Genomic DNA, 55,870 nt, shown 5'->3' on the forward strand with positions numbered 1-55,870 from the left:
ATCTCCTCGGGGGTCCACTGGTCCATCATCACGTTGTTCACCGCGTCCGGAGCTCCGCGGTAGTGCTTGAGCATCAGGTACTTGGCCATCGTGGTTCTCCTCGGTCCTGGTGCGACCCATTCTGGTCGCGCTCACCCCGGGGACGAAGCACGGCGCGGGATCTCGACCTGACCGGGAAAGAAACTTTCCGGGGCCGTGGAGATCGTTCTAGTGTCGGGACATGCGCCACGCCTTCGCCGCCGACTTCGACGTCCCGCCCGGCTACCTCAACACGCCCAGCGTGGGCGTCCCGCCCGCCCACGTGGCCGATGCCGTGGTCGAGACGGTGCGGCGCTGGCGCACGGGCGCGGACGCCCCGGCCGACTTCGACGGCGCCGTGCAGACGACCCGCGAGGGATTCGCCCGGCTCAGCGGCGTGCCCGCCGACCGGGTCGCCATCGCGGGCAGTGTGTCGCAGGCGATCTCCGCAGTCGCCGCGGGACTGCCCGACGGTGCGCGCGTGCTCGTCGCGGAGCAGGAGTTCACCAGCGTCACCTTCCCGTTCGCGGCGCAGGCGCGCCGGGGCGTCACCGTGCGCGAGGCGCCGCTCGCCGACCTTCCGTCCACTGTGGAGGGACACGATCTGGTCGCCGTGAGCGTCGCGCAGTCGGCGGACGGCGCGCTCGTGGACGTCGCCGCGCTGCGGGACGCCGCCGCGGCCGCGAACGTCCCGGTGCTGCTCGACGTCACCCAGGCGGCGGGCTGGCTGCCACTGGAGCTCGACTGGGCCGACTGGGTCACGGGCGGTTCCTACAAATGGCTGCTCTCGCCGCGCGGCGCCGCGTGGCTCGCGGTCCATCCCCGCGCGCTCGAGCGCGGCGTGCCGGTGTCCGCCAACTGGTACGCGGGGGAGGACCCGTGGCAGGCCATCTACGGGCTGCCGCTGCGCCTGGCCGAGGGCGCCCGCCGCTACGACCTCTCGCCGGCCTGGCTGTCCTACGCGGGCGCGGCCGTGGCGCTGCCCTATCTCGTCTCGCTCGACCGCAAGGCCGTGCACGCCCACTGCACGGGCCTGGCAGACCAGTTGCGCTCCGCGCTCGGCCTGCCGCCCTCGGGTAGCGCGATCGTGTCACTGGCCGCCGAGAACGCCGGTCCGAGGCTGGCGGAGGCGGGTGTGCGGGCCAGTGTGCGGGCGGGCAGGGCGCGCGTCGGTTTCCACCTGTACAACACCGCCGACGACGTCCAGCGGGTGCTGGACGCTCTCGCGTGAACGGCGTCGACTACCGTCCCCCTGCGTGGCTGGACAGCAGCGGTACATCCCCGGAGTGAGTGACACGGCCCCGATGCAGGCGGTCCGGCAGCAGCAGCCGCCGTCGCAGCAACACCCACAGCAGCCGAACCAGCACCCTCCGCGCCAGCAGTACCCGGCTCAGCCACCTGTCCAGCACCAGCCACAGCAACAGCAGCAGCAACAGCAACCGATCCAGCAGCAACAGCAGCACCCCGCTCAGCACTCGCCGCACCCGAGCCAGCCCCCGGCTCAGCGACCCGGTCAGCAGCCGCCGCGGGCCCAGCAGCCGCCGGGCCAGGAGCCACCGCGCCGGGGCGGGCCGGGCAAGCTGGTGCAGGGCGCCGGGCTGCTCGCGGTCGCGCTCGTGGCCGGGCTCGTGTGGTGGTTCATCCGCTCCGGCTCGGACGAGACAGCGGCCATCGAGCCGACCCCGACGCAGGAGGACCCGCTCACGAGCGGCGCGTTCGACTACACGACGGTCGCCGGGCCTGAGGTGTCCGACGACTGCGAGGCCAACTCCTACGGCGACGTCGTGGACTGGTTCGCCGACCACCCGTGCGAACGGGTCTCCCGCGCGCTCTACACCACCGAGACCGACGGGGCCCGCGCGCTGGTGTCGGTGGTCGTGGTGACCATGCCGCAGGCCAGTGACGCGCAGCAGCTCAAGGCCGTCACCGACACCGAGGGCACCGGCAACGTCAACGATCTCGTGCGCGACGAGTCCGTGTCGCTGCCCGGCGCGCCCAACGTCGCCCAGGGCGAGTACGCCTCCCGGGCCGAGGACAAGAAGGTGACGATCGTCGAGGCCGCGTTCTTCGGCGAGCACACCGACGACGAGCTGATCGCCCGCATCGGCGACGACGCGCTCCGCCTCGCCGAGGCCCAGCCCTAGGCGCGGCGGGCAGTTCCGCTACCGGCGGGAGGTCGTCGGTCACTCCCTAGGCGCGGCCGGGCAGCGCGAGGGCGGCCGGCTGCTCGCCCGCCTCCATGCGCCAGCTCGTGCACCGCGTCGCGGAGCCGATCAGCGCCTGCGTCGCCAGCGTGCGCAGCGCGACGTCGTCGGTGCGTTCCAGCACGCCGTGCCACGCCGAGGCCGCGTCCGTCTCCGCCGTGATCACCACCGCCGTCGCCGACGTCTCGTCGCTCACCGGCTCGGGCGGGACGTAGGCGGGCTCGGGCGGGCGGGGATCGGTGCCCGCGGCGGTGAGCACCCGCTCGCACGCGTCGCGCCGGTCGCGGTGCGCCGCGGCCCCTGAGTCGAGGCCGTTCGCGAAGTCGGCGGACAGGAAGGCGCTCACGAGTCCGTACACCCACACCGCGGCGTGCTCGGCGGCCAGTGCCTGCTGCAGCGCGTCCACGGCCTCCTGTGTCAGCGTGCCCGTGGTGGCCTTGTCGACGGTGCCCGGCTGCTCGGCGCCCAGTTCGGGCGACAGTTGCTGCACCGCGGCACAGCCCGCGGCCACCGAGCCGACGAGACCGGCGCGGTGGGCGGGCAGCGTCGGTACCAGCGTGGCGGCCTGCTCGCGTGCCTCCGCGAGGCGCTGGGCGAGCGCGGCCACGTCGGCCACGGAGTCCGCGGGCGCGTCGACGTTCTCGGGCCTGGGCTTGTTGAGCCGGTCGACCTCGGAGCGCAGCGCATCAGCCTGCCCCGAGCGCGCGGCGGCCACCTGCTGGGCCAGCTCCGCCTGGTCCCCGCCCGCCTCGGCGAGCGCGCCCGCCGCCGCCGTGTCCGCCTCGGCGCGCAACAGCAGTGGCAGCAGCTGGTCGGGACTGTCGTCGTAGCCGGAGCACGCGGACGCCGCGGCCGCGACGGGGATCGCCAGCGCGGCCAGTGCCGCGCCGCGCAGGACGGCACGCCGGTTCAGCGGAGCTCGGGAGGTCACGAGAAGTCATCCTGCCAGGCGGCGCCTGCTGGTCGGCGCGACCGGGTCCCGGCACGATAAGCTGAACCACCACTTCGAATAAGGACAACAGGAGCATCACGGTGCCCAACGAACTCGCCAGCCGGCTCGAGCCCGTCGTGGCCGAAGCCGTCACGGCCGCGGGTTTCGATCTCGACGCGCTGGACGTGCAGCAGGCAGGCAGGCGCAAGCTCGTCAAGGTCGTGGTCGACGGTGACGACGGGGTCGGACTCGACGAGGTCGCCGAGGTCAGCAGGGCGGTCTCCGCGGTGCTCGACGCCCACGATCACCTGATCGAGGGCGCGTACACCCTTGAGGTCACCTCCCCGGGCGTCGACCGCCCCCTCACCACTCAGCGCCACTGGCGCAGAGCCAAGTTCCGGCTCGTGCGCGTGACCCCCACGGAAGGTGCCGAGTACGTCGGCAGAGCCGGTGAGGCGGGGTCGGCCTCGGCGCGGATCCTCGTCGACGGGGTGATCCGCGACGTCCGCTACGCCGACGTCGCCAAGGCAGTGCTCGAGATCGAGTTCAAACAGCCACCCGCGGAGGAACTCAAACTGCTGGAGGCCGACGCCTCCGGCACGACCGACGACGACGCGGAACCGAAGGAGGAGTCGAAGTGAACGTCGACATCGCGGCGTTGCGCGCGATCGAACGCGACAAGGACATCCCCTTCGAGACTGTCCTGGAAGCGATCGAGACCGCTCTGCTCACGGCGTACAAGCACACGGAGGGCCACCAGCCCCACGCCAAGATCGACATCGATCGCAAGACCGGCTACGTCCGCGTCCTCGCGCACACCCTGGACGACAACGGGGAGGTCGCCGAGGAGTGGGACGACACGCCCGAGGGCTTCGGCCGGATCGCCGCCACCACCGCGCGCCAGGTCATCCTGCAGCGGTTGCGCGACGCCGAGCACGAGAAGACCTACGGCGAGTTCTCCGCCAAGGAGGGCGAGATCGTCGCGGGCGTGATCCAGCGCGACGCGCGGGCCAACGCCAGGGGCATGGTGATCGTCCAGGTCGGCGACACCGAGGGTGTGCTCCCGGCGGCCGAGCAGGTCCCCGGCGAGTCCTACCAGCACGGCAGCAGGCTCAAGGCCTACGTCGTCGGCGTCTCGCGCAGCGCGCGCGGCCCCCAGATCACGCTGTCGCGCACGCACCCGAACCTGGTGCGCAAGCTCTTCGCGCTCGAGGTGCCCGAGATCGCGGACGGCACGGTGGAGATCGCCGCCGTCGCCCGCGAGGCGGGGCACCGGTCGAAGATCGCGGTGCGCTCCACGGTCTCGGGTGTCAACGCCAAGGGTGCGTGCATCGGCCCGGTGGGCGCGCGTGTGCGCAACGTCATGAGCGAGCTCGGTGGTGAGAAGATCGACATCATCGACTACTCGGAGGAACCGGCTCGCTTCGTCGGGAATGCGCTGTCTCCCGCCAAGGTTGTGTCGGTGAAGGTGGTCGACGAGCGCGCCAAGACGGCGAGGGTCGTCGTCCCCGACTTCCAGTTGTCCCTGGCCATCGGCAAGGAAGGGCAGAACGCCCGCCTCGCCGCGCGGCTGACCGGATGGCGGATCGACATCCGCAGCGATGCTGCTCCGGACGCTTCCGCCAGCCAGCGATCGACCGAACCGGACGAGTCGCCACACGCGGCGGCAACCGGTTCGGCCGAGTGATTGGCCAGGAGCTAAACTGGGTAAGGTGCAGCGCCCGCGGCCGGATGCCGCACACCAGGAACACGAAGCGACACCGGTTCGTACCTGCGTGGGATGCCGGCAGCGGGCGTTGATCAGCGAGCTGCTGCGAGTGGTCGCGGTGGACGGGGTAGTGGTCGTCGACGAACGTCGAAGGCTGCCGGGTCGCGGTGCGTGGTTGCACCCCGAACCGGACTGCCTCACCAAGGCCGAACGGCGGCGAGCGTTTCCCAGGGCCCTCAGAGTCCAGGGAACGCTCGGTACCGACGGCGTGCGGAACCAGTTGGAGCGGCTCGCGCAGCGAGTGGGGGTCCGGGAACTTCCCGGGCCCTAGTCGGAACAAGGAAGCAGGTCGACCCGTCATGAGTCAGCCGTGAAGCTGAAGCCATGAACGCGCGACGATAGGACGAGGTCTGCGGGTGCGTGCCTGTCAGACCTCATCAGTTGAGGAGAGCAGTGGCAGGCAAGGCCCGCGTGCATGAGCTCGCTAAAGAGCTCGGTGTTACGAGTAAAGAAGTTCTCGCCAAGCTCAAGGAGCAGGGTGAGTTCGTGAAGTCCGCGTCGTCGACCGTCGAGGCGCCCGTCGCCCGTCGGCTTCGCGACGCGTTCGTCGCCAAGGAAGGCAAGGGTGGCCGCGGTCCGCGGCCGTCGGCGCCGAGTGGGAATGGCTCCGCGCCCACCGCGAAGCCGTCCGCGCCGCAGCAGTCGCAGGCTGCGCGCCCCGGACCCCCGGCTCCGAAGCCCGGTCCCAAGCCGGGCCCGAAGCCCCCGGCACCTCGCCCGGTCGAGGAGGCCCCGGCGGCGAAGGCGGCTCCCGAGCAGGAGCAGCCCCAACAGTCCCAGCAGCAGTCCCAGCAACAGCAGCCCCAGCAGCAGCAACCGCAGCAGCCCTCCGGCGGCTCGGTCGTTCCGCCGAAGCCGCAGGGCCCCAAGCCCGGCCCGAAGCCGGGTCCGAGGCCGCCCAGGGTGGGCAACAACCCGTTCGGCGTCGGTTCCGGTTCGCCGGCTCCCCGTCCGGCCGGGCCGCGCCCCGGTGGCGGCCAGCAGGGCGAGCGTGGCGGCGGGCAGCGGCCCGGCGGTGAGCGTCCGGCTGCGGGTCCCCGCGGCGGCGCTCCCAGCGGTGGCGGCGGCAACCGGCCGACTCCCGGCAACATGCCCCCGCGTCCGAACCCCGGCATGATGCCGACCCGGCCCGCCCGTCCCGCGGGTGGTCCCGGCGGTGGCCGTGGTGGACCCGGTGGCGGCCGTGGCGGACCCGGCGGTGGCCGTGGCGGACCCGGTGGCGGTCGCGGTGGACCCGGTGGCGGCGGTGGCGGCGGCGGTTTCCGCCCCGGTGGCGGCGGCGGTGGCGGCGGCGGTTTCCGCCCCGGCGGCGGCGCTCCGGCCGGCGGTGGCGGTGGCTTCCGTCCCGGCGGTGGCCGTGGCGGGCCCGGTGGCCGTGGTGGCACGGCCGGTGCGTTCGGTCGTCCCGGTGGACCCTCGCGCAAGGGCCGCAAGTCGAAGCGGCAGAAGCGCCAGGAGTACATGGAGAACATGCAGGCGCCCAGCGTCGGCGGCGTTCGCCTGCCCAAGGGTGGCGGCGAGACGATCCGGCTGCCGCGCGGTGCCTCGCTGACCGACTTCGCCGAGAAGATCGACGCCAACCCGGCTTCGCTGGTGCAGGTGTTGTTCCACCTCGGCGAGATGGTCACGGCCACGCAGTCCGTCTCCGAGGACGTGCTCGAGCTGCTCGGCACGGAGATGAACTACAACGTGCAGGTGGTCAGCCCCGAGGAGGAGGACCGCGAGCTGCTCGAGGCCTTCGACATCACCTACGGCGAGGACGCCGGTGACGAGGAGGACCTGCAGGTCCGGCCTCCGGTGGTGACCGTCATGGGTCACGTCGACCACGGTAAGACCCGTCTGCTGGACACGATCCGGAAGACGAAGGTCCACGAGGGCGAGGCCGGCGGCATCACCCAGCACATCGGTGCGTACCAGGTGGAGACGGAGCTGGAGGGCAACGAACGGCTCATCACCTTCATCGACACCCCTGGTCACGAGGCGTTCACCGCCATGCGTGCCCGTGGTGCGCAGGCCACCGACATCGCGGTGATCGTGGTCGCCGCCGACGACGGTGTCATGCCGCAGACGGTGGAGGCGATCAACCACGCCCAGGCCGCCAAGGCTCCGATCGTGGTCGCGGTCAACAAGATCGACAAGGAGGGTGCGAACCCTCAGAAGATCCGTCAGCAGCTCACCGAGTACAACCTCGTCGCGGAGGAGTACGGCGGCGACACGATGTTCGTCGACATCTCGGCGCGCGAGAACATCAACCTCGACGCCCTGCTCGAGGCGATCCTGCTGACCGCGGACGCCGCACTGGACCTCCGGGCCAACCCGGACATGGAGGCCCAGGGTGTCGCGATCGAGGCACACCTCGACCGCGGGCGCGGTCCGGTGGCGACGGTGCTGGTCCAGCGCGGCACGCTGCGCATGGGCGACTCCGTGGTCGCGGGCGACGCCTACGGCCGCGTGCGCCGCATGGTCGACGAGTACAACCGCGACGTCACCGAGGCGACGCCGTCGCGTCCGGTGCAGGTCATCGGCTTCACGTCGGTGCCGCGCGCCGGTGACACGTTCCTCGTGGTGGAGGAGGACCGGGTGGCCCGGCAGATCGCCGAGCGCCGCCAGGCCCGCATCCGCAACGCGGAGAACGCGGCCAAGCGCAAGCGCGTCAGCCTGGAGGACCTGGACTCCGCGCTGAAGGAGACCAACACCCTCAACCTGATCATCAAGGGTGACAACTCGGGTACCGTCGAGGCGCTCGAGGCATCGCTCATGCAGATCGACGTGGGTGACGAGGTCGACCTCAACGTCGTCCACCGCGGTGTCGGTGGTGTGACCGAGAGCGACATCGACCTGGCCGCGGCCTCCGACGCGATCGTCCTTGGATTCAGCGTGCGGGCACAGGGCAAGGCGACCGAGCGGGCCAACCGCGAGGGCGTCGACGTCCGGTACTACACGGTGATCTACCAGGCGATCGAGGAGATCGAGCAGGCTCTCAAGGGCATGCTCAAGCCGGAGTACGAAGAGGTCGAGCTGGGCAGGGCCGATGTCCGCGAGGTCTTCAAGTCCTCGAAGCACGGCACCATCGCCGGTTGTCTCGTCACCTCCGGCCAGATCAGGCGCAACGCCAAGGCGCGCCTGCTCCGCGACAACGTCGTGGTGGCGCAGGACCTTCCGGTCAACTCGCTGCGCCGCTTCAAGGACGATGTCGTCGAGGTCCGCGACGGGTACGAGTGTGGTCTCACGCTCGGCAAGTTCTCGGACATCAAGGTCGACGACGTGATCGAGACCTACGAGCAGCGCGAGAAGCCTCGCGAGTGACACAGGCGAACAGGCTGGGCGGGGGCGCGAGTCCCCGCCCAGTCCGTCTGTGCCTCCCGAGGTGAGGATCCGATGTTCGTCGGTGCCCTGGAACTGGATGTGTTGCTCGGCGACCTGCGGTCGCTGAAGCAGAAGCGGTCGGTGGTGCGACCGTTGCTCGCCGATCTGCGCAAGCGTTTCGACGTGTCCGTGGCCGAGGCAGGCCACCTCGACCTCCACCGGCGCGCGCTGGTTGGAGTGGCCGTCGTGGCCGCGGACGGCGAGCATGTGAGAGACGTGCTCGACGCGTGCGAACGTGTCGTCGCGGAACGGCCCGAGCTGGAGCTGCTGTCGGCCCGCCGCCGGCTGCTCGGCCCGGACGACTAGTGGCTGGTTGAGAACACGAGTAAGGGGGTGCGCCGTGGCCGATCAGGCTCGCGCACGAAGGCTGGCCAAGCGGATCGCGCAGATCGTCGCGTCGGCGTTGGAGCACGAGGTCAAGGACCCGCGTCTCGGCAACGTGACCGTCACCGACGCCAAGATCACCGGTGACCTGAGGGACGCGACCGTGTACTACACCGTGCTCGGTGAGAACCTCGACTCGGTGCCGGACTTCGCGGGTGCCGCGGCGGCGCTGGAGTCCGCGCGCGGGGTGCTGCGCACCAAGGTCGGGCAGGGCACCGGCGTGCGCTACACGCCGACGCTGACGTTCGTGCCCGACAACGTGCCCTCCGACGCTCGGCACATCGACGAGCTCCTCGCGAAGGCCAGGGAGGCCGACGCCGAGGTGGCACGCCAGGCGACCAGTGCCCAGCACGCCGGTGAGGCCGATCCCTACCGCGAGCCGCGCGAGGACAAGCCCGACGAGGCCTGAGGCAGGCCGTCGCGGATCCGGTGGTGTCCGGGTCCGCGAGGCGGCGCCTCGCGCGACAAGGCCGCTACTTCCGCGCCACCAGCACATCGCGCACGATGGCCTGGTCCACGCGGTGGGCGAGCTGCTCGTACGCCCCGCCCTCGCACACCGTCAGCCCTGCCCTGGCCAGGATCGCCACCAGCTCGTCCCTGGAGACGACGTTGGTGTTCCACGACAGCCCGAGCGCGCCCCCGGTGCGCAGCACCCTCGTCCACACCGGAACCGCGGCGGCCAGCAGGTCGCGCGGACTGCGGGCGAGACCCGCCTCCTGGGTGCGGCTGCCGTGCTGCACGCCGTAGGGGGCGTCGGTGACGATCACGTCGGCCGACGCGCGGCGCAGCACCTCGTCGGTACGCAGCGTGTCGCAGTTCAGATAGGACAGTGAGCGTTTCTCGCCCGCCTTGTACCGTTCCTTGGTCGCGGCGTAGGTGATGTCGAGGCGCCTGCCGAGGCGCACCTTCTGCCTGCTCAGCGAACTCACGTCGGCGGTGTGCTTGACCCGCTTGGTGCGCAGCCACGTCTTGATGAACTGCTCGTAGGCCTCGAAGTCCCTGCCGTCGACGTCCAGCCCGGTGGCGTCGAAGCCGTACATCATCGCCTGGTTGAGCGTGGTTCCCCTGCCGCACAACGGATCCAGCAGGCTCAGCCCACCCTCCACCAGCGCGGTGGGGCGGTCGGTGGCGAGCACGGTGAGGTTCAGCAGCAGCTTGGTGAACAGCTCGTTGGTCTTGCCCGTGTACTTCTGGATCGTCAGCAGGTCCGAGTCGAACTCCGCGGTCGGCCGCAGCGGCAACGGCCGCAGTAGCTCACCGGTGCGCTCGAAGAGCACGTACGCCGACGACAGGTTGGACAGGTGCGCGACGTCGGTCTCCGACAGCGCGGACTCCGTCGTGAACGTCACGTAACCGGCGCCACCGATGTCGCTGCGGCCGATCTCGGCGACGGGGGTGGACAGCACCGTCGCCCCGAACACGGCCAGCTCGGCGCGCAGTAGCTCGCCGGAGGTCTCGGTGTAGACGCGGTTGGCCGACGGGAGGATGAGGATCGCGTACTCGGGCATCGCCGATGAGCGTAACGGAGGGTGTCGGTGGCCCTGGTTACGCTTCCGGTCGTGGTCAACCCCGTGGAGGAACGCGTCCCCGCCCGCAAGGTCTTCGGCCTCGCCGTGCCCGCGCTCGGTGTGCTCGCCGCCGAACCGCTGTACGTGCTCGTGGACACGGCGGTCGTCGGCCATCTCGGCGCACTGCCGCTCGCGGGGCTCGCGCTGGGCGGAGTGCTGCTGTCGCTGGTGTCGACGCAGCTGACGTTCCTGTCCTACGGCACCACGGCGCGTACGGCCCGGCTGCACGGCGCGGGACGGCGCGCCGAGGCGGTGGAGGAGGGCGTGCAGGCGACGTGGGTCGCGATCGCCGTCGGGCTCGTGGTGTGCGGTCTGGGGCAGCTCGTCGCCGAACCCGTCGCGCGGGCGATGTCGGGCGACGACACCGTCACCGGCGAGGCGGTGTCGTGGCTGCGGATCGCGCTGTGCGGCACGCCGATGATCCTCGTGACGATGGCGGGCAACGGCTGGATGCGCGGGGTGCAGGACGCGGTGCGTCCACTCCGGTACGTGCTCGCGGGCAACGGACTGTCGGCGGTGCTGTGCCCGGTACTCGTCTACCCGGCCGGGATGGGGCTCGAGGGTTCGGCGGTGGCCAACGTCATCGCGCAGTCGGTGTCCGGCGGCATGTTCCTGTGGGCGCTGGCGCGTGAGCGCGTGCGACTGCGGCCCCGTCCTGTCGTCATGTGGGAGCAGCTGAAGCTCGGCCGCGACCTCGTGCTGCGCAGCCTCGGCTTCCAGGCGTGCTTCCTGTCCGCGGCCACGGTCGCGGCCCGCACCTCCACCGAGGCCGTCGGCGCGCACCAGGTGGTGCTGCAGCTGTGGACGTTCCTCTCGCTGGTGCTCGACTCGGTCGCGATCGCCGCGCAGTCGCTCGTCGGCGCCGCGCTCGGCGGGGGGTCGCAGCGCACGGCACGCGGGGTGGCGGCCCAGATCGTGCGCTACGGGCTGATCCTCGGCTGTGCGCTGTGCGTGCTGTTCGCCGCGGTGTCGCAGGTACTTCCGCACGCGTTCACCTCGGATGCCGGAGTGCTGGCGGAGATCCCGGGAGCCTGGTGGTTCTTCGTCGCGCTGCAGCCCGTGGCCGGCGTGGTGTTCGCGCTCGACGGCGTGCTGCTCGGCGCGGGCGATGCCGCGTTCCTGCGCAACGCCACGCTCGCCAGCGCCATCCTCGGTTTCCTGCCGCTGATCTGGGCGTCGCTCGGGTTCGGCTGGGGACTGGCCGGGATCTGGTCGGGTCTGTCGCTGTTCATGCTCCTGCGACTGGTGTTCGTCCTCGTGCGCTGGCGCTCGGGCAACTGGGCGGTCGTAGGCGCGGTGCGCGTGTGAGTGTGGCCGATGGCACCCCCGATCCTGGTATTGATCGGCATTGTTTAGCCGATACAACTACTGGGGACGGCGACGTGCCTTCCCATCCTGCTGCTCACATCGATGACCCAAGGGGGATCCTTGCCGTCCCGGAGTCCGGCGGCCGCGCCAGCCAGTGCGCGGTCGTGGCTGATCTGGTTGACCGCCGCATTCGTCTACATACTCGCCGTCTTCCACCGCGCCTCCTTCGGAGTCGCCGGTATCGAGGCCGCCGACCGCTTCGGGGTCGGCGCCGCCGCCCTCGCCACCTTCACCGTCCTGCAGGTGGGCGTCTACGCCGCCATGCAGATCCCCGCCGGGGTACTCGTCGACCGCTTCGGCCCCCGCGCACTGCTCAGCGTCGCGCTCGTCTTCCTCGGCTCGGGGCAGATTTTGCTCGCGGTCGCCGACACCTACTCGCTGGGCCTGCTGGCCCGCGGCGTGCTCGGTGTCGGTGACGCGCTCACGTTCGTCTCCGTGCTGCGGCTGGCGGCCAACCACTTCCCGGCCAGGCAGTACACGCTCGTCACGTCGTTCACCGGGGCGCTCGGCTTCGCGGGCAGCCTCGCCGCCACACTGCCGCTGACGTTGCTGCTCGCCGGTCCCGGCTGGCTGCCGACGTTCCTGATCGCCGGCGTGGTGACCATGCTGTTCGTGGTGGTGGTGCAGTGGCGCGTGCACGACAGCCCGCACGTCCGCGTGGCCTCGACGGAGTCGGTGCCGATGCGCGACGTCGGCAGGCAGGTGCTGACGGCCCTGCGCGTCCCCGGTACGCGGCTCGGCTTCTGGACCCACTTCTCGACGATGTTCGGGCAGAACGTCCTGGTACTGCTGTGGGGCGTGCCGTTCCTCGTGCAGGGCCAGGGCTACGCGGTGACCACCGCGAGCAGCCTGCTCGCGGTCTTCGTGATCGGAGCGATGGTCGGCGGGCCACTGGTCGGCAGCTACATCGGCCGCAGGCCCGAGGCCAGGATGCCGATGGTCGTGACCTTCCTCATCGCGAGCGGGCTGACGTGGACGGTGCTGCTGAGCTGGCCCGGCCGGATCCCACTGGGCGTGCTCGTGCCCGCGTTCGCCGTGCTGTCGCTCGGCGGGCCCGTCTCTGCCATCGGCTTCGCGCTCGCGCGGGACTACAACCCGCTGCCGCGCGTGGGCACCGCCACCGGCGTGGTCAACGTCGGCGGGTTCGTCGCCACCACGGTGACGGCGCTGCTCATCGGACTGCTGCTGGAGGCGACGGGAGGCAACTTCCGGATCGCGCTGCTGTCGGTGGTCGCCATGCTGGCGCTCGGTTCGTGGCGCATGGCCGTCTGGTGGCGGCGGGCTCGGGCGGCCGTGTTCGCCGCGGAGGAACGCGGTGAGCCGGTGCCGGTGCAGCTGCGCAGGAGGCGCTGGGACGCCTGCGTCCCGGTGCCCGACCGGGTGGCCGCGCCCGTGTGAGCCGCGGGCTTCGTTACAGTGTGCGGCCGTGCCGAAACCGCCTCCTCCGCCTCCTGGCCTGCTGATCGTCGACAAACCGAGCGGCATGACGTCCCACGACGTCGTCGCCAGGGCCCGCCGGGCCATGGGCACCCGCAAGGTCGGCCACGCGGGCACGCTCGACCCGATGGCGACGGGCGTGCTCGTGCTGGGTATCGAGCGAGCGACCAAGCTGCTCGGGCACCTGGCGCTCGACCGCAAGACCTACCTCGCGACCCTCGCTCTCGGCTCGGCGACGACCACCGACGACGCCGAGGGCGAGCTGCTGAGCGAGGCCGAGCCCGGCGCGGTCGAGGCGGTCACCGACGAGCGCGTCCAGGTCGGCATCGCCGCACTGACCGGTGACATCCAGCAGGTGCCCAGCGCCGTCAGTGCCGTCAAGGTCGACGGCAAGCGCGCCTACGCGCGCGTGCGCGCAGGCGAGGAGGTGACACTGCCGCCGCGGCCGGTGAGCGTCTACCGGTTCGACCTGCTCGCCACCCGCCGCGAGGCGGGCCGCGTGGAACTCGACGTGATGGTCGACTGCTCGTCCGGCACGTACGTGCGGGCGCTCGCGCGGGACCTCGGCGCCGGGCTCGGCGTCGGCGGTCACCTCGCGGCGCTGCGCCGCACCACGGTCGGGCCGTTCACGCTCGCCTCGGCGCGCACGCTCGACGCCGTCGAGGCCGAGCCGGGTCTGTCGCTGACGCTCGACGAGGCCGTCGCCGCCGCGTTCCCCCGCCGCGACGTCGACGCGGCCACGGCGAGGGCCGTGCGGCACGGGCAGGCCATCCCCGCGGCGGGCATCGAGGGCACGTACGGCGTCTTCGATCCGGCCGGGCAGGTGCTCGCGCTCGCGGCCGACGCGCGGGACGTGACCCGCCCGGTGGTCGTGCTGGCTCCGGCCTAGGGTGTTTCTCGTGCAGCGTTGGCGGGGTTTGACGGACTTGCCCGGTGGCTGGGGGCGATGCGTCGTCACGATCGGGGTCTTCGACGGGGTCCACCGAGGACACCAGGCGTTGATCCGCAGGACGGTGGAGGCCGCGCGGCAGCGGGGCGTGCCGAGCGTGGTGCTCACGTTCGACCCGCATCCGTCCGAGGTGCTGCGGCCCGGCAGCCATCCCGCGCAGCTCACCACGTTGCGCCGCAAGGCGGAGCTGGTCGAGCAGCTGGGGGTGGACGTGTTCGCCGTGCTGCCGTTCACGCCCGAGCTCTCGCGGCTCACCGCCGACGGGTTCGTGCACGAGATCCTCGTCGACAAGCTGCACGCGGCCGCCGTGATCGTGGGGGAGAACTTCACCTTCGGCCACCACGCCGCCGGCAACGTGGAAACCCTGCGCACGCTCGGCAAGCGGTTCGGGTTCGTGGCGCAGGGCGCGCAGCTGCAGGGCCGCACGCTGCCCAGCGACGAGCAGGACGACGGCGAGATCACCTTCTCCTCCACGTACGTGCGCTCGTGCATCGACGCGGGCGACGTCTCGGCCGCGGCCGACGCGCTCGGCCACCCGCACCGGCTCGAGGGCATCGTGGTGCGCGGCGACGGCAGGGGACACGACCTCGGATACCCGACGGCGAACCTGTCGGCCCCGCGGTTCGCGGCGATCCCCGCCGACGGCGTGTACGCGTGCTGGTTCGAGCGCTCCACCCACCCGGGGGAGCGGCTTCCCGCCGCCGTGTCGGTGGGGACCAACCCGACGTTCTCCGGCCGGGAGCGCACCGTCGAGGCGTTCGTGCTCGACGTGGACGAGGACTTCTACGGCCAGCATGTGGCGCTCGACTTCGTCGCGCGGCTGCGCGGCCAGATCAAGTTCGACAGCTCCGACGGTCTCGTCGAGCAGATGGCGGGCGACGTCACGCGCACGCGTGAGCTGCTCGGGCTCACCTGAGCCCGTACCCGGCCGGGTGCAAAAGCGAACAGCTGGTCGGTTCCGGCCCGTGGGTGTGAACGGGCCTGGCAAGATGCGTTCACGAACAACAAACGGGGTCTGCACAGAAGTGCCGAGGGGAGCAGGCGGACAGTGGAGGACCACAAGATCGTCCAGCGCAACGTCGCGTTGCAGCGCGAGTGGTACGGGGAACCACTCGGTGACCGGGTGCGCAGACTGGTGGTCGCCTTCGACGTCTCGCAGGCCTACCTCGCCGAGGTCCTCGGCATCAGCGCGCCCATGCTGAGCCAGGTGATGAGCGGCAGGCGCGCGAAGATCGGCAACCCCGTGGTGCTGTCGCGGCTCATCATGCTCGAGCGCAAGGTGCTCACCCCCGAGGTCGCGGCGGGCAGCAAGGAAGCGATCCGCGCCGCGCTCGAGGACGTCAAGACCGCCAGGCCCACGGTCAGCAGGGACAACTTCCCGGTCGGAGCGGGTCCCGACGACCAGTCGGTGCTGGCGGCGCTGCGCGAGGTCGCCGAGGACGAGAACCTGCTCGACGCCGCGGAGCTGCTCGACGCCGAGTTCCCGGCGATCGCCGACCTGCTGCGCCGGGCCGGCAAGACGGCGTGAGCGGCGTCGCGCGCCTGTTCAGCGCGCTGGTGCCGCCGGAGCACGTCCTCCGCTCGCTGCGCGCCGAACTCGCCCGGCACTCCGAGGGGCCGTCCGAGGGACTGCGCTGGAGTGCCGAGAAGGGCAGGCACGTCACGCTCGGTTTCTACGGCACCGACGACCTCGCGAGCAGGGCGGGCTGGCTGCGCGCCCGGCTCGCCGGGCTCGGGGCGCCGGTGCTGCGGCTCGAGGGAGGCGGCACCTTCCGCGGAGTACTCTGGGCCGGAGTGCGGGGGAGCGGACTCGCCGCGCTGGCCGAGGCCGCGAGGCCCGGAGGCGACGACCATCCTTTCCACGCGCACCTGACCCTGGCGAGGGGCTCGCGGCACCCGGCGTTGACGGCGTGGGCGCGGCTGCTCTCGGACTACCGGAGTCCGGAATGGATCGCGGGCGAGGTGACGCTGCTGCGCAGCGATCCGGGTCGGGGAGGGCACACCTACACCACGGTCGAGCGGTTCGCGCTCGGCCGACCGGTCGACGGAGAACCCTCCTGATACCCTCGATAGTTGAGTCCGGCTGCGGTCCGTGGCGGCCGGGACTGTCCTTACTTACACGGCACATAACCAAGGAGTGACGAGTGGCGCTGTCCACCGATGAGAAGAAGCAGATCCTGTCCGAGTACGGCGTCCACGACGCCGACACGGGATCGCCCGAGGCCCAGGTGGCCCTGCTCACCAAGCGGATCACCGGTCTCACCGAGCACCTCAAGATGCACAAGCACGACCATCACTCCCGTCGCGGCCTGTTGCTGCTGGTCGGCCGTCGTCGCCGGCTGCTCAACTACGTGATGAAGGTGGACGTCGAGCGGTACCGGTCGCTGATCCAGCGTCTCGGCCTCCGCCGCTGACGAGCTCCGAGGGGGAGTGACCCGCCGGGTCGCTCCCCCCTCGGCACAAGAAGCAGAAAAAACGATAGGACGCCGCACCGCGCGAGGACGCCCAAGCCGGTCCTCGGTAGTGGCTCCCGGGATCTCCCGAGGGCTTCGATCGATGACCGGCCTCGTACCTCGAGCGTCGCCCCCGACGGGTGGGGGATGTGCGCACCGTCCGAGAGGTAATCAAGAGGAGTAAGTCACCCATGACAGAAGCAAGCGGCAACACCGTGCACGAATCCGAGGCCGTGCTCGACAACGGCTCGTTCGGCACCCGCACGGTCCGCTTCGAGACGGGCAGGCTGGCCAAGCAGGCCGCCGGCTCGGTCGTCGCCTACCTGGACGACGAGACCATGCTGCTCTCGGCCACCACGGCCTCGAAGCAGCCGAAGGAGCACTTCGACTTCTTCCCGCTGACGGTGGACGTCGAGGAGCGCATGTACGCCGTCGGCCGGATCCCCGGCGCGTTCTTCCGCAGGGAGGGCCGCCCGTCGACCGACGCGATCCTGACCTGCCGCCTGATCGACCGCCCGCTGCGCCCGTCGTTCGCCGACGGCCTGCGCAACGAGATCCAGGTCGTCATCACGGTCCAGAGCCTGAACCCCGACGACCCCTACGACGTGCTCGCGATCAACGCGGCGTCGGCCTCGACCCAGATCAGCGGCCTGCCGTTCTCGGGTCCGATCGGCGGCGTGCGCGTCGCGCTGATCGAGGGCCAGTGGGTCGCGTTCCCGACCTGGTCGCAGTTGGAGAAGGCCACCTTCAACATGGTGGTCGCCGGCCGCATCGTCGGTGACGACGTCGCGATCATGATGGTCGAGGCCGAGGGCACCGAGCACACGCTCGACCTGGTCGCCGACGGCGGCACGGCCCCGACCGAGCAGGTCGTGGCCGAGGGTCTCGCCGCCGCCAAGCCGTTCATCCGCGTGCTGTGCGAGGCGCAGCAGCGGCTCGCCGAGGCGGCCGCCAAGCCGACCGGCGACTTCCCGGTGTTCCTGCCCTTCCAGCAGGACGCGTTCGACGCCGTCGCCGCCATCGCGACCGACGACCTCACCAAGGCGCTGGCCATCGCGGGCAAGCAGGACCGCGACAACGCGACCGACGAGGTCAAGGCCGCCGTCCTGGAGAAGGTCGGTGTCGCCGAGGGCGAGGCCTTCGAGGGTCGCGAGAAGGAGGTCGGCGCCGCCTTCCGCGCGCTGACCAAGAAGCTCATCCGCCAGCGCATCCTGCGCGACAAGGTGCGCATCGACGGCCGCGGTCTCACCGACATCCGGCAGCTGTCCGCCGAGGTCGCCGTGATCCCGCGGGCGCACGGTTCGGCGCTGTTCGAGCGCGGCGAGACCCAGATCCTGGGTGTCACCACGCTGAACATGCTCCGCATGGAGCAGCAGCTCGACACGCTCTCGCCGGAGACGACGAAGCGCTACCTGCACCACTACAACTTCCCGCCGTTCTCCACCGGCGAGACCGGCCGCGTCGGCTCGCCGAAGCGGCGCGAGATCGGCCACGGTGCGCTCGCCGAGCGCGCCCTGGTTCCGGTGCTGCCGAAGCGCGACGAGTTCCCCTACGCGATCCGTCAGGTGTCCGAGGCCCTCGGCTCCAACGGTTCGACGTCGATGGGTTCGGTCTGCGCCTCGACGCTGGGCCTGTACAACGCCGGTGTGCCGCTCAAGGCGCCGGTCGCGGGCATCGCGATGGGCCTGGTGTCCGACCAGGTCGACGGCAAGACCGAGTACGTCGCGCTGACCGACATCCTCGGTGCCGAGGACGCCTTCGGCGACATGGACTTCAAGGTCGCCGGCACCAAGGAGTTCATCACCGCGCTGCAGCTGGACACCAAGCTCGACGGCATCCCGTCGGACGTGCTGGCCGGTGCGCTGGACCAGGCCAAGGACGCCCGGCTCACGATCCTCGAGGTCATCGCCGAGGCCATCGACGGCCCCGACGAGATGAGCCCGTTCGCCCCGCGCGTCACCTCGGTGAAGATCCCGGTCGACAAGATCGGCGAGGTCATCGGCCCGAAGGGCAAGATGATCAACTCGATCACCGAGGAGACCGGCGCCGACATCTCGATCGAGGACGACGGCACGATCTACGTGGGCGCGGCCGACGGCCCGTCGGCGGAGGCCGCGATCGACAAGATCAACGCCATCGCCAACCCGCAGCTGCCGAAGGTCGGCGAGCGCTTCCTGGGCACGGTCGTCAAGACGGCCGCGTTCGGCGCGTTCGTCTCGCTGCTGCCGGGCAAGGACGGCCTGGTGCACATCTCCAAGCTGGGCAACGGCAAGCGCATCGCCAAGGTCGAGGACGTCGTCAACGTCGGTGACAAGCTCCGCGTGGAGATCGCCGACATCGACAACCGCGGCAAGATCAGCCTGGTCCTGGTCAAGGAGGACGAGGAGCAGGCCGAGGGCGGCGAGCAGGCCGAGGCCGAGGCCAAGGCTGAGGACACGGCTGACGCCAAGTAGGTCCCTGAGCGGGACGACCCATCTGTGACGGACGGCCCGTCTCCCGTCGGACGACGGGGGACGGGCCGTTCTCCGACTGACCGGCAAAGGTTCATGGCGCGAAGCATTCCCGGGCACGAGCAGCCCATCGGCAGTACCCGCACGCTGGAGTCACCCACAGACGGTGCGCACGGCTCGCTCGTGAAGCGCACCGTGCTGCCCGGCGGGCTGCGGGTGGTCACCGAGAGCGTGCCGGGTGTGCGCTCGGCGACCGTCGGCCTGTGGGTCGGCATCGGCTCGCGCGACGAGCAGCCCAGCGTCGCCGGTGCCGCGCACTACCTGGAACACCTGCTGTTCAAGGGAACCGGCACCCGCGACGCGACGCGGATCGCCGAGGAGATCGACGCGGTGGGCGGCGAGTTCAACGCCTTCACCGCGAAGGAGCACACCTGCTACTACGCGCAGGTGCTCGACGAGGACCTGCCGCTCGCGGTGGATCTGGTGACCGACGTCGTGTTCGGCGCGCGCTGCGCGGACTCCGATGTGGACACCGAACGCCAGGTGGTGCTCGAGGAGATCGCCATGCGCGACGACGATCCCGAGGACCTGCTGCACGACACGTTCGTCGAGACGATCCTCGACGGTCACGCACTCGGCCGGTCCGTGCTCGGCACGGAGGCCTCGATCACCGGCATGGCGCCGACGGCGTTGCGCGGGTTCTACCGGCGCCGGTACACGCTGCCGAAGATGGTGCTCGCCGTGGCGGGCAACGTCGAACACGCGCGCGTGATTCGCCTGGTGCGCAAGGCGTTGCGTGACCGGCTGTCCGGTTCGGACACTCCTGCCGCGCCGCGCGACGGGCGGGCCAGGGTGCGCACGCCGCGCAAGCTGGTGCTACGCCCCGACGACACCGAGCAGGCCCACGTGATGCTCGGTATGCCGTCGCTGAGCAGGCACGACGAGCGCCGGTTCGCGCTGTCGGTGCTCAACGCGGCACTCGGCGGCGGGATGAGCTCGCGGTTGTTCCAGGAGATCAGGGAACGCCGCGGTCTGGCGTACCAGGTGTACTCGTCGGTGGCGAGCTACGCCGACACCGGGCATCTCGGCGTCTACGCGGGCTGTCAGCCGGAGCGCCTGGGCGAGGTGACGACAGTGATCCGCCAGGTGCTGGCCGATGTCGCCGAGCACGGGCTGAGCGAGGCCGAGGTGAGCCGCGCGAAGGGACAGCTGCGCGGCGGCCTGGTGCTGGGCATGGAGGACACCGCCTCCCGCATGACCAGGCTGGGCAAGAACGAGCTCAACTACGGTCGCTACCTGAGCGTGAGCGGCACGGTGGAGCGCATCGACGCCGTCACCGCCGACGAGGTCGCCGCGCTCGCCCGCGCGCTGCTGCGCAGGCCGGGTGGCCCGACGACCGCCGTCGTGGTCGGACCGTACGCTCACGACGACGACCTGCCCGCGGAACTGCACGAGGTGATCGCATGAGTGAGGAACTGATCCGGGTCGGCGTGCTCGGTGCACGCGGGAGGATGGGCGCGCAGGCCGTCGGCGCTGTCGACGGTGCCGCGGACCTCGACCTGGTCGCCGCGCTCGACGCGGGAGACGACCTCGCCGCGCTCGTCGACGCGAAGGCCCAGGTCGTCGTGGACTTCACCCACCCCGACGCGGTCATGGACAACCTCCGCTTCGCGATCGACGCCGGCGTCCACGCCGTCGTCGGCACCACCGGCTTCGACCAGGACCGGCTGCGGACGGTCACCGGCTGGCTCGGCGCCAAGCCCGAACTGGGCGTGCTGATCGCGCCGAACTTCGCTCTCGGCGCGGTCCTGGCGATGCGCTTCGCGCAGCAGGCCGCCCGGTTCTACGAGTCGGCCGAGGTCATCGAGCTGCACCACAACCGCAAGGCCGACGCCCCGTCGGGCACCGCCGCGCACACCGCGCAGCTGATCTCGCAGGCCCGCACCGACGCCGGGCTCGCCCCCGGCAGCGACGCGACCACGTCGGAGATGGCGGGCGCGCGCGGCGCGAACGTCGGCGACGTGCGCGTGCACTCGGTCCGCCTGCCCGGCCTGGTCGCGCACGAGGAGATCCTGTTCGGCGCGGAGGGGGAGACCCTGACGATCCGGCACGACTCGATGGACCGCTCGTCGTTCATGCCGGGCGTGCTGCTGGGCGTGCGGGCCGTGCGGACCCGTCCGGGGCTCACCGTCGGCCTCGAACACGTGCTGGAGCTGTGAAGGCCGTGAGGACTGTGAGAACGCAGTGAGAGCGCGCAACGTCGCCATTCTGCTCACCGTCGCGGTGGCGGTGTACCTGGTGCTGCTCGCGGGCCGCGCGGTCGCTCTGCTGCGCACCGGCGAGCCGATGCCGATGCTGTTCGGTGTGGCGGTGCTGATCCTGCCGTTGCTCGGCGCGTGGATGCTGGCGGCGACGTGGCGTTCCGGCAACCGGATCCAGCGCCTGGCCCGCAGGCTCGAGGCCGATGGTGAGCTACCGGACGTCTCCGGGCTGCCGCGGATGCCCTCGGGCCGGGTCGACCGCAAGGCCGCCGACTCGTGGTTCGACGAGCGCAGGGCCGAGGTCGAGGCCGAACCCGACGACTGGCGCCGCTGGTACCGGCTCGCCCACGCCTACGACATCGCGGGTGACCGGCGCCGGGCGCGCGCCACGATGCGCAAGGCCATCGAACTGGAGGCCGCCGAGCACTGAGAGCGCTGAGCGCGCCGGGCCGGTACGGCTAGGCGTGCAGGAGGTTCGCGAACAGCGCCGGCGACGCCGCCAGCATGCTGAACCGGACGAACCGGCCCAGCAGCCCTGCTCCCACGAACATCGCCATCTTCATGCGCATCAGCCCGGCGAGCACGCTCGTGGCCATGAAGGGTGGCAGTCCCAGCACCGCGCTGATGCCGTAGGTGCCGTTCATCCAGTGCGGGTGCCGGTGGCAGCGCTCGCGCAGCGCTTCCAGCCACGACCGCAGCCGCTTGGTGCGCAGGTGCCAGCGGTCGCGGCGGGCCGACGGAGGTCGTTCGCGATGCAGCCTGCGGTGCAGCACCCCGGGCAGCCGGATGGTGCCGCGCGCCGCGAGGAAGTACAGCAGCTTCCCGCCGATCTGCCCGACCGCGACCGCGGCGCCGACGGCCACCCACGGGATGCCGTTCCCGCTGGTCATGAGTCCGATGACGAAAACTTCGATACTGATGACCGGAATCACGGCGGAGCCGAACGCGACCCCGAACGTGAGAGCCAGCCAAGCGAGCACGAAGAGCCTCCTGAGTCAGTGACCGGTTCACGGTAACGCGATCAGGTGAGAAAACCGTGACGTTTTCGAGATTTTTCACGGAAGTGAACTCCCCGGACGATCACCTGTGCTTCAACATCCGGAAACCTGAGGGTGGCAACCTAGCGTCGTGGCCGCGTCCGCCGACGAGCACCCCTCCACGTCCCGTGCTGCCCAGCGGTTCGCCCGTTTCTGCGCAGCGGTGACAGCCCGTTTACCGTTCGGTCTCGCCCGGATCGTGCCGCCGACGTTCCTCGGGTTCGTGCTGATCAACAGCTTCACCTTCGGAGTCGACCTGGTGCTGCTGACGCTGCTGCACGGGGCGCTGGACGTGCCGATCGCGCTGTCGGTCTCCGTCGCCTACGCGCTGGCGTTCGGGCTGGCCTTCGTGCTCAACCGCACCGTCAATTTCCGCTCGCACGCCCCCGCGGGCCGCCAGGCGGTGCTCTACGCCATCGCCGTGGTGATCAACTACGTCGCGTTCATCCTCGGCGTGGGCGCGGGACTGACCGGGCTGGGCCTGGACTACCACCTCGCGAGGATCCTCGCGGGCGGTTGCGAGGGGCTGTTCATGTACACCGTGATGCGCTGGGTGGTGTTCGCCGAGCCCCGGCGCCCCGCAGCGGTGGCGGCCGCGCGACCCGGTCAGTAGGTCCACTCCCGGCCCGGGGGTCCCGTGCCCCTCCGCCGGGTCAGCCGTCCAGCTCGAGGTCGAGACCGCCGGTGAGGCGCAGCTCCTTGACCGTGCGCTCGCCGGTGTCGAGCGTGCGCACGGTGCCGTCGGGCTGCCAGCCCGCGCGCCGGAAGAACGACAGCGACGCCGGGTCCGCCTGCGCGACCCAGGTGATGCCGCGCTCGGCGCCGCGTTCGCGCAGGCCGGCCGCGGCACCGGCGAGCAGGCGCCCGCCGTGACCCCTGCGGCCCCAGCGCGGCTCCACGAGCACGGTCGCGATCAGGCCCGTGCGATCCGCGTCGGCGGGCAGGGAGCCGTCGGCGGCGGCGACCTCCTCACCGGGCGCCTGTCCCGCCACGCAGAAGCCGACGGTGAACTCGCCCTCGAGGGCGAGGTAGACGTCGGTGGCCGGGTGTTCGACGGCCTCGCGCCAGTGCTGGGCCAGCTCGGCCTCGTCGAGCGCGTCGAGAGCCGCGGCGCCGAGAAGTTCCGCGTAGGCCGCGCGCCAGGTGACCTGCTGGATCCGCGCGATCTCGGTGGCGTCGGCGACAGTGGCGAGGTGGACCGCGGCGGTGCTCATACGCGCACGCTACTGAAGCCGGATGCCCCGCCGGAAAACCGGTGTCGCCGACGGACCGCGGGTCCTTATGGTCGCCGATCATGAACGACACGCACGCCCCACCGCGCCTGACCAGGCTCACGTTCCACGGCCCGCTCTCCGACGACCGGGCCGGCAGGATGATCCGCAGGCTCGCCGATCGGCCCGGCCCGTTCTCGGTGCTCGACCTCGGCTGCGGGTGGGGAGAGTTCATGCTGCGCCTGCTCGAGGCGGCTCCCGGCTCCACGGGCGTCGGAGTCGACGTCAACGAGGTGGACCTCGCTCGCGGGCGCGCCAACGCCGAGGCCAGGGGCCTGGCCGAGCGCGTCCGCTTCGTTCAGGAGTCCGCCGCCGACGTCGTCTCCGGTCCCGCCACCGGCCGCGCCGATGTCGTGCTGTGTTTCGGCGCCAGCCACGCGCTCAGCGACGCGCCGCCGCCCGAGCACGTCCCGGCCGCGCTGCGGGCGCTGCGCGGCCTGGTGCGGCCTGGCGGCCGCGTGCTGCTCGGGGAGAGCTTCTGGCAGCGCCCGCCCACGGGTGACGAGCTGTCGGCGATGTGGCCGGAGGCCTCCGCCGCCGAGTTCACCGACCTGGCGGGTCTCGTCGACCTCGCCGTCGCGGAGGGTCTCCGTCCCGAGTGGATCGAGACCGCGAGCCGGGACGAGTGGGAGCAGTTCGAGTCCGGCTACCAGGCCGATGTCGAGGAGTGGCTCGCCGCCAATGCCGGGCATCCGCTGGCCGGGCAGACCCGGGAGCGGGTGGACCGGCACCGCCGGAGGTGGCTGCGGGGCTATCGCGATGTCCTGGGCCTGGCCTATCTGACACTGGTGCCGGTGGCCTGAGCTCCGGCGGCTCGCCGGGAAAGTGTCGGAGGGTCCTGGCAGCATGGCCGACCGTGAGAACCATGAGCTTGCCCGTGGCGCGCCGCACGGCGCTCGCCGCGCAGGGATTCGCCGATCCGCGCCCGCGGGGAGCGCCGACCAGACGGCATCTGCAGCGCGTGCTGTCGCGCGTGCGGCTCATCCAGCTCGACTCGGTGAACGTCGCCGTCCGGGCCCACTACGCGCCGCTGTTCGCCCGGCTCGGCGCCTACGAGCCCGCGTTGATCGACGACGCGGCCTGGTCCGACACCGCCAGGAAGCCCAGGATGCTCGTGGAGTACTGGGCGCACGAGGCGAGCCTGGTGCCGGTGGACGACTGGCCGCTGCTGCAGTCCGGTGCCAAACGGCAGGGCTGGTGGCGGCACTACGGCGCGCTCGCCGAGCAGTCGCCGTCGCTGGTCGACGACGTGCTCGCGGTGGTCAAGGAGCTCGGTCCGGTGGGCGCGGGCGCCATCGAGAAGGAAGTGGCGGGCGCCTCGCGGCGGGCTCCCGGGGCGTGGTGGGAGCGCTCGGAGGTCAAGCGGATCTGCGAGTGGCTCTTCGGGATGGGGCAGCTCACCACGGGCACACGGCGCGGGTTCGAACGGCTCTACGACCTCACCGAACGGGTGCTGCCCGCCGAGGTACTGGCACGCCGGGTCGACGCCGACGAGGGTGCCCGGCGACTCGTGGCCAACTCGGCGACCGCGCTCGGGGTGGCCACGGAGACCGACCTGCGCGACTACTACCGGCTGGGCCCGCAGGTGTGCAGGCAGGCCGTGGAGGAGCTGGTCGAGGAGGGCACGCTCGAACCGGTGCGCGTGGCGACGTGGAAGCAGCGGGCCTACCGGCACCGCGACGCGAGCACGCCGAGGGCCGTGAGCGGGCGCGCGCTGCTGTGCCCGTTCGACCCGCTGATCTGGGAGCGTGCCCGCACGGAGCGGCTGTTCGGCTTCCGGTACCGCATCGAGATCTACGTGCCCGAGCCGCAGCGCGTGCACGGGTACTACGTGTTCCCGTTCCTGCTCGACGGCGAGCTCGTGGCCAGGGTGGACCTCAAGTCCGACCGGGCGGCCGGGGTGCTGCGCGCGCAGGGCGCGTTCGCCGAACCGGGCGCCGACCACGGCCGCGTCGCCGAGGACCTGGCCGCGGAACTCGGGCACATGGCGAGCTGGCTGGGCCTCGACGGTGTCGCCGTGGGGGAGCGGGGCGACCTCGCGCCCGCACTGCGCGAGGCGGCGGGCTGACGCCACCACTGCCGGCAAGGCCGGAGCCGGGGTGCTCGCGACGGGCACCCCGGCTCCGGTGACGGGGAGCAGGACCGGGCGTGGCCCTGCTCCCTCCCCCTCACGTTCCGGCGTTCAGCTCGCCGCTTTGACGATCACGGCGTCTCCGGAGCCCGTCCGGGCCCGGACCGTCAGCGGCACGGCACCCGCGGGCGGTGCGTCGGCGACGTCGAGTTCGCTCGACACCCTGCCCGCCCCCGAGGACAGGTCGATCTCGGCCGCGACCCCGTCGTGGATCCCGATGCGGATGTCGCCCGACCCCGTGATCGCCTCGATCGAGCCGCCCGCGGCGTCGGCCACCGACAGGTCGCCGCTGCTGGTGCGGATCAGCACCTCGCCGGCGACCTCGCCGAGCCACACGTCGCCCGTGCCCGTGGCCACGGTGGCCGAACCCGGCACCGAGGACGCCTCGACGTCACCACTGCCCGAGCGCAGTTGCAGGCCGGCGGGCAGCGGCCCGAGCTTCACGGCCCCGCTGCCGGTCCGGACGGTCGCCGCTCCCTCGGCGCCCTCCAGGCTCACCGCGCCCGAGCCGGTGGACAGGTCCACGCGGCCCGCCGTGCCGGTCACCGTGACGTCGGCCGTGCCCCCGCGCACCGTGAGCTCCGAGCCGGCGGGCGCGTGCACGGTCACGGCGAGCGGTGTGTTGCGCAACGGCAGCGGCTTGGGCCCCTTCACGACCAGCCGGTTGCCGGTCAGCTCGATCCGGCTCTGCTCGACGGCGTCGGAGGGCGAGCCGGAGAAGTCGGTGCCGAACTGGCCGCCGAAGCGCTCGCCGACCCAGTTCAGCAGGCTCGACACACCCTCGGTCCACGGTGCCTGCGCCGACGGCTCGTGCCGGACCTCGACGAGCGTCTCGCCGTCGCCGAGCCGGATGTCGACGCGGCCCACGCTCACGTCCACGTCCAGCTCCAGCGGCCCCTCGGCGTCGAAGTTCTGGGTGCGCACCAGTTCCTCGGGCGCGTCCTGTGGCTGCTCGGTCATGATCACCCTTCCACCCAGCCGTGCAGATGCGACCGGTTGCCGCCGCGCGGCTTCGGTCCTCCCCAGTGCTGGTGCTGCTGAGCGCCCTGCAGAGCGCCCTGGACGGCTTGCGAGACGAACGTGTTCAGCGAGACCCCCTGCGCCGCGGCCTGCTGCTCGGCCTGCGACTTGATCTGCTCGAACAGTCGCAGCGTGATCCGGCTGATGTCACCCGCGTCGGCGGGCGGCGGCGGAGGCGGCGGTGGCGGAGGGGCCGCCGAGGACGGGCCGGTAGCGGGCTCCGTCTCGCCCCCGGTGACCACCACGCGCACGTCGCGGCCGTCGAGCCTGACCTCCACCACCTGGTCCGGCAGGTTGGCGGTGACCTCGGCGGCGAGGTCGGCCAGTGCGTTCATCAGTGTCAGGCGGGCGGCGGGTTCGAGCGCCGCCGACAGCACGGCGGCGGCGCGCTGCGTCTGCTCGTCGCCCGCGGAGGCCGCGGTGCCGAGGTCCTCCCGCAGTCTGTTGAGATACGGCGTCAAGTCCATGACGCCACTATGACGTCACTTCTGACATCACGCAACCATCGTTCTGGCGTCGGTGACGTCACCCCCGGGATCGTCGGGTGCGGGCGTTACGCTGCCCCCCGGAGTCAGCGAGGTGGAGGGAGTCGGACGTGGCCGAGACGGTGTCACCCACGGTGAGGTTGATCGCGAAGACGGAGTTCTTCCCGCCGGAGGACGTGCCGTGGACGACGGACGCCGACGGGGGTCAGGCGCTCGCGGAGTTCGCGGGCCGGGCGTGCTACCAGTCGTGGAAGAAGCCGAATCCGAAGACCGCGACCAACGCCGGCTACATCGACCACATCATCGAGGTGGGCCACCTCTCGGTGCTCGAGCACGGCTCGGTGAGCTTCTACATCACCGGGATCTCGCGCTCGCTCACCCATGAGCTGATCCGGCACCGGCACTTCTCGTACTCGCAGCTGTCGCAGCGGTACGTGCCCGAGCGGGACGCGGCGTTCGTCGAGCCCGACGTCATCGCCGAGGATCCCGAGCTGCACGAGAAGTTCCTCGCCGCGGCACAGGCCAGTGTGGACGCCTACACCGACCTGCTCGCCGGGCTGGAGCGGAAGTTCGACGACGCGCCGAGCGCCACGCTGCGCCGCAAGCAGGCCCGCCAGGCCGCGCGCGCGATCCTGCCCAACGCCACCGAGACCCGCATCGTGGTCACCGGCAACTACCGTGCCTGGCGGCACTTCATCGCCATGCGCGCCACTGAGCACGCCGACGTGGAGATCCGCGCTCTCGCCGTGGAATGCCTGCGGCAGCTGCAGAAGGCGGCGGAGAACGTGTTCGCCGACTTCACGATCTCGACGCTGCCCGACGGCACCGAGGTCGCGTCCAGCCCGAAGGTTCTCGAGGGCTGACGCGTGCGCCGGCTCGTGATCGACGTCCAGCCGGGCGAGTACGCCGTGGCCCGGCTGGACGCGAAGGCGGAGGTGCCGCCGTCCCTGCTCGGCGCCGATGACGGGCTCGTGTCGCTCACGCGCACGAGCGACGAGCTTTCCGTGGTGTGCCCGGCCGCGCTGGTGCCCGGTGGGGCCGATGTGGACGGTGACTGGCGGTTGCTGAGCGTGCGCGGACCGCTCGCGTTCACCCTCACGGGAATCATCGCGGCGTTGTCGAGCGAGCTCGCCGCCGCGGGTGTCGCGCTGTTCAGTCTGTCCACCTTCGACACCGACCACGTGCTGGTGAAGGGCGCCGAGCTCGACCGTGCGGTCGCGGCGCTGACGGGCGCGGGGCACGAGGTTCACGGAGTCTGATCCGGCGTGAGGGGCCGCCCGCTACGATCTGGGCGCCACACGACGAGGGGACGACCACGGTGACCGACGAGCAGCTCCGGCAGACGCAGACGACGCGGGCGGCCGCCGTTCCCCGGGTGCTCGCGGGCAGGTACCGGCTGCTCACCGAGCTCGGTCGCGGTGGCATGGGTGTCGTGCACCGCGCCGAGGACACCGTGATCGGCAGGCACGTGGCCATCAAGGAGCTGCGGCTGCCCGACGCCGCCGACGACGCGGGCGTGTTCCAGGAGCGCGTGCTGCGCGAGGTGCGCACCGGCGGCAAGCTCAACGACCCCGCCGTGGTCACCGTGTACGACGTGATCGCCGACGGCGACGCGACGTTCATCGTGATGGAACTGGTCGAGGCGCCCACGTTGTCCACGGTGGTCCGGAGCCAGGGGCCGCTGCCGCCGCACCAGGTCGCGCTGATCGGCGAGCGGGTGCTGGCGGCGCTGCAGGCCGCGCACAACGCGGGCATCGTGCACCGCGACGTCAAGCCCGGCAACATCATGGTCGGGCAGAACGGCCGCGTGAAGCTCACCGACTTCGGCATCGCGCAGGCGGTGGACGACCCGCGGCTCACCACGAGCGGCATGCTCGTCGGCTCGCCCGCGTTCATGGCGCCCGAGCGCGTCGCGGGCAGGGAGGCGCTGCCCGCCTCGGACCTGTGGTCGCTCGGCGCGGCGCTGTTCTTCGCCGTCGAGGGCACTCTGCCCTTCGAGCGCTCCACCACCGCGGCCACGCTGCACGCGATCATGAACGAGGTCCCGTACCTCACCCACGCGCAGGGCCCCCTGGCGTCGGCGATCATGGGGATGCTGATCTCCACGCCCGAGGCCAGGATCACGGCGGAGCAGGCCAAGGGGTTGCTCGCTATGGCGGCGCAGCAGCCGGGCTACGCGCCGTCCACCCCGCCGGGCGGTCAGCACACGGCGGCCTACGCGGGGGGCCAGCCGCCCACGATGATGGGCCCGCCGCCCACCGGTTTCGCGCCGCAGCCGCCGCCCGCGCCGCGGCGGAGCACGGCCGCGCGCCGAGCGCTGACGGTCGGTGGCGTGCTCGCGGCCGTCGCCCTGCTGGCGGGCGGGTTCTTCCTCGGCAAGCCCGTGTGGGGCCCGTCGGTCGACGACGCGATGCTGCCGACCCTGACCTACGGCAGGAGCGGCGACATGCGGAGCTACTACTTCTCCGGCAGCTCCTACTACTGCGTGAACACGCCGATCGGCGCCGGGCGTTCCATCACCAGCGAGAACTGGGTGGACTGCGACGAGGACCACGACGCCCAGCTCTACGAGAGCGCGGCGGCCTACGGGCTCTCCACCGAGCAGGACACCGTGCCCGCCAGCTTCCCGGGAGACGAGTCGCTCGCCGCGTTCGCCGAGGCCAAGTGCGGGATGGCCTTTCACTCCAACCGGATCCGGGACGAGAGCCGGCCGAACCTGAAGTACCAGGCGATGGTTCCGTCGCAGGGCGAGTGGCAGCGCCGCATGGACGGCACCGACGACCCGAGGCGCAACGTCTACTGCTTCGTGGTGCCGGCCGACGGCGGCAGGCTCAACGGGTTCCAGACCAACCAGGTCGATTAGGCCCTCGCTTCCGGAGAAATTCCGGCGTGGGGCAGGCGGAACGGGCGATCCTCCGCCCCGCGGCGCGATCACGCGGCGGCACTCGCGATCGGCTCGGTCGGCGCACCCACCGGGCCGTCGAGGAGGTACCGTCAGCATCATGTCGATCGCACCGTCCACCCCGCCGACCGCCGCGCCGGGAAGACCCTTCGGCCGGGTGCTCACCGCCATGGTCACTCCGTTCGACGCCGAGGGTGCCGTCGATCTGAAGCGGGCTCAGGAGCTCGCCGTGCACCTGCTCGACCTGGGTAACGACGGGCTCGTGCTCAACGGCACCACCGGCGAGAGCCCCACCACCACCGACGCCGAGAAGGCCGACCTGATCCGCGCCGTCGTCGAGGCCGTGGGCGACCGCGCGAGCGTGATCGCGGGTGCGGGCACCTACAACACCGCGCACAGCATCGAGCTGGCCCAGGCCGCCGAGAAGGCGGGCGCGCACGGCGCGCTCGTGGTGACCCCGTACTACTCGCGGCCCACGCAGGCCGGGCTGTACGCGCACTTCACCGCCGTCGCCGACGCGACCGGGCTGCCGGTGATGCTCTACGACATCCCGCCGCGCTCGATCGTGCCGATCGAGGTGGACACGTTGCGGCGCCTCGCGGAGCACCCGCGCATCGTCGCCGTCAAGGACGCGAAGGGCGACCTGCTCGCGGGCAGCGAGGTCATCGCCAACACACACCTGGCGTACTACTCCGGTGACGACGCGCTGAACCTGCCGTGGCTGTCCGTCGGCGCCGCGGGCGTGGTGAGCGTGATCGGCCACGTCGTCGCGGGCCGGATCCGCGCCATGATCGAGGCCTACGAGGACGGCGACACCTCCACCGCGCGCACCAACCACCGCGGCATGCTCGCCGTGTACCGGGCGTTCTCGCGGGTCGGCGGTGTCGTGTTCAGCAAGACGGCCCTGCGGCTGCGTGGCTACGAGGTCGGCGAGCCGAGGCTGCCGATCGTGCCCGCCGCCGCCGAGCAGATCGAGGCGATCGCCGCCGACCTCACGGCCGCCGGTGTTCCGCTGGAGGCGCACCCGACCAGTGACTGGGCCGGCTCCCGCGTCGCGCAGGCGGACTCGGCCGCGGCCTACGTCGCGTCGACGACCCACACGAGCGTTGGGACCATTCACCGGTGACGCAACTGGTACCCGGACCCGGACCCAACAACGCTCCACCGAAGCTGCCCGAGGGAGGGCTGCGCGTCGTCGCTCTCGGCGGCATCGGCGAGGTCGGCCGCAACATGACCGTCTTCGAGTACGAGGGCAGGCTCCTCGTCGTCGACTGCGGCGTGCTCTTCCCCGAGGACGCCCAGCCCGGCGTGGACCTGATCCTGCCCGACTTCAGGGCCATCGAGGACCGGCTCGACGAGATCGACGCGCTCGTGCTCACCCACGGCCACGAGGACCACATCGGTGCCGTGCCGTTCCTGCTGCGCCTGCGGCCGGACCTGCCGGTGTACGGCTCGCGGTTCACGCTCGCGCTGCTGGCCGCCAAGTGCAAGGAGCACAAGCAGCGGCCCGTGCTGGTCGAGGTCACCGAGAGCGAGCGCCGCACGGTCGGCCCGTTCGACCTGGAGTTCTTCGCCGTCAACCACTCCATCCCCGACGCGCTCGCGGTGGCGATCCGCACGCCGGCGGGGCTGGTGCTGCACACCGGTGACATCAAGCTCGACCAGCTGCCGCTCGACGGCAGGCTCACCGACCTCGCCGGGTTCTCGCGGCTCGGCGACGAGGGCGTGGACCTGCTCTGCGTCGACTCGACCAACGCCGAGGTGCCGGGCTTCGTGACGCCCGAGCGGGACATCGGCCCCGTCCTGGACGACGTGATCGCCAGGGTGCGCCAGCGCGTGATCGTGGCGTGCTTCGCCAGCCACGTCCACCGCGTCCAGCAGGTGCTCGACGCGGCCGTGCGGCACGGCAGGCGCGTCGCGTTCGTCGGCAGATCGATGGTGCGCAACATGGACATCGCCGCCGACCTGGGCCTGCTCGACATTCCCGAGGGCCTGCTGATCAGCCTCGACGAGGCGGTGAACCTGCCCGAGTCGAAGGTGCTGTTCGTGTCCACGGGGTCGCAGGGCGAGCCGCTGTCGGCGCTGTCGCGCATGGCCAGGGGGGAGCACCGGCAGATCTCGATCCGCTCGGGCGACACCGTGGTGCTGGCCAGTTCGCTGATCCCCGGCAACGAGAACGCGGTCTTCGGCGTGATCAACGGTCTCGTGCGGCTGGGTGCCGACGTGGTGCACCAGGGCAACGCCAAGGTGCACGTGTCGGGCCACGCGTCGGCGGGGGAGTTGCTGTTCCTCTACAACGCCATCCGGCCGAGCAACGTCATGCCGGTGCACGGCGAGTGGCGGCACCTGCGCGCCAACGGCGAGCTCGCGGTGCGGACCGGGGTGGCGGCGGAGAACGTGGTGCTCGCCGAGGACGGCGTGGTGGTGGACCTGGTCGACGGCAAGGCCTCGACCACGGGACGCGTGGAGGTCGGCTACGTCTACGTCGACGGCCTCTCCGTGGGCGATGTCGGCGAGTCGACGCTGTCGGACCGCCTCATCCTCGGTGAGGGCGGCTTCATCGCCATCAACGTGGCGGTGGACTCGGCCACCGGCAGGGCGGTGACTCCGCCGACCGTGGCGGGCCGCGGCTTCTCCGACGACCCGAAGGCGCTCGACGCGGCCGTGTCGCTCGTGGAGATGGAGCTCTCGCGCACGGAGCTCGAGGGCATCACCGACACCCACCGGATCGCGCAGGCCGTCCGCAGGGTGGTGGGCCGCTGGGTCGCCGAGACCTACCGGCGGCGTCCGATGATCGTGCCCACGGTCATCTCCGTCTAGCCCTGGCCACCAGCAGGGCGGCCACCACGATGACGGCCTGCACCAGCAGGGCTCGGCGGGCACGGCGCTGTTCGACACGGGTGGGACGGCTCATGTGGTCTCCCCAGTAGGTGCGCGTTGCTCACTCGGTGGACTAGTCGCGGGAGCCGCCGGTTCCGTTCCCGTCGAGGGAACGATCCGGCGGGCTCTCGACGGGTAAGGGCTCGGCGGGTGTGGGCTGTGGTGTGCCCGGCGAGGTGAGCTGCACCAGCAGCGCGCCGCCGAGCAGCACCGCCGCGCCGAGCAGCTGGATCCAGGTCAGTGCCTCGTTGAGCAGCAGCCAGGCCGCCGCCGTGGCGATCAGCGGTTCGACCAGCGCGAGCACGCTGGCCGCGGCGACCGGCAGGTGCCGCAGCGACGAGACGCCGGCGAAGTAGGCCAGCGCCGTGGAGAACAGGGCGACGGCCACGAGCAGCACCCAGACCGGCGGCTGCCACGGCCCGAAGTCGGCAGGGCCGGTCACGATCCCCAGCGGCCACGTCCACGGCGGCGCGACGGCGCACACCGCGACGGCGCCCACCACCATGCCCCAGGTGACCATGCCCAGCGGGTGGTGGTTCGCCACGCCGCGCTCGCCGAGCAGGAAGTACGCCGCCGAGCACAGTGCCGCGCCGATGCCCGCGAGCAGGCCGATCGCGTCGAGCTGCAGCCCCTCGTGCACGCGGGCCACCATCGCGAGCCCGAGCACGGCGAGCGCGATCCCCGCCCACATCGCCCTCGGCAGCCGCACGCGGCGCACGAAGCGCACCCACAGCGCCACCAGCACCGGCGAGCTGAACTCGAGCAGGATCGCCACGCCGACGGGGATCCGCGACGCCGCGATGAAGTAGCACAGCTGCACGCCCGCGACGCCGAGCAGCCCGTAGCCCAGCAGCAGCCGCCACTGGCCCGCGGGCACCTTCAGCAGGCTGGGCCGGACCAGTGCGACGCCCACGAGCAGTACGACCGCCGCGAGCCCGATGCGCGCCGCGGCGACCTGCTGGGGCGACAGCCCGGCGAGCATGGCCGGTTTGCCGATGACCCCGGAACTGCCGAAGCACAGCGAAGCGAGCAGGAGCAAGGCCGTGCCGCGGCCCCGGTGGGCGACGAAAGTGGAACGTGCGGCGGTGACGTGGGCGGACACACCCGGACTCTAGAACCCGAGGGCGACGGTTCTCGCCTCGTTTACGCCTGCGGTGACGGCCGCCACGGGCTGCGTGTGTCGGTGGGCCGCGTGGGGTCGTGGAAGTGCGGCAGGTCGGGCTCGTTCCGGCGCAGCGGCACGAGGCCCTCGGTGATGGCGCGCATGATCGCGCCGTGGGCCTTCACGCCGTCGCCGGGCTTGCCGCCGGAGTAGGCGGAGAGGTCCACCGGGGTGCCGAAGTGGACGCGAAACGTCGGCCTGCGCAGCGGCGAGGTGAACCCGGAACGCAGCAGCGGCACGAGGTCGGCGGGTCCGTCGACGCGCTCGGTGCCCCAGTAGACGGCCTCGTGCGCGCCCCACTGGCTGATCGGCACCACGGGCACGCCCGCGGCCAGCGCGAGGCGTGCGGCGCCGGTCTTGCCGCGCTCCGGCCACAGCCCGGGATCGTGGCTGATCCGGCCCTCGGGATAGACGATGATCGGCGCCCGCGTGGTGCGCATCGCCGTGACGGCGGCGCCGAACTGGTCCACCGCCGAGGCCGAGCCGCGGTCGACGCGCAGGTGGCCACTCGCTTTCAGGGCGGGACCGATCACCGGGGCGTCCAATAGACCGCCCGCGAGCAGGAACCTCGGCGCGATGCCGATTCGCCGGCACGCGGCCATGAGCACGAACGCGTCGAAGACGCCGATGTGGTTGGCCGCCATGAGCAGCGGACGGTCGCGCAGGGCGCGCGGGACACCGCCCGTCACGCGCAGCTTGCCCGCGAGGCCGACCACCCGCTGGTCGATCGCGAGCATCGCCCGCCAGATCGCCGGAGTCGCGCCGTCGCGCTCAGGGCGTGTCGTGCTGTCTTCCTCGGGGTGCAGCGCCACCATGGGGGGAAGGATGCCACGGGTGTGACCGCCACTCGTCAGGGGATCATGCCGGAATTGTTTCCGGTGTGCCGTGAGTGGCACATGTGAATGCCGTGGCGAGCCGGTTACCGTAGAGGAATGGCGAGCGGGTCGGTGACCAAGGGGAGAAACACCGCACGTGGCGGCAGTGGCAAGGGCAGGACGCCCGCCAAGGGCGCCGCGCGGTCGCGGCCGTCCTCCTCCTCGTCCTCGTCGTCGACGAGGACGTCGCGACCCTCGGTTCGCAAGCCGCCACCTCGCAGGTCCTCCTCGACGCCGGGCACGTTCGGCAAGGCCGTGCGCGGCGGCTGGGGCCTGGTCGCCAAGGGAACCGGCAGCCTCGCGCGCGCGGTCGGCCGCACCCGCGAACTCGAACCCGAGCACCGCAGGGACGGCATCGCGCTCGGCCTGATCGCGCTCGGCCTCGTCACGGCGGTCGGCGTGTTCTGGCGCGCGGCCGGTCCGGTCGGCGAGTGGGTCACCGTCGGCATGCGCAGCATCTTCGGCGCGGGCGCCGTGGCGGTGCCGCTCGCGCTCGTGGTGGCCGCCGTGGCGCTGATGCGCTCCGAGGCCCAGCCCGAGACGCGGCCCCGCATGGTCGTGGGCACGCTGCTGGTGACGCTGTCGATCCTCGGTCTGCTGCACCTGTTCAGCGGCCGCCCTCAGGGCCACGACGACCAGATGTACGCGGGGGGCTGGCTCGGCTGGTTCGCCGGTGACCTGCCGGCCAGGGGCGTCACGATCTGGGTCGCGGTGCCGCTGCTGATCCTGACGCTCGCGTTCGGGATCCTCGTGTTCACCGCGACGCCGGTGCGCGAGATCCCGCGCCGCCTGCGCGAATGGGGCGTCGACCCCGCCGACCTCGAGGCCGACGAGCAGGCGCGCCACGATCCGGTGGCCGACGCCGACCCGGCGTCGGTGCGGCTGCGCAAGCCCTCGCGCCGCCGCCAGTCCAGCGCCGACAAGGCCGCCGAGGACCCGAGCCTGTTCGACGACCTGGCGGCCGAGCCGGCACCGGAGCCCACTGCCAAGCCGAAGCCCGCCGACGTCCCGGAACGCAAGCAGCGCAAGGCCGAACAGCCCGCGATGACCGTGACCCGCACCGTCGAGGGCGACTACACGCTGCCGTCGCCGGAGCTGCTGACGCTCGGCGACGCGCCGAAGGCCCGCAGCAAGGCCAACGACGCCATGATCGAGGCCATCACCGGCGTGCTCGAACAGTTCAATGTGGACGCCCAGGTCACCGGGTTCACCCGGGGCCCCACGGTGACGCGCTACGAGGTGGAGCTCGGGCCGGGTGTCAAGGTCGAGAAGATCACCGCGCTCACCAAGAACATCGCCTACGCCGTGGCCACCGACAACGTGCGCCTGCTCGCGCCGATCCCCGGCAAGTCCGCGGTCGGCATCGAGGTGCCCAACTCCGACCGCGAGATGGTGCGGCTCGGCGACGTGCTGCGCTCGTCCACGGCGGCGAACGACGGCCACCCGATGGTCATGGGCCTCGGCAAGGACATCGAGGGCCACTTCGTCACCGCGAACCTGACGAAGATGCCGCACCTGCTCGTGGCCGGTTCCACCGGTTCCGGTAAGTCCAGCTTCGTCAACTCGATGCTGGTGTCGCTGCTCGCTCGCGCGACGCCCGACGAGTGCCGGATGATCCTCATCGACCCGAAGATGGTCGAGCTGACGCCGTACGAGGGCATCCCGCACCTGATCACGCCCATCATCACGCAGCCGAAGAAGGCCGCCGCCGCGCTGGCCTGGCTCGTCGAGGAGATGGAGCAGCGCTACCAGGACATGCAGGCCAACCGGGTGCGCCACATCGACGACTTCAACAAGAAGGTGCGCTCCGGCGAGATCACCGCACCGCCGGGCAGCGAGCGCGAGTACCAGCCCTATCCCTACATCATGGCGATCGTCGACGAGCTCGCCGACCTCATGATGACGGCCCCGCGCGACGTCGAGGACGCCATCGTGCGCATCACCCAGAAGGCCCGCGCCGCCGGGATCCACCTGGTGCTCGCCACGCAGCGGCCGTCGGTCGACGTCGTCACCGGCCTCATCAAGACCAACGTGCCGTCGCGGCTGGCGTTCGCCACGTCGTCGCTGACCGACTCACGCGTGATCCTCGACCAGCCGGGCGCCGAGAAGCTCATCGGCATGGGTGACGCGCTGTACCTGCCGATGGGTGCGGGCAAGCCCACCCGCGTGCAGGGCGCGTTCGTCAGTGACGAGGAGATCGCGGCGATCGTCAATTTCACCAAGGACCAGGCCGAGCCCGACTACACCGACGGCGTCACCGCGGCCAAGGCAGGGGAGAAGAAGGAGATCGACGCCGACATCGGCGATGACCTCGACGTGCTCCTGCAGGCCACCGAGCTGGTGGTCACGTCGCAGTTCGGCTCCACGTCGATGCTGCAGCGCAAGCTGCGGGTCGGCTTCGCCAAGGCGGGCAGGCTCATGGACCTGCTGGAGACCAGGGGAGTGGTGGGGCCCTCGGAGGGCTCGAAGGCGCGCGACGTGCTCGTCAAGCCCGAGGACCTGCCCGGCACGCTTGCCCTGATCCGCGGTGGCGGCGACGCGGCCGGCTCCGACGACGAGGACCTGGACTAGCGCTAGTTGAGGTGAAGGGCACCTTTACTGCGTTGAACGCAGTAAAGGTGCCCTTCACCTCACGTGCCAGGACTCAGCTGGCGCCGAACTGGCGGACGGCCTGGTAGTAGGTCCAGGCGGCGCCGTCGCACTGCCAGCGGCCCGCACAGATCGTCTTCATGTCGGCGTGGAAGTTGTCGTCGATGGCCTTGCGGTTGGCCTCGGTGAAGCGGCTCTGCGACTTGTAGTTGCGGTAGCCGAAGTCGTGGCGGTGGCAGGCGGCCGTGAAGTCGTAGCCGAGCGGCTTGTCCGGAGACCACGAGCACGCGTCGGACGACCAGTCGAGCACGTCCGAGTGCGGAGCCGTCGCTCGCGTGGTGCTGAACTGCGACAGCGACAGGTCGTACAGGTAGTCGTCGGTGATCTCCTGGGCGCTCGCGGCGGGCGCCACGCCCGAGCCGAGGAACAGGGTGACGGTGACGGCGGCGGTACCGACGGCACCGCGGAGGGTGCGGCGCAGGGCGGACGCGGGCATGGCGGGGCTCCTCGCTGATCAGTCACGGGGACGGTCGTGATCAGCTTCGGGTGCGCCGGTTGCCACCACCACCGCCGGACGCGCGAACAGTGGGTGAATTGCCGACTACGTGCCGCTACTCGCGGCGATGCCCGTCGAGCTCCAGCAGCATGCGCGTGTTGCCGAGGGTGTTGGGCTTGACGAAGGGCAGGTCGAGGAACTCGGCGACGCCCGTGTCCAGCGAGCGCCGCATCTGTTCGTACACCTCGCGAGGCACCGGCGTGCCCTCGATGGCCCGGAACCCGTGACCCGCGAAGAACTCGGTCTCGAAGGTCAGTACGAAGATCCGCGGCAGCCCGAGGTCGACCGCCAGGTCGATGAGCCTGCGGACCAGCAGGTGACCGATGCCGTGGCCGCGCATCGAGCGCTCCACGGCGACCGTGCGGATCTCCGCGAGGTCCTCCCACAGCACGTGCAGGGCGCCGCAGCCGACGATCTCGCCGTCGAAGTCGGCGACCCAGAACTCCTGCATGTCCTCGTAGAGGGTCACGAGCTCCTTCTCGAGGAGCACCTTGCCCGCGTCGGAGTCGACCAGCGCCTTGATCCTGCGGACGTCCGCGATACGAGCGCGGCGAATGTGCGGTGACTCCACCCCCGAGACGCTAGCGGGCGGCCTCCGCGCCACCGACCAGGGTCTGCTCGTTACCCTGGTCCGGTGTCTTCCGCTGATTCCTCCCCCGGTCGCCGGGTCTCCCTGCTGACCCTCGGCTGTGCCCGCAACGAGGTCGATTCCGAGGAGCTCGCCGGCAGGCTCACCGCCGGTGGCTGGGAGCTCTCCGCGGACCCGGAGGACAGCGACGTCGTCGTGGTCAACACCTGCGGTTTCGTCGAGGCCGCGAAGAAGGACTCGGTGGACACGCTGCTGGCGGCCTCCGACACGGGCGCGAAGGTCGTCGCCGTGGGCTGCATGGCCGAGCGCTACGGGCGCGAGCTGGCCGACAACCTGCCTGAGGCCGACGCGGTGCTCGGGTTCGACCACTATCCGGCGCTGGCCGATCGGCTCGCCGACATCGCCGAGGGCCGCGAGATCGCCTCGCACACGCCTGCCGACCGCAGGACCCTGCTGCCGATCAGCCCGGTGGAGCGGCCCGCGGCGGCGGAGCAGGTCACGGTGCCCGGCCACGCGGGCTGGGGCCCGCGCGTGCTGCGCTCGCGCCTCGACGACGCGCCGGTCGCCGCGCTGAAGATCGCCTCCGGCTGCGACCGCCGCTGCTCGTTCTGCGCCATCCCGTCGTTCCGCGGCTCGTTCGTGTCCCGCCACCCCGACGAGATCGTCGCCGAGGCCGAGTGGCTCGCCACCCAGGGCGCGCGCGAGCTGTTCCTGGTCAGTGAGAACTCCACGTCGTACGGCAAGGACCTCGGCCGCGAGCTCGGCGGCACCCGCGCGCTGGAGGCGCTGCTGCCGAGGCTGGCGGCCGTCGACGGCATCGACCGCGTGCGCGTGTCGTACCTGCAGCCCGCCGAGACGCGTCCCGACCTGGTGCGCGTGATCGCGACGACGCCCGGCGTCGCCGACTACTTCGACCTGTCCTTCCAGCACTCCAGCGAGGCGGTGCTGCGCCGGATGCGCCGGTTCGGCTCCACCGACTCGTTCCTGGCGCTGGTGGACCAGATCCGCGAGTACGCGCCCGAGGCGGGCATCCGCACCAACGTGATCGTCGGCTTCCCCGGCGAGACCGAGGACGACGTGGCGGAGCTGGAGCGCTTCCTCACCGGCGCGCGGCTCGACGCGGTCGGCGTGTTCGGCTACTCCGACGAGGACGGCACCGAGGCCGAGGGCTTCGACGGCAAGCTCGACGAGGAGACCGTCGCGGAGCGCGTCGGCCGCCTCTCGGCGCTGGTGGAGGAGCTCACCGCGCAGCGCGCCGAGGACCGGATCGGCACCGTCGTCGACGTACTGGTGGAGACCGTGGACGACGAGGTGACCGGCCGGGCCGCGCACCAGGCGCCCGAGGTCGACGGCGAGTGCGTGGTGCTCGACGCGGACGGCTGCAAGCCGGGTGAGCTGCTGCGATGCGAGGTCGTGGACAGCGCGGGCGTGGACCTGGTCGTGCGTCCCCTCGAGCCCGTCGCCGGCAGCGCACCGTGAGTGCCGAGACAGGCGGCGCCGACCGGAAACCCGAGGTGGGCGACGTCGCGGCGACCCCTGCCGTGGCGGCGGTGCCGACGCTGAACGCGGCCAACGTGCTGACGTTGTCGCGGCTGGTCCTGGTGCCGTTGTTCGTGCTGGCGCTGTTCACCGCCGACGGCACCGATCCGGTGTGGCGCTATGTCGCCACGGCGGTGTTCGCGCTCGCCGCGCTCACCGACCGCGTCGACGGCTGGGTGGCGCGCAAGTACAGCCTGATCACCGACTTCGGCAAGATCGCCGATCCGATCGCGGACAAGGCGCTGATCGGCGCCGCCCTCGTAGGGCTGAGCGTGCTCGGCGAGCTGCCGTGGTGGGTCACGATCGTCATCGCGGTGCGCGAGCTGGGCGTCACGCTGCTGCGGTTCTGGGTCATCCGGCACGGCGTCATCCCCGCGAGCCGGGGCGGCAAGGCCAAGACACTGGCCCAGAGCATCGCGATCGGGTCGTACCTGCTGCCGTTGGGCACGTGGGCCGACCCGGTGTGCTGGACGCTGATGGGCCTCGCGCTGGTGCTGACCGTCGCGACCGGGCTCGACTACGTGGTCAGGGCAGTCCGGCTGCGGGCGGGACGCGGCGCCTGATGGAGGCGGCGAGGCTGGTCGCCGAGCTGGTCCGGCGAGGCCAGACGGTCGCCACGGCCGAGTCGCTCACGGCGGGTTTGGTGTGCGCCGTGCTCACCGAGGTGCCCGGTTCGAGCGCCGTCGTCCGCGGCGGTCTGGTCGTCTACGCCACCGACCTCAAGGAGTCGCTGGCGGGCGTCGACGGCGCGCTGCTGGCCGAGCACGGCGCCGTGCACCCCGAGGTCGCCGCCCAGCTCGCCGAGGGCGCGCGCACGCGCTGCGGGGCCGACTGGGGCCTCGGGCTCACCGGTGTGGCCGGACCGGATCCGCAGGACGGCGTCGCCGTCGGCACCGTCTTCGTCGCCGTGGCGGGCGCGGGGGTGCGCACCACGCGTACGCTGCGGATTGACGGAGACCGCGAGGCCGTGCGGAGGGCGTCGGTGACCGGCGCGCTCGGACTGCTCGGGGAACAATTGGCGTGATCCGCGCGTTCGCCCTTGGCGGACGCTCGTGTCAACACCTGCGTTCTGTCGTCTGGTCTCGGTAACGTGGTCAGTAGCTGAAGGGAGGCGCGAGATGACCGTGCTGTTGCGCGAGGCGATCGGTGATCGGCTCCGCCATGCCCGCACCACCAAGCGTCGGACGCTGCGCGACATCTCCCGCGCCGCCAAGGTCAGCCTGGGGTACCTCTCGGAGGTCGAGCGAGGCCAGAAGGAGGCGTCCAGTGAGCTGCTCGCGTCCATCTGCGAAGCGCTGGACCTGCCACTCGGCGAGCTCCTGCACCACGTCGCCGCGGACGTCTCCGCACTGGACAAGGTCGACACGGCCGACGTCGCCGAGCAGGTGGAGCCCGCCGAGCGCGGCGAGCCCGCCACTGCGAGTGCCGGAGAGCGCGGCTTCGAGGGCGGCCGCATGGTGTCCGGCGGCCGGATGGTCACCGGCGTCGGCGGCAACGACCTGGCGGACCTGCGGCTCTCGCCCACGCTGCGCACCACCATCCACGCGCCGAACTCCAAGGCCGTCCTCGCCGCGTGACGTGCGGGAAGGGGGTCGCGGACGGCGCGGCCCGGTCGGCCCTCAGGGCCATCCCTGAATTCCCCCGGGGTCGCCTGGAATGACGGTCGTTGACCTGACACGATGGAACCCAACACCGGGGGTCGCGCGTTGCCAGGACACAGGCGAGCGGTGACAGCACCGGACAACAAGCCCGTGGGACGTGAGAAGGCAGGCGGAGGAGATGGCCAACCCTTTCGTGAAGTTCTGGAAGTACCTCATGGCGGCGTTCTCGTCGAAGGTTGACGAGCACGCCGACCCGAAGGTGCAGATCCAGCAGGCCATCGAGGAGGCGCAGCGCAACCACCAGGCGCTCTCCCAGCAGGCGGCTTCGGTGATCGGTAACCAGCGGCAGCTGGAGATGAAGCTCAACCGGCAGCTCGGCGAGGTCGAGAAGCTGCAGGCGTCCACCCGCCAGGCGCTGGTCCTCGCCGACGAGGCGCGGTCGAAGGGCGACGAGAAGAAGGCCCAGGAGTTCGAGACCGCGGCCGAGGGCTTCGCCGCCCAGCTGGTCACCGCCGAGCAGAGCATCGAGGACCTCAAGACCCTGCACGACCAGTCGCTGCAGGCGGCCGCCCAGGCCAAGCAGGCCGTGGAGCGCAACGCCAGCATGCTGCAGCAGAAGCTGGCCGAGCGCACCAAGCTGCTGTCGCAGCTGGAGCAGGCCAAGATGCAGGAGCAGGTCTCCGCCTCGCTCACGCAGATGACCGAGCTGGCCGCGCCCGGCAACACGCCGTCGCTCGACGAGATCCGCGACAAGATCGAGAAGCGCTACACCACGGCGCTCGGTTCGGCGGAGCTCGCGCAGAACTCGGTCCAGGGCCGCATGATGGAGGTTCAGCACTCCACGACGCAGCTCGCCGGCCACAGCAGGCTCGAGCAGATCCGTGCGTCGATGAAGGGCGAGTCGGTGGCGCAGGTGACCGACGGCTCCGCGGCGTCCGGTTCGGCGGCCCCGGCGGCGTCCTCCGGCCCGGATGTCCAGAAGGAGATCCAGGCCAGGGTCGACGCCGAGCGTCAGAAGAACGAGGCCTGAGCGGCAGGCTGGGGACGACGATCATGGCCGAGGGCGGGTCGGGCAAGCCGGGCAAGGGTAATTTCAGCGAGTTCAACGCGAAGCTGGAAAAGCACATCGAGCGGCTGCCCGACTACGCCCAGAAGGCCCAGGAAAAGCTTCAGAAGTACCAGAAGTACCTGCCGAACCAGTCCGGCGACCGGAGCGGTTCGCGGGACGAGAGCACTACCCGGGACGAGACCACGGAGCGTCCCGAGGAGCAGGAGAAGCAGCCGAGGACGGCGAACGCGCCGCTGCGGCCTCGTGAGGTCGCGGCCATCACGGACGTGCGCGACAAGTGGGCTCGCTGGAACGACCCGGCCGCCAAGCTGGAGCGCCGCAAGCGCAGGACCTCGAAGGCCGTCACGCTGTTCATGATCCTGACGCTGCTGGCCGTGCTGTGGGCCGTCGGCGGCTACTTCGGGATCACCGGCTCCCAGGAGGGGTTCGAGGGCGCCTTCGGCGGCATCACCGCCGTGGTGATCTTCGGAGTTCTCGGGGTGCGCACCGGGATGCGCCTGCGTCAGCTCAAGCGCACCGAGGTGCCCGCCCCGGCGGCCCCGCGGCGGATGCCGTCGGCGAACTCCGCCGCACGCAAGCCGATGGAGCGTCTCGCCGAGAGCGAGGCGACCCTGACGGAGCTGCTCGGGCAGCTCGCCACGCCCGCGCACGGCGCCTCGGGCGCCGTGCCGGAGGTGTCGGTCGAGGACGCCAGGGCCACCGCCACCGAGGCGGCGACGACCCTGCGTTCCCTGGCCGCCCGCATCCAGTCCATCGAGCGCGCCAAGGCGTCGGCTCCGGCGGGGGAGCGCCCGGCACTGGACTCCGCGGTCCGCGCGCTCACCGAACAGCTCGACGACGGCGTCGAGGGCTACGGCAGCCTCGTCGCCGCCGCCGGCCGTGCCGTCGCGGCCAGCAGCAGTGGGGTGAGCCCCGCGAAGGAGTCGCTCACCGACGCGACCGACCGTCTCGCCGGTCTGGCACTCGCACTGCGCGAACTGTCCTGACGCCGCCGCCCGCTGGTGACCTGTCACCAGCGGGCGTGCGCCCGTCAGCGCCGGGGCTTGTTCTGCACGGCCAGGGTCCGGTTGATCCGCCGCACCACGTCGGGGCCGTGCAGCGCGAACGCGGTGTAGACCTGGACGAGGCTCGCCCCCGCGTCGAGCATGCGCTGCGCGTCGTCGGGGCCTGAGATGCCGCCGACGCCGATCACGGGAAGCCGGTCGCCCGCCTCTTCGCTGACGAACCGCACGACCTCGCGCGCCCGCTCGGTGAGCGGCCTGCCGGACAGCCCGCCCGCCTCAGCGGCCACGGGTGTGTCGGCGGGTGCGAGTCCTTCGCGGCCGAGTGTGGTGTTGGTGGCGATGATCCCGGCGACGTCGTGTTCGAGGCACACCTCCAGCAGCTCGCCGAGCGCCTCGTCGGACAGGTCGGGGGCGACCTTCACCAGCAGCGGGGTCGGCGCCGTTCCCTCCTCGGCGAGTGCGACGGTCATGCCGCGCAGTTCGGCCAGCAGTTCGGCCAGTGCCGTGCGGTCCTGCAGCTCCCGCAGCCCCGGGGTGTTCGGTGAGCTGACGTTGATGGCCACGTAGTCGGCGTAGCGGTTCAGCGCGTGCAGGGAGGCCTGGTAATCCGCCACGGCGTCCTCGAGCGGGGTGACCTTGGACTTGCCGATGCTGATGCCCAGCGGAACGGGCGGCGTGCCGCGCGCGTCCAGGCGAGCCGCGAGGGCGTCCGCACCCGCGTTGTTGAAGCCCATCCGGTTGATCACGGCGTCGCTGTCGGCGAGGGTGAACAGGCGGGGGCGGGGGTTGCCGGGCTGGGCCAGCCGGGTGACGGTGCCGACCTCCACGAACCCGAACCCGAGTGCGGGCCACGTGTGCAGCGCGCGGCCGTCCTTGTCCATCCCCGCGGCGAGGCCGACGCGGTTGGGGAAGCGGATCCCGAAGACGGTGACCGGGTCGTCGGCGGCGGCGTAGACCCGGCGCAGCGCGGCCAGCGCGGGCGGGACGGAGCCGAGTCCGCCGAGTGCGCGCACGGTGCGCTCGTGCACCACCTCGGGGTCGGACTTGCTGAGGCGGTACAGCGCGGGACGCACGATCTTGTCGAAGAGCACGCGACCATGCTGCCTGATCGCGCTGCGGGACCGAACGGGCCCCGGAACGTGAAAGGCCCCCTGCGCGACTCCCGAACGTCGTCAGCCGTTCGGGCCCGAGCCGGACCAAGCTCGGAAACTGCAGGGGGCCGGTGGCTGCCTGGTATTCACCGCCAGGCACACGTCACGACTGCGGGCCCGCGACCTCGCGGTCAGCGTGCCCAGGTGGTCCGTGTGCTGCCCGTCAGCGGACAGCCACCTCACGAGTCCTATAGCCGTTCAACTTCGGACCACCTCCTTTCTCGTGTGCCCCAACGCTATGCGAGACAAGCGTTGTCCGGCAACAGATTTTCAGTTCCGTCACGAGAGTCTGTCGATCACCACCGGTGTCGCGGGATGGCGAGTATCCTGTAGTGGCTACCGCGCCGGAGCGGGACCGTGCTGGCAGTGCGGGCAGAACCACGTGGGCCTGCCCTGCGCGCCGTCGCCCTGCGTGCCCACGCGAAGCCGCCCTCCACAACGGAAGCAGCCCTGCCGGGTGCGCTCGTACACCCAGTTGCGCCTGCCGCGCGCGGTCTCGCCCGTGGTGCTCTGCTCCCACCGCCAGGCGTTGGCCAGCAACAGCTTCCTGGCCAGCGCCACCGTCTCGGCAGCGTCCACCGCGGACGCCGGGGTCCACGGTGTCACGCCGAGCAGGAAGCAGATCTCGCACTTGTAGAGGTTGCCGACACCGGCCATCACGCGTTGGTCGAGCAAGGCCACTCCGAGTTCCAGCGCGGGCCTCGATGCCAGCGCGCGGGTGGCGGTCTCCGCGTGTTCGTCCGTCCACTCCGGATCGAGCAGGTCCGGGCCCAGGTGGCCGACGAGGCGCTGTTCCTCGCCCGTCGGCAGCAGCGCGAGGTCGTGCACGCGAAAGCCCACGGCCTCCGTGGTGTCGGTGGTCAGCACCACGCGGGCGTGGTGTCCCGGCATGCTCCAGCGCGCCCCGCGGGGAAAGACCCGCCACGAGCCGTCCATCTTCAGGTGGCTGTGCAGGCTCAGCTCGCCGGAGAACCGGATGAACAGGTGCTTGCCGACGGTGCGCACGCCGAGCACGTCGCGTCCGGCGAGGTCCTTGGTCGCCAGCGCGGGATGGCGGAAGTCGGTGCGCGTGAGCTGTTTGCCGGTCAGCCCCCTGTCGAGTTTTCTGCCGGTGAGGAAGACGGTGTCGCCCTCGGGCATCCTCAGCCGATCTCGCGCTCGGCGAGCTCGCGCAGCGCGGGGAACTCCGACGTCGTCTCGGCCGCGGCGGGCTCGTCGGGAGCGGTCTCGGCGGTCTCGACGGCTGCGGCGCCCTCGGCGGTCTCGGGCTGCTCGTGGTCGAGGCGGTGCCTGCCCGCCCTGCTGGAGCGCAGGATCTTGGCGAGCACCATGTTGAATGTCAGCCCGATCTCCTGCGCGCCCGGCGACTTCCACTCGTGGATCGGGACGCACGCGCCCTGCGCCTGCTGGATCGCCAGCCGGTCGGGGATCGCGGTGGGCATCACGAGCCTGCCGAAGGACTCGCGCAGCTCCTGCACGCGGTACTGGTGCTCGTACGAGCGGGCTCGCAGCCGGTTGACCAGCACCCCGGCGGGCCGCAGCCGCGGGTTGTGCTCCGCGCGGATCGTCTCGATCGCCTCGAGCGCGCGCTCGGCGCCCGACACGGCGTACATCGTCGGCTCCGTGACCAGCAGCGCCGTGTCGGCGGCCATGAGGGCCGAGCGGGTGAGCCTGCCCAGCGACGGCGGGCAGTCGAGGATCGCGATTTCGTACGGGTCGCCGGGCGGCGACGTCGTGAGCTCGTCGAGCGCCCTGGCCAGGTTGTCGAGCCTGCGGCTGTTCGGACCGGGCTCGTTGAGTAGCTCGAGGTCCTCGGAGCTCACGAGCACGTCGAGGTCCTCGCTCCAGCCGCTCGGCGCGAGCGCCTGCTCGATCACGGCCAGCCTCGGCGTCTCCAGGACGTCGGTGAGGGTCGCCTCCGTGAGCGGTGGGTCCAGCGTCGCGGTGGCGTTGCCCTGGGGGTCGAGGTCCGCCACGAGCGCGCGGGACCCCCTGCGCAGCGCAGCCGAGGCGATACCCAGCGCAACTGTCGTCTTACCGACGCCTCCCTTGAGGCTCAGTACGGCCACCGTGTGCACGACTGCGAGCGTAGTCGTATCCGGAGCGGAGTCGTGGCCGGTCGAGGTGAGTGGACACGAGTGGCCCAACTACGCTGCGGACCATGCGAACGGAGACTTCGGCCGGGCACGGGTCGGCCACCGTCCGGAAGGTGCTGGAGGCGGAGCTGCGCGCCGCGCGTGACCGGGGCGCCCAGCGACCCCGGGTGATCGACGTCGGCGGTGGTAGCGGGGTGTGGGCGGTCCCGTTCGCGTCCGAGGGCTGCCTCGTGACCGTCGTGGAGCCCAACCCGAACGCGCTGGCAACCCTGCAGCGCAGGGCCGCCGAGGTCGGCGTCTCCGACCTGATCACCGTGGTGGCCGACGACTCCGACGCGCTCGGCACCCGCGTGCCCGACGGTTCGGCCGACCTGGTGCTGGCCCACGGGCTGCTCGAGGTGGTGGACGACCCGGCGCGCACGATCTCCGCGCTCGCCGCCGTCGTCGCGCCGGGTGGTGCGGTGTCGGTGCTGGTCGCCAACCGGCACGCGGCCGTGCTGCACCGCGCACTCGCCGGCCGCCTCGGTGAGGCACGCAGGCTGCTCAGCGAGCCCGACGGCGTGCTCACCGACGACGCCGAGACGCTGCTGCGCCGGTTCGACGCAGCAGGTCTCGAGACGCTGCTCACCGGAGCCGGTCTGGACGTCGCGCTCGTCCAGGGCGACGGCGTGGTCTCCGACGCCGTGCACAGCCTCGCCGCCGAGTCGGCGAACGAGGTGGCGTCGTGGGAGTCCGACGTGGCCGAGTTCGAGGCCCTCGCCGCGGGCACCCCGCCGCTGCGCGACATCGCGAGCAGGCTGCACGCGCTGGCCCGCCGCCCGGCGTGAGCCCACGGCGTCCCGAGTTTGTCGGAGGCGCCGGATAGCCTGCGGGCATGGGACGAAACGCGGCGCTGCCCGCGGGCTTCGAGCGGTTCCGCGCGTCGGGGGAGAGCACACCGGACGACACCGGCTGCGGTGTGCTGCACGTCGACATGGACGCGTTCTTCGCCGCCGTCGAGCTCCGGAGCAGGCCCGAACTCGTCGACCGGCCCGTGGTGGTGGCCGGGGCGGGACCCCGTTCGGTGGTCCTGTCGGCGAACTACCCGGCGCGGCGTTACGGCGTGCGCTCGGCGATGCCGGTCGGCGCGGCGCGGCGGTTGTGCCCGCAGGCCGTGTGGATCCCGCCGAGCAGGGGTGCCTACAGCGAGGTCTCCCGTGGGGTCATGGCGATCTTTCGGGACCTGACGCCACTCGTGGAGCCCCTGAGCCTCGACGAGGCGTTCCTGGACGTGAGCGGTGCACTGCGCAGGCTCGGCACCACCCCGGCCGGCATCGGCGCGCTCATCCGGGAGCGGGTCGCCGCCGAGCACGGCATCACCTGCTCGGTCGGCGTCGCGGGAGCCAAGTTCGTCGCCAAGCTCGCCTCCGGCATGGCCAAACCGGACGGGATGCTCGTGGTGCCGGTGGCCCAGACCCTGACGTTCTTGCACCCGCTGCCGCTCTCTGCGCTGTGGGGCGTGGGCAAGAAGACCGAGGAGAACCTGCGCAGACTCGGTCTCGACACCATCGCCGACGTCGCGAAGACGCCGCCGGACCGGCTGCGGCGCAGCCTCGGCACGGCACTCGGCGAGCACCTGCACGCGCTGGCCAACGGGCTCGACGACCGCGCCGTGGTGCCCGAGTCGGAGGACAAGTCCATCGGCGCCGAGCACACCTTCGACGTCGACCAGCACGATCGCGCGCTGCTGCACCGCGAACTGCTGCGCCTGGCCGAGCGGGTCGCGGCCACGCTGCGCGCCAAGGGCGTGCGCGGACGGACGGTGTCGATCAAGGTTCGGTTCGCGGACTTCCGGACCATCACCCGCGCGCGTACTCTGCTTTCGGCGACGGACGTGGCCCGGGAGTTGCACACCACGGCCGTCGCGCTGCTGGACGAAGCGGCCTCCGGCGCGGCCGTGCGGCTGCTCGGGGTCCGGGTCGAAGGTCTGTCCACCGGCGAAGGTGGCGAGCAACTCAGCTTCGACACGCCGGCCCCCCGCTGGCGGGAAGCGGAGATCGCCGCCGACGTCGCGCGGTCCAAATTCGGCGCCGCCGCCATCCGACCAGCCTCGTTGTTATCACCCGATGAGGGGTGACATTCGTCGCGCTGCTGTGCTCGAACGTCCGCAGCCGGGCCTTTCGTGCAAATCTCTACGTGCTTGATGCGAGATCGGGTAGTCGTTCGGGCGCGGGGCTCGTATCCTGGTGGGGACACCCCCGATCGGGGGGTCGTTGGGTCCACGACGTTGCGCGGTCCGGCGCCCGCCATGGGGTCGGAGACAACGCTGTGCCGGAGGAGGAAAGATGCCACTCTCCGAGCATGAGCAGCGGCTGCTCGATCAGATCGAGCGCGAGCTCTATGCCGAGGACCCCAAGTTCGCATCAACGGTACGTGGCAGCAAGATGCGACGCCCCACGCGCCGGAGGCGCATCCAGGGGGTAGCCCTGTTCGTGGTGGGCGTCGCATTGCTGGTGCTCGGTGTCGTGGTGCCGTTCCGGGTCGCCGAGATTCCGTTGATCAGCGTGCTCGGGTTCCTCGTCATGTTCTTCGGGGTTCTGGTTGCCGTCACTGCCATGCGAGCCCGTGGGGAGCCGAGTGAGAAGGACGCCAAGAGCGCCGGTGGCGGGGGCGGAGGCAGCGGTGGGAAACAGCCGCGCCGCAGCTCCTTCACCCAGCGCATGGAAGAGCGTTTCCGGCAGCGTTTCGAAGATCGTTAGCTCCGGCCTCACAGTGTCGACGTGAGCAGGGTGCCGCACCACGGCACCCTGCTCACTCGTTTGCACACCCCGCTGCTCGCAAAGCTCAGCTCAGCACGAAGGACCCCCCGGCCACCGCGGCCGAGGGGTCCTTCGTGCTGAGCACAGTCAGAGGTGCGGGCCCGGTGAGCCGCCGGAGTCCGGCGGTCAGCTCTCCGCGCGCCTGCGGAACAGCGAACGGGGGAGCAGCCTGCCGCGCCACGACAGCGGCGCCGTGCGGCGCAGGCTCGCGCGCAGGCTCTGGAACGCGCGCGCGAACTCCGGGTCGTTCTCCCCGGCATCGGGGCTGTACCACGACCGCTCGACCACGCCGACGACTGTGCGCAGGTCGTTCTTGCCCTGTTCGTCGAGGTGGTGGCGCTGAGCGACCTTCTGCGCGGCCAGGCGCACCGTGTCGGTCTTCGGGATCTCGATCCCGCGGTCGGCACACTCGTCGAGCAGCTCGTCCCATGCCGCGCTCGCCGCAGTGGGCTGCCGGTCCTCGATCGTCCGCAGGCGGTTGCGGCGTCGTTGCTTCCGCAGCAGCGACGGGGTGAGCCCCAGACCGGCCAGCACGAGCAACGCCAGCGCGGCGCTCCAGTGCCACTGCCAGGCGAGCAACAGCAACGACAGCAGCCACAGCGCGCCCGCGAGCGGGGCGAGCCAGTTCGGCAGGGGCGGACCGGTCGAGGTGTGGCGCCCGCTCGTCATCCGTCTGCCCAGCACCAGCACGGCCGCGGTCAGCAGCACCGCCAGGACGGCGGAGACGAGAGAGCCCCAGCCCGACCACGACGGCGCGGTGTAGAACGGCTCGTCCCTCGGGCCGCCACCGCCCTGCGCCTGGTCCTCCGGCACCGGGTTCTGCGAGGACTGCTCGCTCGACGACGAGGTCGGCACGTCGTCCTGCGCCGAGGACGACGGCGCGTCCGGGGTGTCCTCAGGAGCGAGGTATGGCGGCACGTAGCCGCGGCCGTCGGAGAGCGGCGTCGGGTCGAAGGTCACCCAGCCGCGGTCGCCGAAGTAGACCTCGACCCAGGCGTGCGCGTCCTGCGAGGTGATGGTGCGGCCCTCACCCGTCGGGTAGCCCGTGGTGAAGCCGATCGCCACGCGGGAGGGGATGCCGATCGCGCGCAGCATCACGGCCATCGACGAGGCGTACTGCTCGCAGAAGCCGCGCTTGCCGTTGAGCACGAAGTCGGCCAGCGCATCGGGGTCGGTGACCGGCGCCGTCTCGGTGTCGTAGACGAACCCGTTCTCGGCGCCGAAGTAACGCCAGATCGCCTCGGCCCTGTCGAAGTTGTTGGTGGCGCCCTCGGTGAGCTGCTCGGCCAGGTCCACCACGCGCGGGTCGACGTCGTCGGCGGTGGTGTAGACGGGCGGCAGTTCCTCGGTCTTCGGGTCGGTGACCCGCAGGTCGTCCTTCGACGGTTCCTCGAGCGAGGCGACCTCGATGTACGGCGCGGGGCGCTGCCTGCGCTCGCGGAACACCGTGCCGCTCGTGTTGTCGTAGTACCAGCCCTCGGAGAGATTGCGCAGGCCGCGCGGAGAGCCGTAGGTCGGCAGCCACAGGTCGAACCAGTTCACCGGCTCGATGCGGATCTCGCGGCTCGGTCCGCTGCCGTCGTCCCCGGGAGCCGCGGGCAGTGGCCCGTTGGCGGGCACCCCGGCCGGCATTGGGCCGTCCGGCAGCCCCCAGCCCTGGCCTGGACGGTAGGTGTCGAGCGTGAACGCGCGCATCAGCCGCCGGTCCTCGCCCAGTCCCTGCACCCGGAACAGCTCGACGTTCGAACCCTGGTCGAGCATTCCGCGCAGCGACGTGAACGGGTTGACGCCCAGCCCGCCGGGCGCGTTGTCCCCGCCCGAGGACGAGCCGGGCAGGCTGCCCTCGGTGCCGATCGCGGTGACGGTGGAGCCTGCCACGAGCCCGACGACGAGCGCCGCGGCCACCACCGCGACCGGCGCCGACGCGCTGCCGGGTGAGGCGCCGATCCCCGGGGTGGTGCGGTTGCGCCACGTGCGCTGGCGGTGGGCGCCGTCGACGGCGAGCAGCGCGGCGAACGAGGCGGTTCCGAGGGCGAAGGTCCACCAGGGGAGCAGGTCGCCCGCGAGTGCGGAGGGCACCGCGTACACGCAGAGCAGGATCAGCCCGGTCGCCGCGGGTGCCGTCGCCGCCACCGCGAGTGTGTCGACCAGGACCGCGACGAGTCCGATCGCGATCGTGACCAGGCACAGGATCGGCGGGCTCGCCTCCACGGGAGGCAGCCCGGTGCGGATCTCGTCGAACGCCGCCACCAGCACGTCGTTGAGCTCGGCGAGTGCCTCGGGGCCGGGGATGATCGCCAGCATCCCGCTGTTGGTGAACACGCCGGTCACCAGGAACAAGAGCACCAGCAGCTGCGCGAGCCCGACGAGCGGAGCCGGTGTGCGGACCGTCCGCAGCGCCAGTCCCGTGCAGCCGACGAGCAACGTGACCACGATGATGTAGCCGAGCCACGAGAGCCCCTGGATCACTCCCGTGAGCGAGGTCGCGGCACCGATGGTGGCCAGGCCCGCCAGCGCGGGCGTGACGATCGTGGTCCCCGGCAGCGACTGCGGCGGCTCCGACGGCGGCGTCGGTGGCGCCGGGTGCGGCCGCGGCGGTGCGCCGGCCGTCATGCGTAGCCGCCGAGCAGGGAGGCGCCGGGGGAGACCGCGCGGCACAGTTCCGTCCAGACCTGTGGGATCCCCATCGCCGGCGTCGCGACCACCACGCCCCAGCCCGCCGCGCGCAGCAGCGCGGCCGACTCGTCCGTGGCGGCAGCCCGGTGCTCCGGTGCGCTGACGCCGCCCGCCCACGCGGGCGTGTCGAGCAGCACGGCGAGGCTGCGGGTGCCGCGCGGACGGAACTTCGTCAGCTCGTGCACGGAGTCGTTGCTGATCGTGCCCAGCACGGCGATGAGCTCCTGTCCCTGAGCCGGGTCGAAGCCCGTGGTGATGTCGCGCTCGTGCGCGGGCTGCAGGGCGGCGAGCGCGTCGAGCACGACGTTGTCGTGGTTCGGGCCGCCTCCGCCGGGGGTGTCGGCGAGCACTCGGCCATGCTCGCTGACCAGCCGCACCCGCTGTCCCGCGCGGCCGAGGTGCAGACCGACGCTCGCGGCGAACTCGACGGCCCACTCCAGGCTCGCGCCGGGACCGGCGCCGTGGTGGGCGGCGGCCCGGTGGTCGAGCAGCACTGTCGTGCCGCCGCGCCACGGCCGTTCCTCGACGCGCACCATCAGCTCGTCGCGGCGCGCGGTGGAGCGCCAGTGCACCTTGCGCAGGTCGTCGCCCTGCCGGTAGTTGCGCACGATGACGTCGGTCTCGCCCTGGCCCGCGTGCAGGCGGATGCTGCCGTCGTCGCCCGAGCCGATCCCTGCGCCTGCGGGCATCCCCCACAGCCGCACGACCCGGGGCACCACCACGAGCCGGGAGTGCGAGATCAGCTCGCGCTCGAACTCGCACAGGCCGAACGGGTCGGTGATCGTCGCGCGCAGCGGCCCGATCTGCTGGACACCGCGCAGCGAGGGCTGCAGCGGATACCGCAGTGCCACCGAACGGTGCTGGGGCAGCCGCTCCACGACGAAGCGGGGCCGTGAGCCGAGCGCGTAGGGGATGCCGTCCTCGAGCAGGATGTTGCCTGCGGGCAGGTGGCCGCTGCGCCAGATGTCGAGCTGAACCTCGCCGTGGCCGCCCACGGGAACGCGTTCGGGCAGCAGGGTGCGCGAGGCGCCGATGCGCACCTTCGACGCCGAGGCCAGCAATGCCACGAACAGTGGCAGCGCGACCACGAACACGGCGACGCGCAGCAGGTCGCGCTCGTTGAGCACGACCGAGCACACCGCGGCGGCGACGCCAGCGGCGAGCAGGCAGCGACCCCGGGTCGTGAGCCCGGAGAGCGTGCGCCACGGCGCCTGCCGCGAGCGGGTCGGCGCGGTGGCCGGATCAGCTGGGGATGACCTGGTCACGTGGGTCCGTCTCCCGGGTCGTTACCGGTGGCCCAGTCCATTGCCGCCGTGCGGGACCGGCACCCGGTGCAGCACGCCCCGGATCACGTCGGTCGCGGAGCGGCGTGCGGCGTGGGCCTCCGTGGTGAGCACGAGCCGGTGGGCGAGCACCGGGACCGCGACGGCGTGCAGGTCGTCGGGCACCACGTACTCCCTGCCGGAGAGCGCGGCCTGCGCGCGGGCGGCGCGGACCAGCTGGAGCGTGGCGCGTGGCGACGCCCCGAGCCGCAGCTCGGGCACCTGGCGGGTCGCGGAGGCGAGTTCCACCGCGTACTGGCGAACTTCGGGCGCGATGTGCATGCCGCGCACGGTCTCGATCAGCCGGTGCACGGTCGCGCCGTCGGACACGGGCTGCAGGTCGTCGATCGGGTTGTGCCCGGCGTGCTCGTCGACCATCGCGAGCTCGGCCTTGGGGTCGGGGTAACCGATCGAGACCCGCGCGGTGAACCGGTCGCGCTGCGCCTCGGGCAGGGCGTAGGTGCCCTCCATCTCGATCGGGTTCTGCGTCGCGATCACCATGAAGGGGTCGTCGAGGTGGTAGGTGGCGGTGTCCACCGTGACCTGCCGCTCCTCCATGCACTCCAGCAGCGCCGACTGCGTCTTCGGCGAGGCGCGGTTGATCTCGTCGCCCACCACGATGTTGGCGAACACCGGGCCGGGGCGGAACTCGAAGTCCGAGGAGTGCCGGTTGTAGATCGAGACGCCGGTGATGTCGCTGGGCAGCAGGTCCGGCGTGAACTGGATCCGGCTCACCGTGCAGTCGATGGAGCGGGCGAGTGCCTTGGCCAGCGACGTCTTGCCGACGCCCGGCACGTCCTCGACCAGCAGGTGGCCCTCGGCGAGCAGCGTGACGAGCGCGATGCGGACGACCTCTGGCTTGCCGACGAGTACGCGCTCGACGTTGCTCGCGATGCGCCGGACGGTGTCGTGCAGCTCGTCGAGCCCGGCGGGACCCTGCCCGTTGCCGCCACCCGGGTACGACCCACCCGGGTATGGCGCCGCTTCGGTGGTCTGCTCGCCGTTCAGCTCGGCGGTTGCAGCAGACTGTGGTCTCGACGTCACACGACCTCCTGTGCCAGTGCACTCACACATGCCACGAACGTGTGGTGATCATCCGTGGGAAGACTTCCTCACCCTCGACAAGCCTCCCACGAAGTGTGTCAAACGCGGGCGAACTCCATGATTCAACCCTGCGGTCACACAAGGTCACCAGCGCCGATGGCCCGATCAGGTGAGCCCGGCGAAGCCCTCCCGATGACCCTCGGTTCTGACCTATGCTCCGAACCGGAACCAGGCGACTACGGAGAGGCGCGAGCCGATGACCGACGTGAAACTGGCGGCCCCCGGGGTGTCGCCGGTGCCGGCCGAGGCGTTCGCCGTGTCACCGGAACTGGCTGGCGACGCGTTCCAGCGGCTGAGCGAGCTGCAGGACGTGGTGGGCCAGCTGGTGCGGCAGGCCAAAGTACTGGGCCGCTCGGTGCCGCTCGGCAGCGGGTACGCGGGCGAGGTCGGCGACTTCATGGCGCAGTACGGCCTCGGCGGCGAGGAGTCCGCCGCCGAGTCGCTCACCCGCTTCGGCCGCGAGCTCGAAGACCTCAAGGTCCAGATCACCGCGGCGCTCGAGCGATACAGCTCCGAGGACGAGGCCTCCGCGGACGGCGTCGACTGCGTGGGCGGCGGCTGAACCAATGCGCCGCCTCGCTCTCCTCCTTCCCCTCGTCTCCCTGCTCGGGCTCGCGGTCGCCTGCGGCCAGGTGCAGGGCGAGCCCTCCGGCGCCGACGGCATCGGCGCGCGCACCGGTGCGCCGTCGGCGCCTGCTTCGGAGTCCTCGAGCCCCTCCGAGTCCACGACCCAGCCACCTGCCGCGGCCGATCCGTGCGGGCTGCTGTCTCCCGCGGAGCGCTCGACCGCCGGTCTGACCTCTCCGGGGGAGCCGAAGTCCATCGGGGGCGCGCAGGCGTGCGACTACACCGAGAC

55 protein-coding genes and 1 pseudogene (1 of these 56 cut by a window edge) are annotated in these 55,870 nt (G+C 71.6%); 39 read left to right on the top strand and 17 right to left on the bottom strand.

Annotated elements, in window-relative coordinates; all coding sequences use genetic code 11:
* Positions 1-89 (bottom strand): annotated as a pseudogene (locus JHE00_RS36235) (YciI family protein); the annotation flags it as partial.
* Positions 90-220: 131 nt separating this feature from the next.
* Here JHE00_RS36235 and JHE00_RS29925 point away from each other — a divergent pair.
* Together JHE00_RS29925 and JHE00_RS29930 are read left to right on the top strand one after the other, a co-directional pair.
* A complete protein-coding gene (locus tag JHE00_RS29925; RefSeq protein WP_200324634.1) occupies positions 221-1,249 on the top strand; it encodes an aminotransferase class V-fold PLP-dependent enzyme in 1,029 nt (342 codons plus the stop codon).
* Positions 1,250-1,304: 55 nt separating this feature from the next.
* Entirely contained in the window at positions 1,305-2,162 is an 858-nt protein-coding gene (locus JHE00_RS29930; RefSeq protein ID WP_307832179.1) for a hypothetical protein, read from the top strand.
* Between the two features lie 46 nt (positions 2,163-2,208).
* Here JHE00_RS29930 and JHE00_RS29935 read toward each other — a convergent pair whose 3' ends face one another.
* Complete coding sequence (locus JHE00_RS29935) at positions 2,209-3,153, bottom strand: ferritin-like domain-containing protein (protein ID WP_200324636.1); 945 nt, start codon at positions 3,151-3,153, stop codon at positions 2,209-2,211.
* A gap of 101 nt (positions 3,154-3,254) precedes the next feature.
* Between JHE00_RS29935 and rimP the strand changes: the two genes are divergently transcribed.
* From rimP to rbfA, 6 genes are all read left to right on the top strand, one after another.
* On the top strand, positions 3,255-3,794 hold the full coding sequence (rimP, locus tag JHE00_RS29940; protein WP_200324638.1) for a ribosome maturation factor RimP: 540 nt from the start codon (positions 3,255-3,257) through the stop codon (positions 3,792-3,794).
* Positions 3,791-4,840, top strand: coding sequence for a transcription termination factor NusA (nusA, locus tag JHE00_RS29945; protein WP_200324640.1), 1,050 nt, complete (start codon positions 3,791-3,793; stop codon positions 4,838-4,840). Before rimP ends, nusA begins: the two co-directional genes overlap by 4 nt.
* Complete coding sequence (locus JHE00_RS29950; protein ID WP_230425244.1) at positions 4,755-5,192, top strand: YlxR family protein; 438 nt, start codon at positions 4,755-4,757, stop codon at positions 5,190-5,192. The genes nusA and JHE00_RS29950 overlap by 86 nt, the downstream gene beginning before the upstream one ends.
* Positions 5,193-5,314: 122 nt before the next feature.
* On the top strand, positions 5,315-8,227 hold the full coding sequence (infB, locus tag JHE00_RS29955; RefSeq protein ID WP_200324642.1) for a translation initiation factor IF-2: 2,913 nt from the start codon (positions 5,315-5,317) through the stop codon (positions 8,225-8,227).
* 72 nt (positions 8,228-8,299) lie between these two features.
* Complete coding sequence (locus JHE00_RS29960; RefSeq protein WP_200324644.1) at positions 8,300-8,593, top strand: DUF503 domain-containing protein; 294 nt, start codon at positions 8,300-8,302, stop codon at positions 8,591-8,593.
* A 34-nt stretch (positions 8,594-8,627) separates the two neighbouring features.
* Positions 8,628-9,080 carry a 30S ribosome-binding factor RbfA gene (gene rbfA / locus JHE00_RS29965; protein WP_200324646.1) on the top strand — a complete coding sequence of 151 codons (453 nt, stop codon included), beginning with the start codon at positions 8,628-8,630 and terminating at the stop codon, positions 9,078-9,080.
* Positions 9,081-9,144: 64 nt separating this feature from the next.
* Here the strand turns inward: rbfA and JHE00_RS29970 are convergent, their stop codons facing one another.
* Positions 9,145-10,179 (bottom strand): TRM11 family SAM-dependent methyltransferase, encoded by a 1,035-nt coding sequence (locus JHE00_RS29970; protein WP_200324648.1) that lies wholly within the window; start codon positions 10,177-10,179, stop codon positions 9,145-9,147.
* 51 nt (positions 10,180-10,230) lie between these two features.
* Here JHE00_RS29970 and JHE00_RS29975 point away from each other — a divergent pair, with 51 nt between their 5' ends.
* From JHE00_RS29975 to JHE00_RS30025, 11 genes are all read left to right on the top strand, one after another.
* The gene (locus JHE00_RS29975; RefSeq protein WP_200324650.1) at positions 10,231-11,547 is read left to right on the top strand and encodes an MATE family efflux transporter; all 1,317 of its coding nucleotides are present in this window, start codon (positions 10,231-10,233) and stop codon (positions 11,545-11,547) included.
* Between the two features lie 120 nt (positions 11,548-11,667).
* Entirely contained in the window at positions 11,668-13,005 is a 1,338-nt protein-coding gene (locus JHE00_RS29980) for an MFS transporter (protein ID WP_372440516.1), read from the top strand.
* A gap of 28 nt (positions 13,006-13,033) precedes the next feature.
* Positions 13,034-13,933: a tRNA pseudouridine(55) synthase TruB gene (gene truB, locus JHE00_RS29985; protein WP_307832180.1), complete on the top strand. Its 900-nt coding sequence runs from the start codon at positions 13,034-13,036 to the stop codon at positions 13,931-13,933.
* 10 nt (positions 13,934-13,943) lie between these two features.
* On the top strand, positions 13,944-14,909 hold the full coding sequence (locus JHE00_RS29990) for a bifunctional riboflavin kinase/FAD synthetase (RefSeq protein WP_200324654.1): 966 nt from the start codon (positions 13,944-13,946) through the stop codon (positions 14,907-14,909).
* Positions 14,910-15,041: 132 nt separating this feature from the next.
* The gene (locus JHE00_RS29995; protein ID WP_200324656.1) at positions 15,042-15,521 is read left to right on the top strand and encodes a helix-turn-helix domain-containing protein; all 480 of its coding nucleotides are present in this window, start codon (positions 15,042-15,044) and stop codon (positions 15,519-15,521) included.
* Positions 15,518-16,054, top strand: a complete 537-nt coding sequence (locus tag JHE00_RS30000; protein ID WP_200324658.1) for a 2'-5' RNA ligase family protein — start codon at positions 15,518-15,520, stop codon at positions 16,052-16,054. The genes JHE00_RS29995 and JHE00_RS30000 overlap by 4 nt, the downstream gene beginning before the upstream one ends.
* A gap of 83 nt (positions 16,055-16,137) precedes the next feature.
* Entirely contained in the window at positions 16,138-16,407 is a 270-nt protein-coding gene (gene rpsO / locus JHE00_RS30005; protein WP_200324660.1) for a 30S ribosomal protein S15, read from the top strand.
* 230 nt (positions 16,408-16,637) lie between these two features.
* On the top strand, positions 16,638-18,899 hold the full coding sequence (locus JHE00_RS30010; protein WP_200324662.1) for a polyribonucleotide nucleotidyltransferase: 2,262 nt from the start codon (positions 16,638-16,640) through the stop codon (positions 18,897-18,899).
* Between the two features lie 93 nt (positions 18,900-18,992).
* Positions 18,993-20,363 (top strand): M16 family metallopeptidase, encoded by a 1,371-nt coding sequence (locus JHE00_RS30015; RefSeq protein WP_200324665.1) that lies wholly within the window; start codon positions 18,993-18,995, stop codon positions 20,361-20,363.
* Entirely contained in the window at positions 20,360-21,115 is a 756-nt protein-coding gene (dapB, locus tag JHE00_RS30020; RefSeq protein WP_200324667.1) for a 4-hydroxy-tetrahydrodipicolinate reductase, read from the top strand. The genes JHE00_RS30015 and dapB overlap by 4 nt, the downstream gene beginning before the upstream one ends.
* Before the next feature lie 25 nt (positions 21,116-21,140).
* Positions 21,141-21,587, top strand: a complete 447-nt coding sequence (locus tag JHE00_RS30025; RefSeq protein WP_200324669.1) for a tetratricopeptide repeat protein — start codon at positions 21,141-21,143, stop codon at positions 21,585-21,587.
* A gap of 28 nt (positions 21,588-21,615) precedes the next feature.
* Here JHE00_RS30025 and JHE00_RS30030 read toward each other — a convergent pair whose 3' ends face one another.
* The gene (locus tag JHE00_RS30030) at positions 21,616-22,137 is read right to left on the bottom strand and encodes a YqaA family protein (RefSeq protein WP_200324671.1); all 522 of its coding nucleotides are present in this window, start codon (positions 22,135-22,137) and stop codon (positions 21,616-21,618) included.
* A 220-nt stretch (positions 22,138-22,357) separates the two neighbouring features.
* Here JHE00_RS30030 and JHE00_RS35360 point away from each other — a divergent pair, with 220 nt between their 5' ends.
* Positions 22,358-22,807 (top strand): GtrA family protein, encoded by a 450-nt coding sequence (locus JHE00_RS35360; RefSeq protein WP_307832181.1) that lies wholly within the window; start codon positions 22,358-22,360, stop codon positions 22,805-22,807.
* Between the two features lie 40 nt (positions 22,808-22,847).
* On the opposite strand, the gene JHE00_RS30040 is transcribed toward JHE00_RS35360, so the two are convergent.
* Positions 22,848-23,408 carry a GNAT family N-acetyltransferase gene (locus JHE00_RS30040; protein WP_200324674.1) on the bottom strand — a complete coding sequence of 187 codons (561 nt, stop codon included), beginning with the start codon at positions 23,406-23,408 and terminating at the stop codon, positions 22,848-22,850.
* 80 nt (positions 23,409-23,488) lie between these two features.
* Here JHE00_RS30040 and JHE00_RS30045 point away from each other — a divergent pair, with 80 nt between their 5' ends.
* Together JHE00_RS30045 and JHE00_RS30050 are read left to right on the top strand one after the other, a co-directional pair.
* A complete protein-coding gene (locus JHE00_RS30045; protein WP_200324676.1) occupies positions 23,489-24,268 on the top strand; it encodes an SAM-dependent methyltransferase in 780 nt (259 codons plus the stop codon).
* 62 nt (positions 24,269-24,330) lie between these two features.
* Entirely contained in the window at positions 24,331-25,533 is a 1,203-nt protein-coding gene (locus JHE00_RS30050) for a winged helix-turn-helix domain-containing protein (RefSeq protein ID WP_200324678.1), read from the top strand.
* Between the two features lie 114 nt (positions 25,534-25,647).
* Here JHE00_RS30050 and JHE00_RS30055 read toward each other — a convergent pair whose 3' ends face one another.
* Complete coding sequence (locus tag JHE00_RS30055; protein WP_200324680.1) at positions 25,648-26,556, bottom strand: DUF4097 family beta strand repeat-containing protein; 909 nt, start codon at positions 26,554-26,556, stop codon at positions 25,648-25,650.
* A gap of 2 nt (positions 26,557-26,558) precedes the next feature.
* On the bottom strand, positions 26,559-27,083 hold the full coding sequence (locus tag JHE00_RS30060; RefSeq protein WP_200324682.1) for a toxin-antitoxin system HicB family antitoxin: 525 nt from the start codon (positions 27,081-27,083) through the stop codon (positions 26,559-26,561).
* 128 nt (positions 27,084-27,211) lie between these two features.
* Between JHE00_RS30060 and thyX the strand changes: the two genes are divergently transcribed.
* From thyX to JHE00_RS30085, 5 genes are all read left to right on the top strand, one after another.
* On the top strand, positions 27,212-27,964 hold the full coding sequence (gene thyX, locus JHE00_RS30065) for an FAD-dependent thymidylate synthase (RefSeq protein WP_200324684.1): 753 nt from the start codon (positions 27,212-27,214) through the stop codon (positions 27,962-27,964).
* 3 nt (positions 27,965-27,967) lie between these two features.
* The gene (locus JHE00_RS30070; RefSeq protein WP_200324686.1) at positions 27,968-28,360 is read left to right on the top strand and encodes an ACT domain-containing protein; all 393 of its coding nucleotides are present in this window, start codon (positions 27,968-27,970) and stop codon (positions 28,358-28,360) included.
* A gap of 59 nt (positions 28,361-28,419) precedes the next feature.
* On the top strand, positions 28,420-29,964 hold the full coding sequence (locus JHE00_RS30075; protein WP_200324688.1) for a serine/threonine-protein kinase: 1,545 nt from the start codon (positions 28,420-28,422) through the stop codon (positions 29,962-29,964).
* A 139-nt stretch (positions 29,965-30,103) separates the two neighbouring features.
* Positions 30,104-31,129 (top strand): 4-hydroxy-tetrahydrodipicolinate synthase, encoded by a 1,026-nt coding sequence (gene dapA, locus JHE00_RS30080; protein WP_200324690.1) that lies wholly within the window; start codon positions 30,104-30,106, stop codon positions 31,127-31,129.
* The gene (locus tag JHE00_RS30085) at positions 31,126-32,823 is read left to right on the top strand and encodes a ribonuclease J (protein ID WP_200324693.1); all 1,698 of its coding nucleotides are present in this window, start codon (positions 31,126-31,128) and stop codon (positions 32,821-32,823) included. Before dapA ends, JHE00_RS30085 begins: the two co-directional genes overlap by 4 nt.
* Positions 32,824-32,956: 133 nt before the next feature.
* Here JHE00_RS30085 and JHE00_RS30090 read toward each other — a convergent pair whose 3' ends face one another.
* Together JHE00_RS30090 and JHE00_RS30095 are read right to left on the bottom strand one after the other, a co-directional pair.
* Complete coding sequence (locus tag JHE00_RS30090; protein ID WP_200324695.1) at positions 32,957-33,985, bottom strand: EamA family transporter; 1,029 nt, start codon at positions 33,983-33,985, stop codon at positions 32,957-32,959.
* A 41-nt stretch (positions 33,986-34,026) separates the two neighbouring features.
* On the bottom strand, positions 34,027-34,860 hold the full coding sequence (locus JHE00_RS30095; RefSeq protein ID WP_200324697.1) for a lysophospholipid acyltransferase family protein: 834 nt from the start codon (positions 34,858-34,860) through the stop codon (positions 34,027-34,029).
* 117 nt (positions 34,861-34,977) lie between these two features.
* Here JHE00_RS30095 and JHE00_RS30100 point away from each other — a divergent pair, with 117 nt between their 5' ends.
* Positions 34,978-37,491: a DNA translocase FtsK gene (locus JHE00_RS30100; protein ID WP_200324699.1), complete on the top strand. Its 2,514-nt coding sequence runs from the start codon at positions 34,978-34,980 to the stop codon at positions 37,489-37,491.
* Between the two features lie 73 nt (positions 37,492-37,564).
* Here JHE00_RS30100 and JHE00_RS30105 read toward each other — a convergent pair whose 3' ends face one another.
* The gene (locus JHE00_RS30105; protein WP_200324701.1) at positions 37,565-38,005 is read right to left on the bottom strand and encodes a phospholipase; all 441 of its coding nucleotides are present in this window, start codon (positions 38,003-38,005) and stop codon (positions 37,565-37,567) included.
* Positions 38,006-38,120: 115 nt separating this feature from the next.
* Positions 38,121-38,636: an amino-acid N-acetyltransferase gene (locus tag JHE00_RS30110; RefSeq protein WP_200324703.1), complete on the bottom strand. Its 516-nt coding sequence runs from the start codon at positions 38,634-38,636 to the stop codon at positions 38,121-38,123.
* 63 nt (positions 38,637-38,699) lie between these two features.
* Between JHE00_RS30110 and rimO the strand changes: the two genes are divergently transcribed.
* The 6 genes from rimO to pspM all read left to right on the top strand — a co-directional run bounded on the left by rimO (position 38,700) and on the right by pspM (position 43,849).
* Positions 38,700-40,133 carry a 30S ribosomal protein S12 methylthiotransferase RimO gene (gene rimO, locus JHE00_RS30115; protein WP_200324705.1) on the top strand — a complete coding sequence of 478 codons (1,434 nt, stop codon included), beginning with the start codon at positions 38,700-38,702 and terminating at the stop codon, positions 40,131-40,133.
* Positions 40,130-40,756, top strand: coding sequence for a CDP-diacylglycerol--glycerol-3-phosphate 3-phosphatidyltransferase (gene pgsA, locus JHE00_RS30120; protein ID WP_372440517.1), 627 nt, complete (start codon positions 40,130-40,132; stop codon positions 40,754-40,756). Before rimO ends, pgsA begins: the two co-directional genes overlap by 4 nt.
* Entirely contained in the window at positions 40,756-41,217 is a 462-nt protein-coding gene (locus JHE00_RS30125; protein WP_200324709.1) for a CinA family protein, read from the top strand. Before pgsA ends, JHE00_RS30125 begins: the two co-directional genes overlap by 1 nt.
* A gap of 94 nt (positions 41,218-41,311) precedes the next feature.
* Positions 41,312-41,770, top strand: a complete 459-nt coding sequence (locus JHE00_RS30130) for a helix-turn-helix domain-containing protein (protein ID WP_200324711.1) — start codon at positions 41,312-41,314, stop codon at positions 41,768-41,770.
* 202 nt (positions 41,771-41,972) lie between these two features.
* A complete protein-coding gene (locus tag JHE00_RS30135; protein ID WP_200324713.1) occupies positions 41,973-42,824 on the top strand; it encodes a PspA/IM30 family protein in 852 nt (283 codons plus the stop codon).
* A 23-nt stretch (positions 42,825-42,847) separates the two neighbouring features.
* Complete coding sequence (pspM, locus tag JHE00_RS30140) at positions 42,848-43,849, top strand: phage shock envelope stress response protein PspM (protein ID WP_200324715.1); 1,002 nt, start codon at positions 42,848-42,850, stop codon at positions 43,847-43,849.
* Positions 43,850-43,893: 44 nt separating this feature from the next.
* Here pspM and JHE00_RS30145 read toward each other — a convergent pair whose 3' ends face one another.
* The 3 genes from JHE00_RS30145 to JHE00_RS30155 all read right to left on the bottom strand — a co-directional run bounded on the left by JHE00_RS30145 (position 43,894) and on the right by JHE00_RS30155 (position 47,096).
* The gene (locus JHE00_RS30145; RefSeq protein WP_200324717.1) at positions 43,894-44,958 is read right to left on the bottom strand and encodes a quinone-dependent dihydroorotate dehydrogenase; all 1,065 of its coding nucleotides are present in this window, start codon (positions 44,956-44,958) and stop codon (positions 43,894-43,896) included.
* Positions 44,959-45,354: 396 nt separating this feature from the next.
* Complete coding sequence (locus JHE00_RS30150) at positions 45,355-46,158, bottom strand: Fpg/Nei family DNA glycosylase (RefSeq protein ID WP_200324719.1); 804 nt, start codon at positions 46,156-46,158, stop codon at positions 45,355-45,357.
* Positions 46,159-46,160: 2 nt separating this feature from the next.
* Positions 46,161-47,096 carry a ParA family protein gene (locus tag JHE00_RS30155; protein ID WP_200324722.1) on the bottom strand — a complete coding sequence of 312 codons (936 nt, stop codon included), beginning with the start codon at positions 47,094-47,096 and terminating at the stop codon, positions 46,161-46,163.
* A gap of 83 nt (positions 47,097-47,179) precedes the next feature.
* Here JHE00_RS30155 and JHE00_RS30160 point away from each other — a divergent pair, with 83 nt between their 5' ends.
* The 3 genes from JHE00_RS30160 (at position 47,180) to JHE00_RS30170 (ending at position 49,852) form a co-directional block, all read left to right on the top strand.
* Positions 47,180-47,941 carry a class I SAM-dependent methyltransferase gene (locus tag JHE00_RS30160; protein WP_200324724.1) on the top strand — a complete coding sequence of 254 codons (762 nt, stop codon included), beginning with the start codon at positions 47,180-47,182 and terminating at the stop codon, positions 47,939-47,941.
* Positions 47,942-47,988: 47 nt separating this feature from the next.
* The gene (dinB, locus tag JHE00_RS30165) at positions 47,989-49,230 is read left to right on the top strand and encodes a DNA polymerase IV (RefSeq protein WP_200324726.1); all 1,242 of its coding nucleotides are present in this window, start codon (positions 47,989-47,991) and stop codon (positions 49,228-49,230) included.
* A 208-nt stretch (positions 49,231-49,438) separates the two neighbouring features.
* Entirely contained in the window at positions 49,439-49,852 is a 414-nt protein-coding gene (locus JHE00_RS30170; protein WP_200324728.1) for an SCO2097 family morphological protein, read from the top strand.
* Between the two features lie 186 nt (positions 49,853-50,038).
* Here the strand turns inward: JHE00_RS30170 and JHE00_RS30175 are convergent, their stop codons facing one another.
* The 3 genes from JHE00_RS30175 to JHE00_RS30185 all read right to left on the bottom strand — a co-directional run bounded on the left by JHE00_RS30175 (position 50,039) and on the right by JHE00_RS30185 (position 54,954).
* The gene (locus JHE00_RS30175) at positions 50,039-52,525 is read right to left on the bottom strand and encodes a transglutaminase TgpA family protein (protein WP_200324730.1); all 2,487 of its coding nucleotides are present in this window, start codon (positions 52,523-52,525) and stop codon (positions 50,039-50,041) included.
* Positions 52,522-53,754, bottom strand: coding sequence for a DUF58 domain-containing protein (locus JHE00_RS30180; protein ID WP_230425274.1), 1,233 nt, complete (start codon positions 53,752-53,754; stop codon positions 52,522-52,524). The genes JHE00_RS30175 and JHE00_RS30180 overlap by 4 nt, the downstream gene beginning before the upstream one ends.
* A 120-nt stretch (positions 53,755-53,874) precedes the next feature.
* On the bottom strand, positions 53,875-54,954 hold the full coding sequence (locus JHE00_RS30185; protein ID WP_200324734.1) for an AAA family ATPase: 1,080 nt from the start codon (positions 54,952-54,954) through the stop codon (positions 53,875-53,877).
* A 256-nt stretch (positions 54,955-55,210) separates the two neighbouring features.
* Between JHE00_RS30185 and JHE00_RS30190 the strand changes: the two genes are divergently transcribed.
* Positions 55,211-55,576, top strand: a complete 366-nt coding sequence (locus tag JHE00_RS30190; protein WP_200324736.1) for a hypothetical protein — start codon at positions 55,211-55,213, stop codon at positions 55,574-55,576.
* A 4-nt stretch (positions 55,577-55,580) separates the two neighbouring features.
* A protein-coding gene (locus tag JHE00_RS30195) for a DUF3558 family protein (RefSeq protein WP_200324738.1) crosses the window boundary here: on the top strand, positions 55,581-55,870 show its start. It continues 292 nt past the right edge of the window; only the first 290 of its 582 coding nucleotides appear in the window; it begins with the start codon at positions 55,581-55,583; its stop codon lies beyond the right edge, outside the window.

Origin of the sequence: Prauserella cavernicola (assembly GCF_016595675.1) — a bacterium.
In the GTDB taxonomy this organism is placed as follows: Bacteria; Actinomycetota; Actinomycetes; order Mycobacteriales; family Pseudonocardiaceae; genus Prauserella_A; species Prauserella_A cavernicola.

Bases quoted from the DNA above. Each gene is read 5' to 3' on its own strand.
- JHE00_RS30060 (WP_200324682.1), bottom strand. From the start codon at position 27,083: ATGGACTTGACGCCGTATCTCAACAGACTGCGGGAGGACCTCGGCACC.
- JHE00_RS30095 (WP_200324697.1), bottom strand. From the start codon at position 34,860: ATGGTGGCGCTGCACCCCGAGGAAGACAGCACGACACGCCCTGAGCGC.
- JHE00_RS30125 (WP_200324709.1), top strand. From the start codon at position 40,756: ATGGAGGCGGCGAGGCTGGTCGCCGAGCTGGTCCGGCGAGGCCAGACG.
- JHE00_RS30130 (WP_200324711.1), top strand. From the start codon at position 41,312: ATGACCGTGCTGTTGCGCGAGGCGATCGGTGATCGGCTCCGCCATGCC.
- JHE00_RS30160 (WP_200324724.1), top strand. From the start codon at position 47,180: ATGCGAACGGAGACTTCGGCCGGGCACGGGTCGGCCACCGTCCGGAAG.
- pspM (WP_200324715.1), top strand. From the start codon at position 42,848: ATGGCCGAGGGCGGGTCGGGCAAGCCGGGCAAGGGTAATTTCAGCGAG.
- dapB (WP_200324667.1), top strand. From the start codon at position 20,360: ATGAGTGAGGAACTGATCCGGGTCGGCGTGCTCGGTGCACGCGGGAGG.
- dinB (WP_200324726.1), top strand. From the start codon at position 47,989: ATGGGACGAAACGCGGCGCTGCCCGCGGGCTTCGAGCGGTTCCGCGCG.
- JHE00_RS30010 (WP_200324662.1), top strand. From the start codon at position 16,638: ATGACAGAAGCAAGCGGCAACACCGTGCACGAATCCGAGGCCGTGCTC.
- JHE00_RS30100 (WP_200324699.1), top strand. From the start codon at position 34,978: ATGGCGAGCGGGTCGGTGACCAAGGGGAGAAACACCGCACGTGGCGGC.
- JHE00_RS30175 (WP_200324730.1), bottom strand. From the start codon at position 52,525: ATGACGGCCGGCGCACCGCCGCGGCCGCACCCGGCGCCACCGACGCCG.
- JHE00_RS30170 (WP_200324728.1), top strand. From the start codon at position 49,439: ATGCCACTCTCCGAGCATGAGCAGCGGCTGCTCGATCAGATCGAGCGC.
- JHE00_RS30150 (WP_200324719.1), bottom strand. From the start codon at position 46,158: ATGCCCGAGGGCGACACCGTCTTCCTCACCGGCAGAAAACTCGACAGG.
- JHE00_RS29970 (WP_200324648.1), bottom strand. From the start codon at position 10,179: ATGCCCGAGTACGCGATCCTCATCCTCCCGTCGGCCAACCGCGTCTAC.
- dapA (WP_200324690.1), top strand. From the start codon at position 30,104: ATGTCGATCGCACCGTCCACCCCGCCGACCGCCGCGCCGGGAAGACCC.
- JHE00_RS30040 (WP_200324674.1), bottom strand. From the start codon at position 23,408: ATGAGCACCGCCGCGGTCCACCTCGCCACTGTCGCCGACGCCACCGAG.
- JHE00_RS29960 (WP_200324644.1), top strand. From the start codon at position 8,300: ATGTTCGTCGGTGCCCTGGAACTGGATGTGTTGCTCGGCGACCTGCGG.
- JHE00_RS29925 (WP_200324634.1), top strand. From the start codon at position 221: ATGCGCCACGCCTTCGCCGCCGACTTCGACGTCCCGCCCGGCTACCTC.
- JHE00_RS30190 (WP_200324736.1), top strand. From the start codon at position 55,211: ATGACCGACGTGAAACTGGCGGCCCCCGGGGTGTCGCCGGTGCCGGCC.
- JHE00_RS30045 (WP_200324676.1), top strand. From the start codon at position 23,489: ATGAACGACACGCACGCCCCACCGCGCCTGACCAGGCTCACGTTCCAC.
- JHE00_RS30135 (WP_200324713.1), top strand. From the start codon at position 41,973: ATGGCCAACCCTTTCGTGAAGTTCTGGAAGTACCTCATGGCGGCGTTC.
- JHE00_RS30015 (WP_200324665.1), top strand. From the start codon at position 18,993: ATGGCGCGAAGCATTCCCGGGCACGAGCAGCCCATCGGCAGTACCCGC.
- JHE00_RS30055 (WP_200324680.1), bottom strand. From the start codon at position 26,556: ATGACCGAGCAGCCACAGGACGCGCCCGAGGAACTGGTGCGCACCCAG.
- JHE00_RS30050 (WP_200324678.1), top strand. From the start codon at position 24,331: ATGAGCTTGCCCGTGGCGCGCCGCACGGCGCTCGCCGCGCAGGGATTC.
- JHE00_RS29950 (WP_230425244.1), top strand. From the start codon at position 4,755: ATGCTGCTCCGGACGCTTCCGCCAGCCAGCGATCGACCGAACCGGACG.
- JHE00_RS30105 (WP_200324701.1), bottom strand. From the start codon at position 38,005: ATGCCCGCGTCCGCCCTGCGCCGCACCCTCCGCGGTGCCGTCGGTACC.